The sequence below is a fragment of the Pseudomonas sp. PA-5-4B genome (assembly GCF_021606215.1).
In the GTDB taxonomy this organism is placed as follows: Bacteria; Pseudomonadota; Gammaproteobacteria; order Pseudomonadales; family Pseudomonadaceae; genus Aquipseudomonas; species Aquipseudomonas edaphica.
In genome coordinates this window covers 57478-115148 of the sequence record NZ_WKDB01000003.1, presented here as the reverse complement: position 1 = coordinate 115148, position 57671 = coordinate 57478, and the positions used below count along the sequence as shown (strand labels likewise).

General features: G+C 62.2%; 31 protein-coding genes (2 of these 31 only partly in view). 14 read left to right on the top strand and 17 right to left on the bottom strand.

The window, feature by feature from the left end:
• A protein-coding gene (locus tag GIW28_RS03275; RefSeq protein WP_236447545.1) for an AraC family transcriptional regulator crosses the window boundary here: on the bottom strand, nucleotides 1–58 show its start. Its footprint begins 881 nt before the window's first position; the window shows 58 of its 939 coding nt (coding positions 1–58); its start codon is at nucleotides 56–58; its stop codon lies beyond the left edge, outside the window.
• Between the two features lie 259 nt (nucleotides 59–317).
• On the opposite strand from GIW28_RS03275, the gene GIW28_RS03270 reads away from it, so the two are divergent.
• The 4 genes from GIW28_RS03270 to GIW28_RS03255 all read left to right on the top strand — a co-directional run bounded on the left by GIW28_RS03270 (nucleotide 318) and on the right by GIW28_RS03255 (nucleotide 3790).
• Nucleotides 318–1577, top strand: coding sequence for an ABC transporter substrate-binding protein (locus GIW28_RS03270; RefSeq protein WP_428557410.1), 1260 nt, complete (start codon nucleotides 318–320; stop codon nucleotides 1575–1577).
• 13 nt (nucleotides 1578–1590) lie between these two features.
• The gene (locus tag GIW28_RS03265; protein ID WP_017139609.1) at nucleotides 1591–2364 is read left to right on the top strand and encodes an L-iditol 2-dehydrogenase; all 774 of its coding nucleotides are present in this window, start codon (nucleotides 1591–1593) and stop codon (nucleotides 2362–2364) included.
• A 209-nt stretch (nucleotides 2365–2573) separates the two neighbouring features.
• Nucleotides 2574–3221 (top strand): nicotinamidase, encoded by a 648-nt coding sequence (locus tag GIW28_RS03260; protein WP_017139608.1) that lies wholly within the window; start codon nucleotides 2574–2576, stop codon nucleotides 3219–3221.
• A gap of 212 nt (nucleotides 3222–3433) precedes the next feature.
• The gene (locus tag GIW28_RS03255) at nucleotides 3434–3790 is read left to right on the top strand and encodes a hypothetical protein (RefSeq protein WP_017139607.1); all 357 of its coding nucleotides are present in this window, start codon (nucleotides 3434–3436) and stop codon (nucleotides 3788–3790) included.
• 39 nt (nucleotides 3791–3829) lie between these two features.
• On the opposite strand, the gene GIW28_RS03250 is transcribed toward GIW28_RS03255, so the two are convergent.
• Genes GIW28_RS03250 through GIW28_RS03220 form a run of 7 tightly spaced genes read right to left on the bottom strand, consistent with a single transcriptional unit; the run spans nucleotide 3830 to nucleotide 10267 of the window.
• On the bottom strand, nucleotides 3830–4861 hold the full coding sequence (locus GIW28_RS03250) for an ABC transporter substrate-binding protein (protein WP_017139606.1): 1032 nt from the start codon (nucleotides 4859–4861) through the stop codon (nucleotides 3830–3832).
• 12 nt (nucleotides 4862–4873) lie between these two features.
• Nucleotides 4874–5971, bottom strand: a complete 1098-nt coding sequence (locus GIW28_RS03245) for an NAD(P)/FAD-dependent oxidoreductase (protein ID WP_236447543.1) — start codon at nucleotides 5969–5971, stop codon at nucleotides 4874–4876.
• Nucleotides 5968–7311 (bottom strand): FAD/NAD(P)-dependent oxidoreductase, encoded by a 1344-nt coding sequence (locus GIW28_RS03240; protein ID WP_236458968.1) that lies wholly within the window; start codon nucleotides 7309–7311, stop codon nucleotides 5968–5970. The genes GIW28_RS03245 and GIW28_RS03240 overlap by 4 nt, the downstream gene beginning before the upstream one ends.
• Complete coding sequence (locus tag GIW28_RS03235; protein ID WP_017139603.1) at nucleotides 7308–7598, bottom strand: (2Fe-2S)-binding protein; 291 nt, start codon at nucleotides 7596–7598, stop codon at nucleotides 7308–7310. The genes GIW28_RS03240 and GIW28_RS03235 overlap by 4 nt, the downstream gene beginning before the upstream one ends.
• A complete protein-coding gene (locus tag GIW28_RS03230) occupies nucleotides 7598–8392 on the bottom strand; it encodes an ABC transporter permease (protein ID WP_236490380.1) in 795 nt (264 codons plus the stop codon). The genes GIW28_RS03235 and GIW28_RS03230 overlap by 1 nt, the downstream gene beginning before the upstream one ends.
• A gap of 4 nt (nucleotides 8393–8396) precedes the next feature.
• Nucleotides 8397–9242, bottom strand: a complete 846-nt coding sequence (locus tag GIW28_RS03225; protein WP_099549279.1) for an ABC transporter permease — start codon at nucleotides 9240–9242, stop codon at nucleotides 8397–8399.
• The gene (locus GIW28_RS03220; RefSeq protein ID WP_017139600.1) at nucleotides 9239–10267 is read right to left on the bottom strand and encodes an ABC transporter ATP-binding protein; all 1029 of its coding nucleotides are present in this window, start codon (nucleotides 10265–10267) and stop codon (nucleotides 9239–9241) included. The genes GIW28_RS03225 and GIW28_RS03220 overlap by 4 nt, the downstream gene beginning before the upstream one ends.
• Nucleotides 10268–10509: 242 nt before the next feature.
• Here GIW28_RS03220 and GIW28_RS03215 point away from each other — a divergent pair, with 242 nt between their 5' ends.
• The 3 genes from GIW28_RS03215 (at nucleotide 10510) to GIW28_RS03205 (ending at nucleotide 13542) form a co-directional block, all read left to right on the top strand.
• Nucleotides 10510–11340: an IclR family transcriptional regulator gene (locus GIW28_RS03215; protein ID WP_186617725.1), complete on the top strand. Its 831-nt coding sequence runs from the start codon at nucleotides 10510–10512 to the stop codon at nucleotides 11338–11340.
• A gap of 248 nt (nucleotides 11341–11588) precedes the next feature.
• Nucleotides 11589–12161: a DUF2239 family protein gene (locus GIW28_RS03210; RefSeq protein WP_236448097.1), complete on the top strand. Its 573-nt coding sequence runs from the start codon at nucleotides 11589–11591 to the stop codon at nucleotides 12159–12161.
• A gap of 25 nt (nucleotides 12162–12186) precedes the next feature.
• Complete coding sequence (locus tag GIW28_RS03205; RefSeq protein WP_169986369.1) at nucleotides 12187–13542, top strand: MATE family efflux transporter; 1356 nt, start codon at nucleotides 12187–12189, stop codon at nucleotides 13540–13542.
• Here GIW28_RS03205 and GIW28_RS03200 read toward each other — a convergent pair.
• On the bottom strand, nucleotides 13526–14119 hold the full coding sequence (locus GIW28_RS03200) for a TetR/AcrR family transcriptional regulator (protein WP_236448098.1): 594 nt from the start codon (nucleotides 14117–14119) through the stop codon (nucleotides 13526–13528). The two genes, GIW28_RS03205 and GIW28_RS03200, sit on opposite strands and share 17 nt — an antisense overlap.
• A 141-nt stretch (nucleotides 14120–14260) precedes the next feature.
• Between GIW28_RS03200 and GIW28_RS03195 the strand changes: the two genes are divergently transcribed.
• Nucleotides 14261–15466, top strand: coding sequence for an MFS transporter (locus GIW28_RS03195; protein ID WP_236490379.1), 1206 nt, complete (start codon nucleotides 14261–14263; stop codon nucleotides 15464–15466).
• Here GIW28_RS03195 and GIW28_RS03190 read toward each other — a convergent pair.
• Nucleotides 15433–15798, bottom strand: a complete 366-nt coding sequence (locus GIW28_RS03190) for a type II toxin-antitoxin system HicB family antitoxin (RefSeq protein ID WP_236490378.1) — start codon at nucleotides 15796–15798, stop codon at nucleotides 15433–15435. The genes GIW28_RS03195 and GIW28_RS03190 overlap by 34 nt on opposite strands.
• Nucleotides 15783–16046, bottom strand: a complete 264-nt coding sequence (locus GIW28_RS03185) for a type II toxin-antitoxin system HicA family toxin (protein WP_099549283.1) — start codon at nucleotides 16044–16046, stop codon at nucleotides 15783–15785. The genes GIW28_RS03190 and GIW28_RS03185 overlap by 16 nt, the downstream gene beginning before the upstream one ends.
• A 209-nt stretch (nucleotides 16047–16255) precedes the next feature.
• On the opposite strand from GIW28_RS03185, the gene GIW28_RS03180 reads away from it, so the two are divergent.
• From GIW28_RS03180 to GIW28_RS03170, 3 genes are read left to right on the top strand one after another with little or no spacing between them, the layout of a single operon-like run.
• Nucleotides 16256–27271: a non-ribosomal peptide synthetase gene (locus tag GIW28_RS03180; protein ID WP_236465604.1), complete on the top strand. Its 11016-nt coding sequence runs from the start codon at nucleotides 16256–16258 to the stop codon at nucleotides 27269–27271.
• Between the two features lie 3 nt (nucleotides 27272–27274).
• Nucleotides 27275–35056 (top strand): non-ribosomal peptide synthetase, encoded by a 7782-nt coding sequence (locus GIW28_RS03175; RefSeq protein ID WP_236459134.1) that lies wholly within the window; start codon nucleotides 27275–27277, stop codon nucleotides 35054–35056.
• A 10-nt stretch (nucleotides 35057–35066) separates the two neighbouring features.
• Entirely contained in the window at nucleotides 35067–45473 is a 10407-nt protein-coding gene (locus tag GIW28_RS03170; protein ID WP_442963518.1) for an amino acid adenylation domain-containing protein, read from the top strand.
• A 135-nt stretch (nucleotides 45474–45608) separates the two neighbouring features.
• On the opposite strand, the gene GIW28_RS03165 is transcribed toward GIW28_RS03170, so the two are convergent.
• Together GIW28_RS03165 and GIW28_RS03160 are read right to left on the bottom strand one after the other, a co-directional pair.
• Nucleotides 45609–47987 carry a TonB-dependent siderophore receptor gene (locus tag GIW28_RS03165; protein ID WP_329606421.1) on the bottom strand — a complete coding sequence of 793 codons (2379 nt, stop codon included), beginning with the start codon at nucleotides 47985–47987 and terminating at the stop codon, nucleotides 45609–45611.
• Nucleotides 47988–48141: 154 nt separating this feature from the next.
• On the bottom strand, nucleotides 48142–49794 hold the full coding sequence (locus tag GIW28_RS03160; protein WP_099549287.1) for a cyclic peptide export ABC transporter: 1653 nt from the start codon (nucleotides 49792–49794) through the stop codon (nucleotides 48142–48144).
• A 201-nt stretch (nucleotides 49795–49995) separates the two neighbouring features.
• Between GIW28_RS03160 and GIW28_RS03155 the strand changes: the two genes are divergently transcribed.
• Nucleotides 49996–50823, top strand: coding sequence for a N(5)-hydroxyornithine transformylase PvdF (locus GIW28_RS03155; RefSeq protein WP_169986359.1), 828 nt, complete (start codon nucleotides 49996–49998; stop codon nucleotides 50821–50823).
• A 116-nt stretch (nucleotides 50824–50939) separates the two neighbouring features.
• On the opposite strand, the gene pvdO is transcribed toward GIW28_RS03155, so the two are convergent.
• The 3 genes from pvdO to pvdM are packed head-to-tail and all read right to left on the bottom strand — an operon-like array spanning nucleotide 50940 to nucleotide 54494.
• Nucleotides 50940–51812, bottom strand: coding sequence for a dihydropyoverdine dehydrogenase (pvdO, locus tag GIW28_RS03150; RefSeq protein WP_170039678.1), 873 nt, complete (start codon nucleotides 51810–51812; stop codon nucleotides 50940–50942).
• Nucleotides 51813–51845: 33 nt separating this feature from the next.
• On the bottom strand, nucleotides 51846–53126 hold the full coding sequence (gene pvdN, locus GIW28_RS03145; RefSeq protein ID WP_236459110.1) for a pyoverdine-tailoring periplasmic protein PvdN: 1281 nt from the start codon (nucleotides 53124–53126) through the stop codon (nucleotides 51846–51848).
• An 18-nt stretch (nucleotides 53127–53144) separates the two neighbouring features.
• Nucleotides 53145–54494 carry a pyoverdine-tailoring dipeptidase-like protein PvdM gene (gene pvdM / locus GIW28_RS03140; protein ID WP_099549291.1) on the bottom strand — a complete coding sequence of 450 codons (1350 nt, stop codon included), beginning with the start codon at nucleotides 54492–54494 and terminating at the stop codon, nucleotides 53145–53147.
• A gap of 142 nt (nucleotides 54495–54636) precedes the next feature.
• Here pvdM and pvdP point away from each other — a divergent pair, with 142 nt between their 5' ends.
• Nucleotides 54637–56250 (top strand): pyoverdine maturation tyrosinase PvdP, encoded by a 1614-nt coding sequence (gene pvdP / locus GIW28_RS03135; protein ID WP_099549292.1) that lies wholly within the window; start codon nucleotides 54637–54639, stop codon nucleotides 56248–56250.
• Here pvdP and GIW28_RS03130 read toward each other — a convergent pair.
• Nucleotides 56243–57190, bottom strand: a complete 948-nt coding sequence (locus GIW28_RS03130) for a DUF1853 family protein (protein ID WP_017138105.1) — start codon at nucleotides 57188–57190, stop codon at nucleotides 56243–56245. The genes pvdP and GIW28_RS03130 overlap by 8 nt on opposite strands.
• A gap of 144 nt (nucleotides 57191–57334) precedes the next feature.
• On the opposite strand from GIW28_RS03130, the gene GIW28_RS03125 reads away from it, so the two are divergent.
• Nucleotides 57335–57671, top strand: partial view of an NAD(+) kinase gene (locus GIW28_RS03125; protein WP_010210870.1) — the 5' end (the start) only. It continues 554 nt past the right edge of the window; the window shows 337 of its 891 coding nt (coding positions 1–337); its start codon is at nucleotides 57335–57337; its stop codon lies off the right edge, out of view.

Here is a 57671-nt window from a genome sequence, read left to right as displayed (position 1 = left end):
GGATCACTTCGAGTTCGGCGGGGCGATGTTCGAATAGTTTGTCGCGGCTGACGGGCACGGTGATGCCTCTTATACATTGGATAACGCCAAAATACGCGTAGCGGCAATCAGTGCGCTACCCCCGATTTTGCCCGGCACTGATACTTTTTTGACTTTCAAGTACGGGTTAAAAAAGTATCAGCAGCGCATTCGCCATTCGTTTGTGAGGCCTTGACCAAGCTGCTGTAATCGCAACTCAACAACAAAAACAACAGGTGGATACCGCCATGCTCAAGCTCCCACACGCGCTGTTCCTGCTGACTGGCCTGGCGCTGGCCATGCCCAGCTACGCCGCCGACACCGTGACCATCGCCACAGTCAACAACAGTGACATGATCCGCATGCAGCGCCTGTCCAAGGTGTTCGAGCAGCAGCACCCGGACATCAAGCTCAATTGGGTGGTGCTCGAAGAAAACGTGCTGCGCCAACGCCTCACCACCGATATCGCCACCCAGGGCGGGCAATTCGATGTGCTGACCATCGGCACCTACGAGACGCCATTGTGGGGCGCCAAACACTGGCTGGAACCGCTGACCGAACTGCCTGCCAACTATGACGCCGAGGATATTTTCCCTTCGGTGCGCCAAGGCTTGTCGGTCAACAACACCCTGTATGCGTTGCCGTTTTATGGTGAAAGCACGGTCACCTACTACCGCACCGACGTGTTCAAGCAAGCGGGGCTGAGCATGCCCGCGCATCCGACCTGGACCCAGCTCGGCGAGTTTGCCGCCAAGCTCACGGTAAAAGATAAAGACCAATACGGCATGTGCCTGCGTGGCAAAGCGGGTTGGGGCGAGAACATCGCCTTGTTGAGCACCATGGCCAACGCTTTTGGCGCACGCTGGTTCGACGAACAGTGGAAGCCGCAGCTGACCAGCCCTGAATGGACGGCCGCCGCCAACTATTACGTCAACACCCTGAAAAACTACGGCCCGCCAGGCGTCTCCAGCAACGGCTTCAACGAAACCCTGGCGCTGTTCAACAGCGGCAAGTGCGCGATCTGGGTGGATGCCAGCGTCGCCGGCTCGTTCACCACCGACAAAACCCAGAGCAAAGTGGCCGACAGTGTAGGGTTTGCCGCCGCGCCGACCGAAGTCACCGACAAAGGCTCCTCCTGGCTCTATGCCTGGTCCCTGGCCATCCCGGCCACGTCCAAACACAAGGACGCCGCCAAGGCCTTTATTGCCTGGGCCACCTCCAAGGACTACATCCAACTGGTCGCCGACAAAGAAGGCATCACCAACGTGCCACCGGGCACTCGCCAGTCCACCTACAGCGAGGCTTACCTGAAGGCCGCGCCGTTTGCCCAGGTGACGCTGGAAATGATGAAACACGCCGACCCTGCGCACCCGTCGGCCCAGCCGGTGCCGTATGTGGGCATTCAGTACGTGACCATCCCGGAGTTCCAGGCCATCGGCACCTCGGTGGGCAAGCTGTTCTCGGCGGCGCTTACCGGCGGCATGACGGTTGACCAGGCGCTGCTTGAGGCTCAGTCCACCACCGAACGCGAAATGAAACGCGCCGGTTACCCTAAGTAAACAGGACTTCCTTATGAAACGACTCGAAGGTAAAAGCGCGCTGATCACCGGATCGGCGCGCGGTATTGGCCGCGTCTTTGCCCAGGCTTATATCGCTGAAGGCGCAACGGTTGCCATTGCCGATATCAACCTGCAACGCGCGCAGGCCACAGCCGCCGAACTGGGGCCACTGGCTTACGCGGTCGCGATGGACGTCACGGATCAAGCCTCCATCGACGGCGCGATTGCCACCGTGGTGGCCCATGCCGGCAAACTCGATATCCTGATCAACAACGCCGCACTGTTCGACTTGGCGCCCATCGTCGATATCACTCGCGACAGCTTTGACCGGCTGTTTTCGATCAACGTCGGCGGCACGTTGTTCACCTTGCAGGCCGCGGCCCGCCAGATGATCCGCCAGGGCCACGGCGGCAAGATCATCAACATGGCCAGCCAGGCGGGGCGGCGCGGCGAGGCATTGGTGGCGGTGTATTGTGCGACCAAGGCGGCGGTGATCAGCCTCACGCAGTCGGCGGGTTTGAACCTGATCAAGCAGGGTATCAACGTCAATGCCATCGCGCCGGGCGTGGTGGATGGCGAGCACTGGGATGGCGTGGATGCGCTGTTTGCCAGGCATGAAGGGCTGGCGCCTGGCGAGAAGAAACAAAGGGTTGGGGCCGAAGTGCCGTTCGGGCGCATGGGCACGGCTGAGGATTTGACCGGCATGGCGATCTTCCTGGCCTCCAAAGATGCCGATTACATCGTGGCCCAGACCTACAACGTCGACGGCGGTAACTGGATGAACTAGGTCAAGTGTGGGCCTGGCTTGCCTGCGATGGCGGTCTATCAGTTGCAGTCTTGCTGCCTGACCCACCGCTTTCGCAGGCAAGCCAGCTCCCACCTTTGATCTTTGAGCTTCTTGGACGGCAACACTGTGCTCAAAAAAGTAAACAAAGTGTTTGTGGAGGCAGCCGTCCCTCATGTCTACTTTTACCTGCACCTCACAGGAGTGCCGCCATGCCCCTTGCGAAAACCGCCATTGCCTCATTCGACGTCGACCCTCAAAAGAGTTTCACGCCGCTGTGCCCCAATGAACTGCCGGTGGCCGGTGGCGACCAGATCGGTGCCGAACTCAACTACATGGCCAGTCTTGCCGGTTACCGTGTCGGCAGCAAAGACGCCCATACCCCGCAAGCACCGTGGGTGGTCACGCAACCTGGCGACATGCTCAAACCCACCGGCCTTGAGCATGCCGACCTTACCTGGCTCAGTCATTGTGTGCCGGGCACTGAAGGCTTCACCTTGCTCGACGAATTACCCACCCCGTATGACTACGACTACTTCATCTGGAAGGGCGTTGAACCCGACCTGCATCCCTATGGCGCCTGTTACCACGACCTGCACGACAAGCTGTCCACGGGGGTTATCGAGTACCTCAAGGCCCAGGGCGTGCGTCGCGTGATCGTGGGTGGCCTGGCCCTGGACTTCTGCGTCAAGACCACCGCCTTGCAACTGCTCAAGGCTGGCTTGGAAGTGGTTCTGCACCTGCCGGCGTGCCGAGGCATCAGCGAGGCGGGTGGTGCGGCGGCGGTAGAGGAGTTGCTCAATGCCGGTGCAGTCATCAGCCGTAGTCGCGAAGAGCTGAGCGCGATGGCCACGCGCTAACTGCAGGCCCGGTAACGTGCTGTGCCGGTGTTTCGCGGCTAGAGCGGTAGTTCTGCGCGTTAAAAAATGAGACGCGTCCTACATCACTCGCTGGGAGTTACTGATTACCCTCTACGCTTTTGCACAAGCGGCCTTGTCTGGCCGGGGGGCGCTATCGCGTGAGGGAGTCAACTGCAAACCGTGTTGCCCGGTTCCTGCCGGAATTTATGCTTATGGTCGTTGTAAGCCTGCTTTCAGGCGGGGCCGCTACCTTTCTGGCGAGCACCACCTATTTGCGCCGCCTTGGCCCGGCGATGCAAACCGGATGTACCGTTGCGCTGTTGCTGGGCTTGATGATTTTATCTGGCCTTGGCCATTGGATGCTGGCACGCGGGCGCGTTGCTTCCACTGGATGGCATACCGGCTATTTTGTCCTCTGCTTGATAGTGGTGACCCCGACCATTCAATACCGGCCCCACGCGCTGGCTTATCTGTTGGGGGTTGTGTTTCCACTGCTGGGAATACTTCTGCTAAACACTTACCGCTATCACGACATGCGACTGAAACTGGCAAACATTCGCTGCCCGTAGCTCCCGCGCAGTCACGCGGGAGCACACCAGGCCTGCCCGCTACCGCTCGATCGAGCGGCTCCACCGCGCATTCCACTCCGGCCGCGCCTGGTTCACCTGGTCCCAATCAATCGAAATCGCTGTCTGCAAGTAACCTTGCATGGCCTCCACCCGCGCGCGGGTTTTGTCGGTGGTTGGCGTAGTCGGATTCGACGGGATCTGGTCACCTTCTTCCAGCGCCGGCGCCTGGGCTTGGGCGGTCAGCAAGAAGGCCGCAAGTTTCTGTGCCAGTTCCGGCTGGTCATTACGCGCAATCACGCATTCGGCCACGTTGAGCACCACTGCGCCTTCCTTGGGCTGGGCGTATTCCATCGGGATGCCGAGCAATTGCTGCGTGGTGACCTGGGTTGGGGTGAGCGGGAAGATCGCCGCTTCGTCGGTCTGTACCATCTCGGAAATCTTCGCGGAACTGGCGATGTATTCCAGCACGTTGGGGCCGATGGTTTTTGGCCAGGCCTTGAAACCTGGCTCCACGTTGGTTTCGGAGCCGCCCTGGATGCGGTTGAACATCAAGAAGCCGTGCAGGCCGAAGGTGGAAGAGGCCAGCGATTGGAACACCACTTTGTCCTTGAATCGCGGATCGGCCAGGTCCATCCATGAGGTGGGCGCGGCCCAGCCTTTTTCCTTGAACATCTTGGCGTTGTAGCCCAGGCCCGTGACGCCCAGGGTCACGGCGACCGCTTCATCCTTGATTTTGGCCTTGGCCGGGATCTGGTCCAGGGTCGGGTTGGGTGTGAGTTTGTCGCACAGGCCCATGGAAATGGCGCGGTACATGATGCCGTCGTCGAGGAACATCACGTGCATCTGCGGGTTGTCTTTGTTGGCCTGGACCTTGGCGAGGATGTCCGACGAGGTGCCGGGCACAATCACCACCTTGACGTTATTGGCCTTCTCGAACGCGGGCAGCACCTTGTCGGCGTACACCCGTTCCATGGTGCCGCCGTTCATGCCCAAGTATAGCGTTGGCGCGGCATGGGCGGTGGCGGTGAGCAAGGCGAGGGGCAAGCAGGACAGCGCGATACGTGGGTTCATGGGTTTTTCCTCTCAGGCTTGGAAACGACGAATGGAAAACGCTTCGATGGGTTGGCGGCTGGCGCCTGTGCAGACGATCTCTGCCAGGGCTTCACCGACGGCGGGGCCGAGCTGGAACCCGGCGCCGGCAAAGCCGAAACCGTGGAGCAGGCCAGGTTGGGTGCTGCTGGGGCCGATCACCGGTTCATGATCGGGTAAGTAACCTTCGGTGCCGCTCCAGGTACGAATCGCCTGGGCACCCTTGAGAAACGGGTACAGTTCGCCGGCATTGCGCAGAATCTCCAAAACTGCCGCTTGCCCAGGGCGCGCCGTCAGCGGGCCAAGGGCAAAACCACGGCCGCCGCCGAGGATGCAATTGCCACGGGCGACCTGCCGTGCATAAATCCCGCCGCCTTCAACGCCGGTGCTCACGTTCATCACCACCGGCAGCGGCTCGGTCACCAGCATCGCCGGGTGTGCCGAGGTAATCGGCACCGGCTCGCCAAATTGCGCGGCAACCGTACCGGCCCAGGCCCCCGCGCAGTTCAGCAACCACGGCGCGTGCAGGTGCAGGCCATTGGCGCAGCGCACCTGGAAGCACTGGCCGTTATGATCGATCTGAGTCACTTCGGCCTGCTCGTGCACCGCCGCGCCAAGGCGCTGCGCCGCACGGGCGAAAGCGGGCGACACCAGGCGCGGGTTGGCATGCCCGTCTTCAGGGCACAGCGAGGCGCCCACCGCGATATCCCCGACCCAAGGGAAGCGAGCGCGCAGTTCGGTGTAATCCAACAACTGCAAGCCCAGGCCAAAGCCACGGGTCTGTTCGGCATAGGCTTGCAGCGCGGCGAAATCCCCATGGCTGCGCGCCAGTTTCAAATGCCCGGACCGCACATACTCGCCGTCGATGCCGATCAACCCCGGCAGGTCGGCCCACAGTTCATGGGCGCGTTGTGACAGTGGCAGTTGATGCAAGGGGCGGCCCTGGCGGCGCACACCGCCGTAATTCACGCCGCTGGAGTGCGAGCCACAAAAGTCTCGCTCCACCAAGGCCACACGCTGGCCTTTTTGCGCGAGCATCAACGCCGCCGAGGCGCCGACGATGCCGCCACCCAACACGATCACGTCGATCATGGCTGCACCTGCACACCAAACGGCAGCGGCTTGATCGGCGCCTGACCGCGCAGGCGGCCAACGTCTTGTATGGCGCGACCGCTGCGCTCGGCCACAATCTCTGCTGCCGCCAGGCCGCACATGCGGCCCTGGCAGCGGCCCATGCCGACCCGGCAGTGGGCTTTGACCCGGTTGATTTCCCAGTGGCCTTCATCGACGACGGCGCGTACGTCGCCGACGCTGACTTCTTCGCAGCGGCACAGGATTAACTCATCCGGCGCCTGTGCAGCCCATTGCTCGGGGAAAGGGAACGCGGTTTCCAGCCCACGGCGAAAGCGCTGGATACCCGCCAGTTGCTGCTCAAGCAGCGTTGGGCGAAGCGGATCGATGGCAATGCCTGAATCTTCCAGGACCGCCAACGCCGCACGTTCACCGGCCATCTGCGCGGCATCGGCGCCCATGATCCCGGCCCCGTCACCGGCCAGGTACACGCTGCTGACGCTGCTGCGCCCGGCACTGTCGCGCTGTGGCAGCCAGGCGCGATTCAAGCTGTTCCAGGCAAATTCACAGCCGAGCAAATCCGCCAGTTGCGTCTCGCTGCGCAGCGCATGGGCGAACGCCACGGCATCGCATTCCACTACGTGCTTATCCCAGTGGATGCCACGCACCCGTTGCTCGCCGTCGATTTGCTGGAGCGTCGCGCCCTGATACACGGGAACCCCATAGGCAGTGAGCCAGGCACGGTAATAAATGCCTTTGGCCAGGGTCGCCGGTTGCCCCAGCAGCGCCGGCAAAGCACGGCACTGGGCACTGAACGGCGCGCTGTCGAGCACCGCCACCACCTTGGCCCCGGCCTTGGCGTATTGGTACGCGACCAGATACAGCAACGGCCCGCTGCCACACAACGCCACGCGTTCTCCGATGGCGCAGCCCTGGTATTTCAACGCGATTTGCGCAGCGCCAAGGCTGTAGACACCAGGCAAGGTCCAGCCGGGCACCGGCAGAATGCGGTCGGTGGCGCCGGTGGCGACGATAATCTGCGCGTACTCCACGCTTTCGGCGTAGCCGTTAGTCAACATATCCAGGCGACCGTCCTCGGCATTCCACACCAGGGTTTCGGGCCGGTAGTCGATCAGCGGCGCCAACTCATCCAGTGTGCGGTGTACGGCCGTAGCCTTGCCCGCCTCAAAGCCATACAGTTGCTTGGCCGAGCGCTGAAAATTAGCCGGTTGGCGCCGGTAAATCTGCCCGCCGCCGCGCAGGCTTTCATCCACCAGGCAAGGCTTGACGCCATGGTCGAGTAAGGTGCGCGCCGCGCTGATGCCCGCCGGGCCTGCGCCGACAATCACGATCGGTTTCATGCCTGACGCCCCGGATCGCGGCTGATCGCCTGGCCCTCTTGCAGCAGCGTCGAGCAAGCCCGCACACGGCGCCCATCCTCCAGCCGCACCCAGCAGTCCTGGCACGCGCCCATCAGGCAGAAACCGGCGCGGCGTTCGGCGCTGAAATCGCTGCCGCGCAGGTGCTCGGCGCAGGTCAATATGGCGGTGAGCAACGTGTCGCCCAGCAAACCGGTGGCCGGTTGCCCGTCGAGGGTGAAGGCCAGGGCAGGGCGCCGGGTTTCGGCCAAGCGTTTGAACAAGGCCATCAATGTTTCCCCACCAGTACGCGGTCCAGGCCATACACCCGGTCGAGCAGGACCATGGTGGCTGCGGTGAGTGCAATGACCAGCGCCGAGACCGCCGCCATCATCGGGTCGATGGACTCGGTGGCGTACACGTACATGCGCACCGGCAGGGTTTGCGTGGCTGGCGAGCTGACAAAAATAGACAGCGTTACTTCATCGAAACTGTTGATGAACGCCAGCAACCAGCCGCCGGCCACGCCCGGCAGAATCATCGGTAAGGTGATTTGACGGAACAGCGTGAAGCGCCCGGCACCCAGCGATTCGGCGGCTTGCTCGGCACTGCGATCAATCCCGATGGCCGCCGCCAACACCAGGCGCAGCACGTACGGGGTGATGATCACCACGTGCGCCAGCATCAGCCAGGTGAAGCTGCCATTGACGCCCATCAGCGCAAACAGGCGCAGCATCGCCACGCCCAGCACCAGGTGCGGAATGATGATGGGCGAGAGGAACAACGCGCTGAAAAAGTTGCGCCCCGGGAACTGATAACGGCTGATCGCCAAGGCGGCGGGCACTGCAATCAACGTGGCCAATGTGGCGGCGGTAAACGCCAGGATCAGGCTGTTGTAGAACGCCTGGATAAAGTCGGGACGCTCGAACACCGCCCGAAACCAGCGCAGCGAGAAGCCCGAGGTGGGCAGGCTCAAGGTGTTTTCCGGGGTGAAGGCCACCAGGCACACCACCACCAGCGGCGCCATCATGAACAGCACCACCACACCATGAAAACCGAGGGCCAAAGGACCGTTTCTGGACATGCGCTTAAACCCCCAGGGACTTTTTGTAGCGGCCTTCGACCATGCGGTTCCAGCTCAGCATGATCAGCAAATTGACCAACAGCAGCACCACCGCAATGGTCGCGCCCATGGGCCAGTTGAGTTCCGAGAGGTACTGGTCGTACACCACGGTGGCGACCATTTTCAGGCGGCGTCCGCCGAGCAGGCCGGGGATCGCAAACGAACTGGCGGCCAAGCCGAACACGATCAAGGTGCCGGACAGCACGCCCGGCATCACTTGCGGCAATACGATCTTGCGCATCACCGTGGCCTGGCTTGCGCCCAGCGACAACGCCGCCTGTTCCGCCGACGGGTCGAGCTTTTGCAGCGAGGTCCATACCGGGATGATCATGAACGGCAGCATCACGTGCACCAGGGCGATCACCACGGCGAACGGCGTGTACAGCAGCTTCACCGGGCGCCCGCCGAGGAATTGGATGACTTGGTTGACCAGCCCATCGGCGCCGAGCAACAAGCTCCAGCCGAAGGCGCGCACCACCACCGAAATCAGCAGCGGCGTGAGGATCAAAATCAAAAAGATTGAGCGCCACGGCGTGCCCATACGGCTGAGGATGTAGGCTTCGGGTACGCCGATCACCACGCACAGCAGGGTCACCAGGGCGCTGATCCAGAAGGTGCGCCAGAAGATCTCGTAGAAGTACGCATCGCTGAACAGCGACAGGTAGTGGGCAAAGGTCCACTCACCAGCCTTCACGCCCACCTGGTAGTCGAACACGTTGAACGACAGCACCAGGGTCATGAGCAGCGGCAGGATCAGCAGGCCGCTGAACAGCAGCAGCGCCGGCAGCGATAACAGATAACCGCGGCTCATGCGCGCACCTCATCGGCCGCCAGCACACGCAGCAATTCGGCGTGCCAGTCCAGGCCCACCGGCGCGCCGCAGCCGAGCGGCGCGCTGCCGTCATTGCTGCGTACCACGGTAATTTCGCCCAGAGACGTTTGGATGCGGTAGAGCCATTGGCTGCCGAAGAAATAACTGTCGAGTACCTTGCCCTGCAGGCGGCCTGCGCCGGCATCCACCAGCTGGATTTTTTCCGGGCGCAGGCTCAGGACCAGTTCGCCTTTGCCGCCGACAAGACGCACTTGCGCAGTGCCGAATTCGTCATAGTCACCGGCCAGCAGGTTGGCCTTGCCGACAAAGTCCGAGATAAACCGCGTACGTGGGTGTTCGTAGAGCTTGTAGGGCGCGTCGATCTGGGTCACGCGCCCGGCCTGCATCACCACCACGCGGTCGCTGATCGACAGCGCTTCGGCCTGATCGTGGGTGACCATCAAGGTGGTGATGCCCACGGCGCACTGGATGCGGCGGATTTCAAACTGCATTTCTTCGCGCAGGTTGGCATCGAGGTTGGACAGTGGCTCATCGAGCAGCAGCACGGGCGGCTCGATCACCAGCGCACGCGCCAGGGCCACACGTTGGCGCTGGCCGCCGGACAATTCACGCGGGTAGCGCTCGGCGTGCGGGGCCAGGCGCACCAGTTCCAACACGGTTTTGACTTTGCTGGCGATTTCGGCGGCCGGCACTTTGCGCATTTTCAGGCCGAAGGCCACGTTGTCACGCACGCTCATGTGCGGGAACAACGCATAGCTCTGGAATACCACGCCCAAGCCACGGCTGGCGGGTTTGGCGTGGGTGATGTCGCGGCCGTCGAGCAGGATCTGCCCGCCGCTCACGTCCACAAAACCGGCGATCATTTGCAGCGTGGTGGTTTTGCCGCAGCCCGAAGGGCCGAGCAGGGAAACGAACTCGCCTTTTTCCACCGCAAGGTCGGTGGCGACCACAGCGTCGACGGCGCCGTAGCGTTTGCTCAAGGCGTTGAGTTGGAGAAAAGCCATGTCTGCGTTCCACCTTTTTTGAGACGCGTCGAAACGCGCTTTTTTGTTTTGGGCAGATGCGAAAAGAGTGTTGCGGGTGCGTTGGCGCTCGATCTCACGTCGGCTGCTCGTTGTTGTTCATTTCGCCCCTGTGGACGCAGATTAGGACGAAGACTAGGATGGGCGGAAGATGGAATTTCACTGAACGGACTATTATTTTCAATTTTATTCATTCACCAGAATGTATACCGAGATTAAGTGTTATGGATTCCACTGAGCGGAATGAAAACGGTAAGGAAGTCGGCGCGGGGAGCGTCTCTCGGCTGTTTGCGTTATTGCGCACGTTGGGCGAAGTGCCCGAAGGCGGTGAGCGCGTGACTCAGCTCGCGCAGCAAGTCGGGCTGTCGCAACCCACCACGCACCGGCTGCTACGCAGCCTGATGGAGGAGGGCATGGTTGAGCAGGATGCGCGCAGTAAGCGCTATCGCCTGAGCCTAGAGTTCTTCGCCCTGGCGGCCAACGCGGGCAAGACCGGTAATTTGCGCGATCTGGTGCGCCCGAGCATGTTGCGCCTGAGTGCTTCATTGGGCGATTCGCTGTTTTTGCTGGCGCGCAGCGGCTTTGATGCGATCTGCCTGGACCGCAGCGAAGGGCCGTATCCGATTCGCACCTTCACTGGCGATATCGGCGGGCGCGTGGCGCTAGGCGTGGGGCAGGGCAGCCTGGCGATTCTGGCGTTCTTGCCGGAGGAGGAGCGTGAGACGGTGATTCGCTACAACCTGCCACGCCTCAAGGATTTTCACCTGTATGACGAGGTGTTGTTGCGCTCCGAGGTCGAGAATGTGCGGCGTCTGGGTTATGCGGCGCGTAACACCGGCGTGCTCGAAGGCATGGCCGGGTTGGCGGTGCCGATTCTGAATCGCGACGGGCACGCGGTGGCGGCGCTGAGTGTGGCGACCATCAGTGACCGCTTGGGGCCGAGCCGGTTGCCGATGGTGGTGGAGTTGCTCAAGCGCGAAGCGGCGGCGATCGGGCCACGGATCAACCCGTTTGATCCGACGTTGCGTCGGCCGTCGCAGACCTTTGGTGGCTAGCTCATCTCAACGCAATGAAGATCCGCTTTTGTGTGGGAGCTGGCTTGCCTGCGATAGCGGTAAACCAGTCGCCGAAGATGCAAGCTGCCAAATCGCAATCGCAGGCAAGCCAGCTCCCACAGGTTCAGGTTGCAGCTAACGCGACAAGTGTGTGGCCGCGCCGACGGTTTTTACCGCATCGGTTTGCGGATTATTGAAATATAGTTAATATAATCCGGGTAAAATAAATATCGCCCGGGTAATAATAAATGCCTATTCAAAATACAGCAGTCTGCACTGCCTTTGTCCGTCACCAACGCGTGGCAGCCGGCGCCTATTCCCAGGTGGCCGAAGCGCTGGCGGGCCTTGACCTGCCCACCGGCAGTTTCCTGGTCTTCGACGATGCCACCGGCACCCAGGTCGATTATCCGTGGCCTGCGGATTATGCGCCTGTCCAAGCGGCACCGGCCCAAGTCGATGAAGCCCCTCCCGCGACGCCTTCGGTCGGGCGTCCCAAGCTGGGCGTGGTTGCGCGGGAAGTCACTCTGCTGCCGCGCCACTGGGAATGGCTGGGCCAACAACGTGGCGGCGCGTCGGCAGCGTTACGCCGGTTGGTGGATGAAGCGCGCAATGTTCACGCAGCCCATGATCAAATGCGCCAGGCTAAAGAAGCCAGCTATCGTTTCATGAGCGCCCTCGGCGGTGACCTGCCAGGGTTTGAAGACGCGTCACGGGCGCTGTTTGCCCATGATGGTGCTGACTTTTCCCATAAGATCGCGCATTGGCCGGTAGACGTGCAGACGTACGTGGCCTGGCTATCACGCAATGCCTTTACCGCATAACAATAATTCAAGGATTCAAACCAGCATGGACGTCACCCCAAAGCGGCCGTTGTGGCAGATCTACCTGATGTTTTTGGCACCCATGGTGCTGTCCAACTTCCTGCAAAGCTTTTCCGGCACCCTCAACGGCATCTATGTCGGGCAGATGCTCGGCACCCAGGCGCTGGCGGCGGTGTCGGGGATGTTCCCCATCGTATTTTTCTTTATTGCGTTGGTGATCGGCCTGGGGGCGGGCGCTTCAGTGTTGATAGGGCAAGCCTGGGGCGCCCAGGAAACTGCGATGGTCAAGGTGATTACCGGCGCCACCCTGACACTTGGCGCGCTGGTGGGCTTGATCGCGGCAGTGCTGGGCAGCCTGTTCGCGCGCCCGGCGTTGCAGGCGTTGGGTACGCCAATCGATGTGCTCGACGACGCAGTGGGTTATGCCCAGATGATGATGTTGATCATGCCGCTGTTGCTGGTGTTTATCCTCTACACCCAGCTGTTACGGGGAGTGAGCGATACGGTTTCGCCGTTGCTGGCGTTGATGGTCTCGACCCTGGTCGGCCTGCTGCTGACCCCGGCGCTGATCCGTGGCTGGATCGGCCTGCCACCCATGGGGATTCAGAGTGCGGTGTATGCAGGCTTGGTGGGCAACGCGTCGGCCATGCTGTTTCTGATTTTGCGCCTGCGGCATAAAAACCATGTGATGGCGCCGGACCGTGAACTGCTCGCGGCCTTGCGCCTGGACCGGGCCATCCTCGGCAAGGTCCTGCGCATCGGCTTGCCAACCGGCTTGCAGATGGTGGTGTTGTCGCTGTCGGAGCTGGTGATTCTGGCGCTGGTCAACGGTCACGGCTCACAAGCTACGGCGGCCTATGGCGCGGTGACGCAGATCGTCAACTATGTGCAGTTCCCGGCGCTGTCGATTGCGATCACGGCCTCGATCCTCGGTGCCCAGGCGATTGGTGCCGGGCGCCTGGAGCGTATCGGGCCGATCCTGCGCACCGGGCTTGTGATCAATCTGTGTCTCACCGGTGGCTTGATCCTGTTGGGTTACTTGTTGTCCCACTGGTTGCTGGGTTTGTTCATCACGGACGACGCGGCGCGGCTCAATGCCGAGCACCTGCTGCATATCATGCTGTGGAGCATCCTGGTGTTCGGGTTCCAGGCGGTGATCGGCGGGATCATGCGCGCCAGCGGCGTGGTGTTGATGCCGGTGGCGATTTCGATCTTCTGTGTGCTGTGTGTCGAGTTGCCAATGGCGTATCTGTTCAACGCGCACTTCGGCCTGGAAGGCGTGTGGATGGCGTTTCCGGTGACCTACCTGGCGATGCTGGTGTTGCAGACCGCCTATTACCGCTTGGTGTGGCGCCACAAGCAGATCAAACGGCTGGTGTGACAGGTTGCTTCAGGCCTTGCAGTAACAGATCCAGGCCCTGCAAACCTTCTTGCAGACGCACGTGTGGGTGTTCGTCACGGGCGATCCACAGGGCCGTGTTGACCAGGCTGCCATTGATCAACTGGGCCAGCGCGACGCTGGGGGCTTGCTGGATGACACCGGCCTGCATCATCGCCTCTAGCAACTGGCGCAGGGATTCCACGCATTGTTGCTGGGAGCCGGTATCACCGAGTACGGCAGGCGCATCCTGCAACACGATGCGTTGGATCTCGCCATCCTGGGCCATGCGCAAATAGGCGCGGCAGCGCTCACAAAAGCCGCTCCAGGGCTCCTGCGCCTGGTCGCTGATGCCTTGCAGGCGCGCGTCCATCTCCGCGTCGATCTCGGCGACCACCGCCGCCAATAAACCTTTCTTGTCGCCGAAGTGATGGTACAACGCACCGCGTGTGAGGCCGGCGCGCGCGGTAAAATCATCCATCGAAGTGTTGGCGTAGCCTTGGGTAGCGAAGGCTTGGCGAGCGCTGGCGATCAGCCGGGCACGGGTGGCGTCGATCATTTCGGTACGGACTCGGCTCATGGGTAAGGCTCGCGTTATCTCAGTGAGTGATTGACATACGCTGCGTATGTTACGCATGATTTGTCACATACGCACCGTATGTATTTTGCCTTGATACCTGCAAATCGCAAGTTTCAAGAGTTGAGGAAGAGGTTAAGCAGGATGGCAAATCCCTACGCCGAGTTATTCCAGGCCCCAGGCAGCCGGGCGTTTGTACTGGCGGGCATGCTTGCGCGCATGCCGATTTCGATGACCGGCATCGGCCTGATCACCATGCTCTCGCAAGTGCATGGCGGTTATGGCCTGGCAGGCGCGGTGGCGGCGGTGTTTGCCTTGGCGACGGCATTCTGCGCGCCGCAGGTGTCCCGCCTGGTGGACCGCTATGGCCAAGGTCGGGTGCTGCCGGTTGCGGCGCTGATCGGCGGCGGAGCGTTGTTGCTGCTGTTGCTGTGCACACGCTTGCAGGCGCCAGCCTGGACGCTGTTTGTGTTCGCCGCACTGGCTGGTTGCATGCCGAACATGTCGGCCATGGTACGGGCGCGCTGGACCGAGCTGTACCGCGGCCAGCCCAGGCTGCAAACCGCGTTTGCCCTGGAATCAGTGCTTGATGAGGTGTGTTTTATTATTGGCCCGCCAATTTCGGTGGGGCTGTGCGTGGTGCTGTTCCCGGAAGCGGGTCCATTGGTGGCAGCGGTGCTGTTGGCGGTTGGCGTCACCACGTTTGTGCTGCAGCGCGCGACAGAACCGCCGGTGCACGCGCAACAAGACCACCACGGCCGCTGGTTGATCGCCTCACCGTCGGTATTGATCCTGATGATCCTGCTGCTCGCCATGGGCGTGATCGTGGGTGTGGTGGACGTGGTCAGCGTAGCCTTTGCCCAACACCAGGGCCAACCGGCGGCGGCCAGTATCGTGCTGTCGGTGTATGCCATCGGCTCGTGCCTGGCGGGCTTGGCCTTTGGCATGCTCAAGCTCAAGGCGCCGTTGCCTCGGCAGTTTCTGTTTTGCGGCGTAGCCACGGCATTGACCACGTTACCTTTATTGTTGGTGACTGATATTCCCGGTCTGGCGGCGGCGATTTTTATCTCCGGGCTGTTCTTTGCCCCAACGTTGATCGTCTCCATGGCCCTGGTGGAGCAGGTGGTGCCGCCCAGCCGCCTGACTGAAGGCATGACCTGGCTGATCACCGGCCTGAGCATCGGCGTGGCCATTGGTGCCGCCAGCTCCGGTTGGATGATCGACCACTTTGGCGCTGCCAGCGGGTTCTGGGTGGCATTGGCGGCCGGGGCGGTGGTGTTGGGTTCAGCCGCGTTTGGGTATCGGCGGTTGGTGCGTCAGCCTGCCGCCGGGAGTGGTTCTACGCCGTGATGTTGCAGAAACTCATTCAGCGCCTGCCGCGTCAGGTCATTGAGCGTCACTTTCTTGCGGGTCGCTGCCAGGGCCGCCGCCAAATGCAGGTCGTGGCCGACGCGTACGTTGAATGAACCCTTGCAAGGTTTCTCCGGGGTTTGCCCCAGCGCCTGGCAGGTTACGAGGTAGTCATCCACGGCCTCACGGAACGCCGCGTCCAGCTCGGCGACGGTTTTGCCTTCGTAGCTCAGCAGTGCCTTGATGAACAGCACCTTGCCGAACAGGCAGTTGTCTTCGAGGCTGGCTTCGATAGAGCCGATGTAGCCTTGGTGTTTCAGTTGGTTGTCCACTGAATCAGTTCTCCTGATTTCAATTGTTCGATGATCTGGCGCCGAATGTAGTGTTTCAGTTCGTTGCCAGGGTGAGGCCTGTGCAAGGTGATCATTGCACTGGGGTCGCCGATGTCGAACTTGACGCGGCTTCCAGCCCCTTCAATTTGTCTGTAGCCAAGCTGACGCATCAGCGTTACCAGCTCAGGCCAGGTAAATGCCATGTGCTCATTGAGCAGTTTGGCGAGCAGCTTTTCATTTTTGGACACGGCGTTCCCTGCGTGTAACTAAATGTAGTTGCAAAAAGTGGTGTTCGTCAATGCTAGCCTGAGTTTGCGAGCCTTGGCTGAGATTGATGTAACCCTTGATGACACCGCGCTTCACGCCGCTTACGCCCCGCTAATTTTTCCTTGTCCGGTTCGTTTTATAGGGACGACGTGCCTTTGTGCTTCCTGCCTATTGTTCCGGACTCCAAGAAATGAATGCTGAAGACTCCTTGAAACTTGCTCGCCGGTTTATCGGGTTGCCCCTGGAAAAGCGCCAGGTATTCCTGCAAGCCCTGCAGAAAGAAGGCGTGGATTTTTCCCGGTTTCCGATTCCGGCGGGCGTGGACGTGGAGGATCGCCAGGCGCTGTCCTACGCGCAGCAGCGCATGTGGTTTCTGTGGCAACTGGACCCGGCCAGTGGTGCCTATAACCTACCCGGCGCGGTGCGGTTAAAAGGCGCCCTCAGCCTGCGCGCACTGGAGCAGGCATTCGCAAGCCTGGTGGCACGTCATGAAACCCTGCGCACGGTGTTCCGGCGCCAGGCCGACGATCGTTTGCTGCAAGTTGCCATCGAGCCGTCGGTTGCCGTCGAGCCTCTGGACTTCAGTGCGCTGGGCTTTGACGAACGCGAGCAGGCCGTCAATCAGGCGGCGACCCGTCAATCACTGCTGCCGTTCGATCTGGAAAACGGCCCACTGCTGCGCGTGCAATTGCTCAAGCTCGATGCGCAAGAGCATGTGCTGCTGCTGACCCTGCACCACATCGTCTCCGATGGCTGGTCGATGAATGTGCTGATCGACGAGTTCATTCGCTGCTACGACGCCCACGAACGCCACGAGACGCCGCAATTGCCGGCGCTGCCGATCCAGTACAGCGACTACGCCCTGTGGCAGCGCCGTTGGCTGGAAGCGGGGGAGCAGGCACGCCAGCTTGAATACTGGCAGGCACGTCTGGGTGATGAGCATCCGGTGCTGGAACTGCCCACCGATCGCCCGCGTCCGGCCATGCCCAGCTACCAGGGCACCCGGCATAATTTCGCCATCGATTCAGGCCTCGCCGCGCAGCTGCGTAGTTGCGCGCAAAAGCACAACGTCACCCTGTTCATGTTGCTGCTGGGCGCTTTCAACGTGTTGTTGCATCGCTACACGGGGCAGGGCGATATCCGCGTCGGTGTGCCGATCGCCAATCGTAATCGCAGTGAGGTCGAAGGGCTGATCGGTTTTTTCGTCAACACTCAGGTTCTGCGTACCGAGTTAACCGGGCAAACCCGTGTCGCCGAACTGTTGCAGGGCATCAAGGAGCACGCCCTCGGCGCCCAGGCCCATCAGGAGCTGCCGTTCGAGCGTCTGGTGGAAGCCCTCAAGGTCGAGCGCAGCCTGAGCCATACGCCGCTGTTTCAGGTGATGTACAACCACCAGCCGGTGGTAGCGGACATTGCCACGGTGAGCACCGCCTCCGGCCTGGAACTGGCGCTGGTGGAGTGGCAAGGCCGTACCACCCAGTTCGACCTGACCCTGGATACCTATGAAAAGTCCGGCACCTTGCAGGCTGCGTTGACCTACGCCAACGACCTGTTTGACGCGCCCTCCATAACGCGCATGGCCCAGCACTGGATCAGCCTGCTGCAGGCCATGGTTTCCGGCGACGAACACCGCATCGGTGAGTTGCCGATGCTGGCCGCCGATGAGCAGCAGGTGCTGGTCCAGGCATGGAACCAGACGGCCCAGGCGTACCCGACCGCGCAAGGAGTGCATCGGCTCATTGAAGAGCAGGTACAGCGCACCCCGGATGCTCCGGCGCTGGTGTTTGGTGCGACCACGTTGAGCTATGCCCAGCTCGACGCCCGCGCCAACCAGTTGGCCCATGCCTTGCGCGAGCAGGGCGTCGGCCCTGACGTGCTGGTGGGTATCTGTGTGGAGCGCTCGGTCGAGATGGTGGTGGGCCTGTTGGCGACCCTCAAGGCCGGCGGTGCCTATGTGCCGTTGGACCCCGAATACCCCCAGGAACGCCTCGCCTACATGATCGAAGACAGCGGCATCAAGCTGTTGCTCAGCCAGCAGAGCCTGCAGGCTTCGTTGCCGATTAATGGCGTGCAAGTGATCGTTCTGGACCAGGCGCCGGGTTGGCTTGACGGCTATAGCCGCGAATCACCGGCCGTGGCCATCCAGGCGCTCAACCTGGCCTACGTGATTTACACCTCCGGTTCCACCGGCAAACCCAAGGGCGCCGGCAACAGCCATCGCGCGCTGGTCAACCGCTTGTGCTGGATGCAGCAGGCTTACGGCCTGGACGCCAGCGATGCGGTCTTGCAGAAAACCCCGTTCAGCTTTGATGTGTCGGTGTGGGAATTTTTCTGGCCATTGATGACCGGCGCTCGGCTGGTGGTCGCCGCTCCTGGCGAACATCGCGAGCCGGCGCGACTGATCGAGACCATCGGCCGTCACGCCATTACCACCTTGCACTTCGTGCCGTCGATGCTCCAGGCGTTTATCCATGAGGCGGGCGTGCAGGCTTGTACGAGCCTCAAACGCATCGTGTGCAGCGGCGAAGCCTTGCCGTTGGACGCGCAGTTGCAGGTGTTCGCCAAACTGCCAGCGACGGGTTTGTTCAACCTCTACGGCCCCACCGAAGCCGCCATCGACGTCACCCACTGGACATGCGTCGACGAAGGCGCCGACAGCGTGCCCATCGGTCGTCCGATTGCCAACCTGGCCACCTATGTCCTCGACGCCCAGCTCAACCTGGTGCCCGCCGGTGTCTCTGGCGAGTTGTACCTGGGCGGCGTCGGCCTGGCGCGCAGCTATCACCGCCGCCCGGGCTTGACCGCCGAACGCTTTGTGCCGAGCCCTTTTGTTGACGGAGAGCGCCTCTATCGCACCGGCGACCGCGTGCGCCAGCGTGCCGATGGCGTGATCGAGTACCTCGGCCGCCTCGACCATCAGGTCAAGCTGCGCGGCTTGCGTATCGAGCTGGGCGAAATCGAAACCCGCCTGATCCAACACCCGCAGGTGCGAGAAGCGGTGGTGCTGGTGCAGGGCGGCAAACAGCTGGTTGCCTACCTGGTTAACGAGGGTGAAGCGCCGAGCGACCTCAAGGCCTGGTTGCTCAGCAGCCTGCCGGAATACATGGTGCCCACGCACTTCGTCACCCTGGCCAAACTGCCGGTCACTGCCAACGGCAAGCTCGACCGCAAGGCGCTGCCGTTGCCGGATGCTGCGCCGCAGCAAGCCTTTATCGCGCCTGAAAACGCCCTGCAAAAAGCCCTGGCGGCAATCTGGAGTGATGTGCTCGGCGCCGCGCAAGTCGGTCTGGACGACAACTTCTTCGAGCTGGGTGGCGACTCGATTATCTCCATCCAAGTGGTCAGCCGCGCCCGTCAGGCGGGGATTCGCCTCAGCCCGCGTGACCTGTTCCAGTACCAGAGCGTGCGCAGCCTGGCGCTGGTGGCGAGCTTTGAACAGGCGACGGTTATCAATCAGGAGCCAGTCAGCGGCGAGGTGATCCTCACGCCCGTGCAACACAGCTTTTTCGAGCAGGTGATCCCGGCGCGCCAGCATTGGAACCAGTCGCTGCTGTTGGCCCCGCGTGAAGCCCTGGAGCCCGCGCGCATTGACGCGGCCTTGACCCGATTGATTAACCACCATGACGCACTGCGCCTGCGTTTTGTGCGCCAGGCAGACGGTTGGCAGCAGGCCCACGCCGAGCCGGTTGCAAGTGCTTCAGTGTGGCAGGCCCAAGTCGCTGACGAGGCTGAGCTGGCCGCACTTTGCGACAAGGCACACGGCAGCCTCAACCTTGAACAGGGTCCGCTGCTGCGCGCGGTACTGGTCTCGATGGCAGACGGCGCCCAGCGCCTGCTGCTGGTGGTGCATCACCTGGTGGTCGATGGCGTGTCGTGGCGCATCCTGCTCGAAGACCTGCAGCAGGCTTACCGCAACGCTGCGCTGCCGGCCAAGACCAGTGCCTACCAGGACTGGGCGCAGCAGTTGCAGGCCCATGCGCTGACGCTGGATAACCAACTGCCGTATTGGCAGGCCCAGACCGCGAGCGCCGATCTGCCCTGCGACAACCCCCAGGGCGGCCTGCAGAATCGCCTGGGCAGCAAGCTCGAAATCCGCTTGAGCGCCGAACACACCCGTCAACTGCTGCAAGACGCCCCGGCGGCCTACCGCACCCAGGTCAATGACTTGCTGCTAACCGCGCTGGCGCGCGTGGTCAGCCGCTGGAGCGGGCAGCCTGCCGCGCTGATCCAGCTGGAAGGCCATGGCCGTGAAGACCTGTTCGACACGCTTGACTTGAGCCGCACCGTGGGCTGGTTCACCAGCCTGTTCCCGGTGCGCCTGCAAGCTGATGGCGAGCTGTCGGCGGCGATCAAATCGGTGAAGGAACAACTGCGCGCCGTGCCGCACAAAGGCATTGGCTACGGCCTGCTGCGCTACCTCGGCACGCCTGACGCCCGTGAAGCGCTCTCGAACCTGGCCGCGCCACGCATCACGTTCAACTACTTGGGGCAGTTCGACCGCCAGTTCAACGAGTCGGCGCTGTTCGTTCCCGCCACCCAGGGCAGTGGGCAGGCTCAAGACCCGGAGGCGCCGCTGGCTAACTGGCTGACGGTGGAGGGGCAGGTGTACGGCGGTGAATTGGCCCTGCAGTGGGGGTTCAGCCGTGAAATGTTCGAGGTCGCGACTGTCCAGCAGCTGGCGGATGATTACCAGCAGGAACTGCTGGCACTGATCGCGCATTGCGTCGACCCTAAACAGGGCGGCCTGACACCGGCCGACGTGACCCTGGCGCAATTGACCCAACCCCAGCTCGACGAGTTGGCACTGCCGGCAAGGGACGTGCAGGACCTGTACCCGCTGTCGCCGATGCAACAGGGCATGCTGTTTCACAGCCTCTACCAACAGGGCGAGGATGATATTTACGTCAGCCAGCTGCGCGCAGATGTGCACGGCCTGGACGTGGCAGTCTTCCAGCGTGCCTGGGCGCAAGTGCTGGCACGGCATGACATGTTGCGCACCGGCTTTGTCTGGCAGGACGACCAGGGCCAGGCCCTGCAAGTGGTGCATCGCCAGGTCAGCTTGCCGTTCACCGAATTCGACTGGCGTGGCCGTCAGGACCTTCCCGCCGCCCTGGGTAGCCTGGCCGCCGAGCACCACCGCGAGGGCTTCGAGCTGGCGCGTCCGCCGTTGCTGCGGGTGGCGTTGGTACGTACGGCTGAAGACCGCTGGCACTTGATCTACACCAGCCATCACATCCTGATGGATGGCTGGAGCAATGCACTGGTGCTCAATGAAGTGCTGCAGGCCTGCAAGGGCCAGGCATTGGCGCCGGTGGGCGCGGGGTTTTCCCAGCACATCGCCTGGTTGCAGCAGCAGGATCCGGCGTTGGGCGAAGCCTTTTGGCGCCAGCGACTGGCGCAGTTGGACGAGCCGACGCACTTGGCGCGCAGTGTGGCCAAGAGCCCAGCGCAGAGTGCGGGTGAATACGGTGAAGTGCTTTGTGAGTGGGATGCTATCCAGACGCAGCGCCTGGCGGTCTTCGCCCGTGCACACCAAGTGACCCTCAATACCCTGGTGCAATCGGCGTGGCTGTTGCTGCTGCAACGCTACACCGGCCAGTCCAGCGTCGCCTGTGGGGTGACGGTTTCCGGGCGCCCGGCGCAATTGGCGGATGTCGAGCAGCAAGTCGGCCTGTTCATCAACACCTTGCCGCTGATTGCCGCCGCCAGCCCGGCGCAAAGCGTCAGCGATTGGGTGCGATGCGTACAGGCACTGAACCTGGAAATGCGCGAGCATGAACACACGCCGCTGTTTGATATCCAGCGCTGGGCCGGTTCGGCCGGTGAGGCATTATTCGACACGCTGGTGGTTTTCGAAAACTTCCCGGTGGCCAAGACGCTGGAACAGTCGGGCGAGGGCGGTTTGCGTTTCAGTGGCGTCAGTCATCAGGAGCGCACCAACTACCCGTTGACACTGACCGTGCACGGCGGCGAGCGCCTGAGCCTGCACCTGGAATACCTGCGTGCGCAGTTTGCCACCGACACCGTGCAGCACATTGGCAACTACTTGCAGGGCTTGCTGCAGCAATTTATTCAGGCGCCGGAGCAAGCCGTGGGCGCCATCCCCTTGCTGTTGGACCCTGAATACACCCGCGTACTGCAAGACTGGAACCCGCGCAGTGTTGCTCAAACGGCCAAGGCAAGCGTATTGCAGCGCTTCGAACAACAAGCCGCGCTGCACCCGCAAAACATCGCGCTGATCCTGGACCAGCAGCGTATGACCTACGCCGACCTCAACCTGCGCGCCAATCGCCTGGCCCATCGTCTGATCGCGTTGGGCGTCAGCGCCGACACCCTGGTGGGCGTGGCGGTGGACCGTTCCCTGGAAATGATCGTTGGCTTGCTGGCGGTGCTCAAGTCCGGTGGCGCTTATGTGCCGCTGGACCCGAAATACCCGGCCGAACGCCTGCAATGCATGATCGAGGACAGCGGTCTGCAATTACTGCTGACTCAGCAGCCGTTGGTGGCGCATCTGCCGATCAGCGCGAACCTGACGCTTGTGTGCCTGGAGTCCGGCGCAGACTGGTTGGCCGATTACAGTGCTGAAAACCCCGTGTCGAGGGCGCAGCCGGCCAACCTGGCCTACGTGATGTTCACTTCCGGCTCGACCGGCAGGCCAAAAGGCGTGGGCATCGACCTGGCGTCCCTGGCCCGGCATGTGGAGGTGTTCACCGAACTGTTTGCGCTGCAGGCCCATGACCGCGTGCTGCAATTTGGCACCTTCAACTTCGACGGTTTTGTCGAGCAGCTCTACCCGGCGCTGTGCTGCGGTGCGGCGGTGGTGGTACGCGGTGGCGAACTGTGGGACAGCGACACCTTCTACCAGCAACTGATTGAACACGATATTTCCGTGGTCGACCTGACCACGGCCTATTGGCTGTCTCTGGTGCGCGACTTTGCAGACCTAGGCCCACGTGATTATGGGCGCCTGCGCCAACTGCACATTGGCGGCGAAGCCATGCCGCCTGAAGGGCTGAATGCCTGGCGCGCAGCAGGCTTGCAGCATGTGCGGCTGCTCAATACCTACGGGCCTACCGAAGCCACCGTGACCGCCACTGCCCTGGACTGCGCCGCGTATGTCGAGGGCCGTGAAGCCTTGCCGTCGATGATGCCGATTGGCCGCGTGCTGGATGGCCGTGCCATTTACCTGCTGGATGCCAACCTCAACCCGGTGCCGGTAGGTGTCGCCGGGGAGTTGGTGATCGGCGGGCCGCTGCTGGCGCGGGGTTATTTCAAGCGTGCGGACCTGACGGCCCACCGCTTCATTCCCGATCCTTTCTGTGCTGACGGCGTCGGCCGTTTGTACCGCACCGGTGACCTGGCGCGCTATCGCGCCGATGGGATGATCGAGTACGTGGGGCGAATCGACCATCAGGTCAAGGTGCGAGGTTTCCGTATCGAGTTGGGTGAAATCGAAGCGCGCCTGCTGGTCCAGGCCAGTGTGCGCGAGGCGCTGGTGATCGCGGCGGACAACCAGTTGGTCGGCTATATCGTGGCCAGCCAGTCATTGTCCGACACCGAGCAGGCCCAGTTGCGCACGCAGCTCAAGGCCGCGTTGCGCCAAGAGCTGCCGGACTACATGGTGCCGGCGCATCTGCTGGTGCTGGAGCGCTTGCCGCTGAGCCCCAACGGCAAGCTCGACCGTGCCGCGCTGCCCAAGCCGGATACCAGCCAAGCTCTGGTCGATTGGGTTGCACCGGTCACCGAGACCCAGCAACGTGTCGCGGCCATCTGGGCCCAGGTGCTGGGCGCCGTACGGGTAGGGCTCAACGATCACTTCTTCGAGATGGGCGGGCATTCGTTGCTCGCCACGCAAGTGGTGTCCCGCTTGCGCCATGGCCTGGGGCTCGAAGTTGCACTGCGCACGCTGTTTGAGCAGCCCGTGCTGGGCGACTTTGTTAACACTCTGGCTGGGGTCAACACTCTGGCCGCGGTCAGCGCTTCGGCGCCGGCGATGGTGGCGGCGGATCGCGATCAGCCATTGTTGCTGTCCTATGCCCAGGAACGGCAGTGGTTCCTCTGGCAACTGGACCCGCACAGTTCGGCCTATCACGTGCCGAGTGCGCTGCGCTTGAAAGGTCCGCTGGACCGCTGCGCCCTGCAACGTGCCTTCGATACCCTGGTGGCGCGTCACGACAGCCTGCGCACGCATTTTCAGCAAGAAACCGACCGCACGGTGCAAGTGGTCAGCCCACAGGCGCGGATCGAACTCGCATTCGCGCTCACCGACCAAGCGCAGCTCAAATCCAGGGTGCAAGCGCTGGTGGCGCAACCGTTCGATCTGCGCCAGGGGCCGCTGATGCGTGTGAGCCTCTTGCGCCTGGCTGAAGACGAGCATGTGCTGGTCCTGGTGCAACATCACATCATCTCCGACGGCTGGTCGATGCAAGTGATGGTCGACGAACTGGTGCAGTTGTATACGGCCTACAGCCAAGGCCAGGCCCTGCAATTGCCGGCAATGCCGATCCAGTACGCCGACTACGCAAAATGGCAGCGCGACTGGATGGAAGCCGGTGAAAAGGCGCGCCAGCTCGACTACTGGCGTGAACTGCTCGGCGGCGAGCAACCGGTGCTGGAGTTGCCTTTTGATCACCAGCGCCCTGCGGTACCGTCCCATCGCGGCGCACGTCTGTATATTGCGCTGCCGGCCCCGTTGCTCGATGGCCTCAAATCGTTGGCCCAGCGCGAAGGTGTGACGCTGTTCATGCTGTTGCTGGCCTCCTACCACGCGCTGTTGCATCGCTACAGCGGCCAGCGGGACATCCGTGTCGGCGTGCCAATCGCCAACCGCAACCGCGTAGAAACCGAACGGCTGATCGGCTTCTTCGTCAACACCCAGGTGCTCAAGGCCGAGATCGACGCGCAAACCACCGTTGCCCAGTTGCTGCAGCAGGTCAAGCAGCGCGCGCTGGAAGCCCAGGCCCATCAGGACCTGCCGTTCGAGCAACTGGTCGAGGCCCTGCAACCTGAGCGCAGCCTGAGTTTGAGCCCGTTGTTCCAAGTGGCGTTCAACCATCACATCAGTCAGGCCAGCGAGCATTTACAGCGCCTGGCGCAGTTGGACATGAGCCCGGTGAGCTGGGATGAAACGGCTGCGCATTTCGACCTTACCCTGGACATCGAGGAGTCCCGTGACCAGTTGAGTGCGTCCCTGAGCTATGCGACCGACCTGTTCGAAGCCTCGACCATTGAACGCATGGCCCGTCACTGGCACAACCTGTTGCAGGCGATGGTTGCCGACCAGCAGCAGCCCATCAGCCAGTTGAACCTGCTCAGCCAGGATGAGCAACAGCACATCCTGCAGCTGTGGAACCAGGCCGACGCCGGCTTCTCGGCCGAGCATCTGGTGCATGAAATGTTTGCCAATCGCGCCCGGGAAAACCCGGATGCGGTGGCGGTCAAATTCGATACGCAAACCCTGACTTATGGCGAGCTGGACCGCCAGGCCAACCGCCTGGCCCATGCGCTGATCGCACGTGGCGTCGGCCCGGAAGTGCGGGTGGCGATTGCCATGCCGCGCAGCGCGCAAATCATGGTGGCGTTCCTCGCGGTGATGAAAGCCGGTGGCGTGTATGTGCCGCTGGACATCGAATACCCGCGTGATCGTTTGCTGTACATGATGCAAGACAGCCGCGCGAAATTGCTGCTGAGCCACAGCAGTGCCTTGGCGCAATTGCCGGTAGCGGAAGGGCTCGAAACCCTGGCCATTGACCGCACCGAAGACTGGACCGGCTACAGCGATACCGCGCCGCAGGTAAATCTGGATGGCGACAACCTCGCCTACGTGATCTACACCTCCGGCTCCACCGGCATGCCCAAGGGCGTGGCCGTTTCCCACGGGCCACTGGTGGCGCACATCATCGCCACCGGCGAGCGTTACGAAACCAGCCCGGCCGATTGCGAATTGCACTTTATGTCCTTTGCCTTTGACGGGTCTCACGAAGGCTGGATGCACCCGCTGATCAACGGCGCCAGCGTGCTGATCCGCGACGACAGCCTGTGGCTGCCGGAATACACCTACGCGCAAATGCACCGTCACCACGTGACCATGGCCGTGTTCCCGCCGGTGTACCTGCAACAGTTGGCCGAGCATGCCGAGCGCGATGGCAACCCGCCCAATGTGCGCGTGTACTGCTTCGGCGGCGATGCGGTGGCGCAGGCCAGTTACGACCTGGCGTGGCGCGCACTGAAACCGACCTACTTGTTCAACGGCTACGGCCCGACCGAAACCGTGGTCACGCCGCTGCTGTGGAAAGCCCGTCGCGGCGATCCGTGCGGCGCGGTCTATGCGCCGATCGGCACACTGTTGGGCAACCGCAGCGGCTACGTGCTGGACTCACAACTCAACCTGCAACCCATCGGCGTGGCTGGTGAGCTGTACCTCGGCGGCGAAGGCGTGGCCCGTGGTTATCTGGAGCGCCCGGCGCTTACCGCCGAACGCTTTGTGCCGGACCCGTTCGGCAAGCCCGGCAACCGCGTTTACCGCAGCGGCGACCTGACCCGTGGCCGTGCGGACGGCGTGGTGGATTACCTCGGGCGTGTCGACCATCAGGTGAAAATTCGTGGTTTCCGTATTGAGTTGGGCGAGATCGAAGCACGCCTGCGCGAGCAGGACAGCGTCGGCGAAACCGTCGTCGTGGCCCAGGAAGGCCAGGCCGGTAAGCAATTGGTCGCCTATGTAGTGCCTGCCACCGTGCAGCTCGACCACACCGCGTTCCGCGACAGCCTGCGCCGGGCCCTGAAAACCCGGCTACCGGATTACATGGTGCCGACGCACTTCATGTTCCTGGACCAAATGCCATTGACCCCCAACGGCAAACTCGACCGCAAGGGCCTGCCCGAGCCGGATGCGAGCCTGATGCAGCAGCACTACGTCGCCCCGCAAACCGAGCTGGAGCAGCAAATCGCCGCGATCTGGGCCGAGATTCTGCACTTGCCTCGCGTGGGCCTGGACGACAACTTCTTCGAAGTGGGCGGCCACTCCTTGCTGGCAATCCAGATCACCTCGCGGGTGCAGGCCGAACTGGGGCTGGAAGTGCCGCTGGTGGAAGTGTTCCAGACCGAAACGTTGCGCGCCTATGCCCAGGCCGCTGCCACCTTCCGCGCCGGCAGCGCGGAAGACTTTGATGATCTTCGTGACTTTTTGAGCGAACTAGAGGCGATTTGAACCATGCTTTCCAACCCTAATATCGATCTGGTTTCGCGCTTTCTTCGCCTGCCTCTGGAACAGCGTCAACAGTTCTACCAACGCCTGCAAAGCCGTGGCATGAGTTTCGCGCAACTGCCGATCGCCTCGATTCGCGAGGACGGCCAGCACGCACCGCTGTCTTATGCCCAGGAGCGCCAGTGGTTTCTCTGGCAACTGGACCCGGACAGCGCGGCCTATCACGTCCCCGGCGCCTTGCGCCTGAGCGGGCGCCTGGACAAGGCCGCGCTGCAGCGCAGCTTCGACACGCTGGTGACACGCCATGAAAGCCTGCGCACCCGTTTGCACCTGGAGGGCGAGCAGCGTGCCCAGCAAGTGTTGGCCCAGGCTGTGATCGAGATTGACGAAAGCTCGGTCGACGAGGCCCGGCTCAAGGCGTACGTCGAAGCTGAAATCGCCCGACCTTTCGATTTGCAGCAAGGTCCGTTATTGCGGGTCAGCTTGTTCGGCCTAAGCGAAGAAGAGCATGTGCTGGTGCTGGTTCAGCACCATATCGTCTCTGACGGTTGGTCGATGGGCGTGATGGTGCAAGAGCTGATGCAGCTTTATGCCGCCTACAGCCAGGGCCAGGCGTGCACGTTGGCACCGCTGCCGATCCAGTATGCCGACTACGCGTTGTGGCAACGCCGCTGGATGGAGGCGGGGGAGAAGGCCCGTCAACTGGATTACTGGCGTGAGCTGCTCAGTGGCACGCAGCCGGTGCTGGAGCTGCCGCTCGATCACCCGCGCCCAGCACAGCAGAGTTTCCTTGGCGCACGCCAGGACATGGCCCTGGAACCCTCCCTGGTCGCCGGTCTCAAGGCCCTGGCCCAGCGCGAAGGGGTGACGCTATTCATGCTGCTGTTGGCGTCGTTTCAGGTATTTCTGTATCGCTACAGCGGGCAGTCGGACATTCGCGTCGGCGTGCCGATCGCCAACCGCAACCGCGTCGAGACCGAATCGCTGATCGGCTTTTTCGTCAACACGCAGGTGCTCAAGGCCGATCTCGACGGCCAGATGACCTTCGCCCAACTGCTGCAACACACCAAGCGCCGCGCGCTGCAAGCCCAGGCCCATCAGGATTTGCCCTTCGAGCAACTGGTCGAAGCGCTGCAACCCGAACGCAGCCTTAGCCATAACCCGCTGTTTCAGGTGATGTTCAATCACCAGGCCAAGACCCCATCCGCAGAGCAGCAACTGCCGGGCCTGCGTGTGGCCAGCCTCGAACTGGAAACCCAAAGCGCCCAGTTTGACCTGAGCCTGGATACCCAGGAAACCGGCGACGGCCTCTGGGCCTCCCTGACCTATGCCACCGACTTGTTCAACACGGCGACCGCCTCGCGCATGCTGGGCCATTGGCTGAACCTGTTGCGCGCCGCCGTGGCCAACCCTGCAATGGCCTTGCAGGACCTGGCGACGCTGGACGCCACGGAGCGCCAACAACTCCTCTACCAGTGGAATGCCACCGAGCGCGCCTACCCGCAAGGCCAGTGGGTGCATCAGTTGATTGAAGCGCAGGTGCTGGCGCAACCGGATGCACCGGCATTGCGTTTTGGTGACGTTTCGCTGAGTTACGCTGAACTGAACCGCCGCGCCAATCGCCTGGCCCATCGTTTGATCGAGGCCGGCGTTGGCCCGGATGCGCTGGTGGGGCTGGCGGTGGAGCGCTCCATCGAGATGGTGGTGGGGCTGCTGGCGGTGCTCAAGGCCGGTGGCGCCTATGTGCCGCTGGACCCGGAATACCCGCGTGAACGCCTGGCCTACATGCTTGAAGACAGCGGCGTGAAGCTGCTGCTGACTCAAGCGCATCTGCTCGAACACCTGCCGATCCCGCAGGGATTGGAAACCCTGGTGCTGGGCGAGTCCGTTGGCGACGGCTACAGCGCCGCAAACCCGGATATCGCGCTGGACGGCGAAAACCTCGCCTACGTGATCTACACCTCCGGCTCCACCGGCCAACCCAAAGGCGCCGGCAACCGCCATTCAGCGCTGCTCAATCGCCTGCAATGGATGCAGGAGGCCTATGGCCTGGGCGCCAGCGACAGCGTGCTGCAAAAGACCCCGTTCAGCTTCGACGTGTCGGTGTGGGAGTTCTTCTGGCCACTGATAACCGGCGCGCGCCTGGTCGTTGCAGCACCGGGCGATCACCGTGATCCGGCCCGGCTGGTCAGCCTGATCACCGCCGAACAGATCACCACGCTGCACTTTGTGCCCTCGATGTTGCAGGCGTTCCTGCAAGACCCGGCGGTTTCGACCTGCCACAGCGTGCAGCGCATCGTGTGCAGCGGCGAGGCGCTGCCGGTAGATGCGCAACAGCAAGTCATGGCCAAACTGCCGCAAGCCGGGCTCTATAACCTCTACGGTCCAACCGAAGCCGCCATCGACGTGACCCACTGGACCTGTGTCGATGAAGGGCGTGACGCCGTGCCGATTGGTCGCCCGATTGCCAATCTGGGCTGCTACATCCTCGACAGCCATTTCGAACCGGTACCGATTGGCGTGCTGGGCGAGCTTTACCTGGGCGGTGTCGGCCTGGCCCGTGGTTATCACCGACGTCCGGCATTGACCGCCGAGCGTTTTATCGCCCATCCCTTTGTCAGCGGTGAGCGTCTGTACCGCAGCGGCGACCTGGCGCGGTATCGCGCAGACGGCGTGATTGAATATGCCGGGCGTGCCGATCATCAGGTCAAGTTGCGTGGCCTGCGTATCGAATTGGGCGAAATCGAAGCGCGTTTGCTGGAACACGATTACGTCCGCGAAGCGGCCGTGTTGGCACCGGACAGTCAATACCTGGTGGGCTACCTGGTGCTGCAAAACGCAGCGGATGATTGGCGCGATGTGCTCGGCGCTCATCTTGCCGAAACACTGCCGGATTACATGGTGCCCGCACAATGGATGCTGCTGGAGCAGATGCCGCTGAGCCCCAACGGCAAGCTTGACCGCAAGGCGCTGCCAAAGCCCGAAGCCACGCAGCAATATGAAGCCCCGCAAAGCGCGCTGGAGCAGCAGATCGCCGCCATCTGGGCCGACGTGCTGGGCATCGAGCAGGTGGGGTTGAATGACAATTTCTTTGAGCGCGGCGGTGACTCGATCATCTCGATTCAGGCGGTCAGTCGCGCACGTGCCGCCGGTATTCATTTCACCGCCAAGGCGTTGTTCCAGCATCAAACCGTGCGCAGCCTCGCGCGGGTGGCGCAGTTGCAAACCGCGCGGGTGATCGACCAAGGTTCGGTGCAGGGTGAGACGCCGTTGCTGCCGTTCCAGCAGTTGTTCTTCGAGATGCAGCTGCCGGACCCGCATCACTGGAACCAGTCCTTCTTGCTGACGCCACGCCAAGCGCTTCAGGGCGATCATCTGGAAGCCGCGTTGCAGGGCCTGATTGCTCACCACGATGTGCTGCGTTTGCGCTTCAGCCAGCACCTTGAGGGTTGGCAAGCCGAGCATGCTGCGGCTGGCACACAGGTACTGTGGCAAGCCAAGGTGGCAGATGCCAGCGAGTTGACCGCGCTCTGCGAAAAAGCCCAGCGCAGCCTCGACCTGCAACAGGGGCCATTGCTGCGTGCGGTACTGGTCGAGCTGGCAGACGGTTCCCAGCGCCTGTTGCTGGTGATGCACCACTTGGTGGTGGACGGCGTGTCCTGGCGGGTGTTCCTTGAAGACCTGCAAGCGCTGTATCGCGACCAAAAATTGCCGGCCAAGACCTCTTCATTCAAAGCCTGGGCCGGGCGCTTGCAAGCCCACGCCCGTAGCGCTGCGATGGCGTCCGAGCAAGCCTTTTGGCTGCAACAGCTGCAAGGTGCGGCCACCGACTTGCCGTGCCGTGACCCGCAAGGCGCGCGTCCCGGGCGACTGGCCGAGACTGTGGTCAGCCAACTGGATGCCGAACGCACCCGGCAATTGCTGCAACAGGCGCCGACGGCCTACCGCACTCAGATCAACGACCTGCTGCTCACGGCCCTGGCGCGGGTGATCTGCCAGTGGACGGGCCACGCCTCGAGCCTGATCCAGCTGGAGGGCCATGGCCGTGAAGACCTGTTTGACGACATCGACCTGACGCGCACCCTGGGCTGGTTCACCAGCCTGTTTCCGGTGCGCCTGACCCCCGACGTGTCCCTGGCGGTTTCGATCAAACAGATCAAGGAGCAATTGCGCAGCGTGCCGCATAAAGGCTTGGGTTTTGGCGCTTTGCGTTACCTGGGCGATGACGCCACACGTGAGGCGTTCAGTGCTTTGCCAGCGCCGCGCATCACCTTCAACTACCTGGGCCAGGTTGACGGCAGTTTCGACCAACCGGACACCCTGTTCGCGCCCGCCGCAGAAAGTGCCGGTGCCGAACAAAGCCCGGATGCGCCGCTGGGTAACTGGCTGACGCTCAACGGCCAAGTCTATGGCGGCGAACTGCAACTGGGCTGGACGTTCAGCCCGCTGATGTTCGACCCCGCGGTGATCGAAACGCTGAGCGCGGCTTACACCCGCGAACTCAACGCGCTGATAGAACATTGCTGCACGCCCGGCAATGGCGGTGTGACCGCCTCGGATTTCCCGTTATCGCGCTTGAACCAATCGCAGCTGGAGTCGTTGCCGCTGGCGTTCGATGCCGTAGAAGACATCTACACCTTGTCGCCCATGCAGCAGGGCATGCTCTTTCACACCCTCTATGAGCAGACGGCGGGCGACTACATCAACCAGATTCGCGTGACGGCGCAAGGCCTGGACGTGGCGCGCTTCCAGCACGCCTGGGATGCCACGGTGCAGGCCCATGACGTGCTGCGCAGCGGGTTCTTCTGGGAAGGCCAGCTGGAATGGCCATGCCAGGTGGTATACCGCGAAGCGCGGCTGCCGATTCAAGTTCTGGATTGGCGCGCCATGCCGGAGCGCGAACTGGAACTGCGCAACCTGCAACAGGCCCAGCGCCGCCAGGGTTTTGACCTGGCCAAGGCGCCACTGGTGCGGCTGGTACTGGTGCGCACCGATGAGCAGTGCTACGAGTTGATCTACACCAGCCATCACATCCTGATGGACGGCTGGAGCAATTCGCGACTGTTCGGCGAAGTGCTGCAACGCTATGCCGCTGTGGCAGTGCCGGAAGCGGCCGGGCGCTATCGCGATTACATCGGTTGGCTGCAACAGCGTGATGCCGCTGCGACTGAAGCCTTCTGGCGTGAGCAATTGAGTGCATTGCAAACCCCGACACGGCTGGGCAGCAGCCAACCGATGGCGGTGCAAGGGCATGGCGAGTATCAACTGGCGCTTGATCGCACACTCACGACTCAACTTGAGTCGTTCGCCCGAAGCCACAAAGTCACGCTCAATACTTTGATCCAGGCGGCGTGGCTGATTCTGTTACAGCGTCACAGCGGCCAGGCGGTAGTGGCCTTCGGTGCTACCGTGGCCGGGCGCCCGGCGGAGCTTGCGGGCGTTGAGCAGCAGATCGGTCTGTTCATCAACACCTTGCCGGTGATCTGCGCGGTCGAGGGGCAGGTGTCAGTAGCCGACTGGTTGCAAGCCGTGCAGGCGCAAAACCTGGCCTTGCGTGAGCATGAACACACTGGCCTGTATGACATTCAGCGCTGGGCCGGGCAGGGCGGTGAAGCCTTGTTCGACAATATCCTGGTGTTCGAAAACTACCCGGTGTCCAAAGCCCTGGCGCAAAGCGGCGGCAGCGGCATTCGGTTTGGCGAGCCCCATGCCCATGAACAAACCAACTTCCCGCTGACGGTGCTGGTGGATCTGGGCGAAACGCTGTCGGTGCAGTTCAGCTTTGCCCGCGCGCATTTCCATGAAGACCGGGTGCAAGGCTACGGCCGGCATCTGGTCAACCTGCTGCAAGCGATGCTTGAGGGCGGGCAGCAACGCCTGGGTGAGCTGGCGATGCTCGACGCCACTGAGCGCCAACAGGTGATTGAGGACTGGAACGCCACATCCCGCGATTATCCGTTGCAGCAAACGGTGCATCAACTGATTGAAGCGCAGGTTGCGCTCACGCCAGAGGCACCGGCACTGGTGTTTGGCGAGCAACGCTTGAATTACGCTGAGCTGAACCGCCGCGCCAATCGCCTGGCCCATCGTCTGACCGAGGCGGGCGTAGGGCCGGACACACTGGTGGGGCTGGCGGTGGAGCGTTCCATCGAGATGGTGATCGGCCTGCTGGCGGTGCTCAAGGCTGGTGGCGCATACGTGCCGCTGGACCCGGAGTATCCGCGTGAGCGCCTGGCCTACATGCTTGAAGACAGTGGCGTGAAGCTGCTGCTCACTCAGGCGCATCTACTCGGTCAGTTGCCGATTCCACACGGCCTGGAAACGCTGGTACTTGGCGAGACTGGATTCGAAGACTTTAGCGAAGATAATCCGGGTATTGCCCTGGACGGCGAAAACCTCGCCTACGTGATCTACACCTCCGGTTCCACCGGCCAGCCCAAAGGCGCCGGCAATCGTCATGCGGCCCTGACCAACCGCTTGCAATGGATGCAGGAAGCCTACGGCCTGGATGTCAGCGACAGCGTGCTGCAAAAGACCCCGTTCAGCTTTGATGTGTCGGTGTGGGAGTTCTTCTGGCCACTGATGACCGGCGCACGCCTGGTCGTTGCTGCGCCCGGCGATCACCGTGATCCGGCCAGGTTGGTCAGCCTGATCAATGCCGAACAGGTCACCACGCTGCACTTTGTACCCTCGATGTTGCAGGCATTCCTGCAAGACCCGACCGTCGCGACCTGCCACACCTTGCACCGCATTGTGTGCAGCGGCGAGGCGTTGCCGGTGGATGCGCAACAGCAGGTCTTCGCCAAACTACCGCAAGCCGGGTTGTATAACCTTTACGGTCCGACCGAGGCCGCCATCGACGTGACCCACTGGACCTGCATCAATGAAGGTCGCGATGCGGTGCCGATTGGTCGCCCGATTGCCAACCTGGGCTGCTACATCCTCGACGGCAACTTTGAGCCGGCGCCGGTGGGCGTGTTGGGCGAGCTGTACCTGGGCGGTGTCGGCCTGGCCCGGGGTTACCATCGCCGCCCGGCATTGACCGCCGAGCGCTTTATTGCCAACCCCTTTGTCAACGGTGAGCGCCTGTATCGCACCGGCGACCTGGCGCGTTATCGCGACGACGGCGTGATCGAGTACGCCGGGCGTATCGACCATCAAGTCAAGTTGCGTGGCTTGCGTATCGAGTTGGGTGAAATCGAAGCGCGCCTGCTCGAACACGAGTGGGTGCGTGAAGCCGCGGTGTTGGCCGTCGACGGCAAATACCTGGTGGGCTACCTGGTGTTGCAAAACGCCGCCGACGACTGGCGCGACGTGTTGAGCGCGCACTTGGCCCAACACCTGCCGGACTACATGGTGCCCGCGCTATGGATGCTGCTGGAACAGATGCCCCTGAGCCCCAACGGCAAGCTCGACCGCAAGGCGCTGCCGAAGGTGGACGCCAACCTGCAGGCGCGCGAATACGCGGCGCCGCGCAGCGACCTGGAACAACAGATCGCCGCGATCTGGGCCGAAGTGCTCGACGTGCAACGGGTGGGCTTGAACGACAACTTCTTCGAATTGGGCGGGCATTCCCTGTTGGCCACCCAAGTGGTGGTGCGCCTGCGCGAGCAGTTGCACGCCGAATTCGACGTCAAATCGATCTTCACCACCCCGACCCTGGCGGATTTCAGTGCCTATGTCGCCACCCGGCAAACAAATAATTCACCGGTGCAGGACGCATTGGCTAAATCCTTGGAGGCCCTCAAACGTCTATCAGCAGAAGATTTGGATAAATTGATTTCCTGAGGGGCGTGGCGTGCAAGCATTAATCGAGTCGGTAGGTTCACTTTCTGCGCAACAAAAGAAAGCGTTGGCGGTAATGCTCAAGCAGCAAGGCATCAACCTGTTTGAGATTGCCCCGGTTTTCAAGCGTCAGGAAGGCGAGCCGCTGCGACTCTCTTATGCCCAGGAGCGGCAGTGGTTTTTGTGGCAGTTGGAGCCGCAGAGCCCTGCCTACCATTTGCCACGTGCGTTGCGGTTGAAAGGCCGACTTGATCGGTCGGCCTTGCAGCGCAGCTTTGACGCCTTGATTGCCCGTCACGAAAGTTTGCGCACCTGCCTGCATCAAGACGTCGATCAGGTATTACAGGTGGTGAAGCCTGAACTGCACCTTGAGATCGCTGAGGGTGTCGGTGAGCGCACGCAACTCGAAGCTCAAGTGCAAGCCGAAGTCGCCGAACCCTTCGATCTGCAACAAGGCCCGCTGTTGCGCGTGAAGTTACTGCAGCTGGCACCGGATGAGCATGTGCTGGTGCTGGTGTTGCACCACATTGTCTCCGACGGCTGGTCGATGCAGGTCATGGTCGATGAGCTGGTGCAGTTGTACGTGGGCTACAGCCAGGGCCAGGATGTGCGTTTGCCTGAGTTGCCGGTTCAATACCCCGACTACGCCTTGTGGCAGCGCAGTTGGATGGAAGCCGGCGAAAAAGAGCGCCAGTTGGGTTATTGGGTTGAGCGGTTGGGCGGTGAGCAACCGGTGTTGGAGTTGCCCTTGGATCATCCGCGCCCGCCGGTGCAAAGCTATCGCGGCGCGCGCCTGGACATGGACCTGGACGCGGTATTGGTCAGCCGTCTCAAGGCGCTGGCTCAACGCGAAGGTGTGACGTTGTTCATGCTGTTGCTGGCGTCCTTCCAGACGCTGTTGTATCGCTACAGCGGGCAGTCGGATATCCGCGTCGGTGTGCCGATCGCCAACCGTAATCGCGCAGAAACCGAGCGCCTTATCGGCTTCTTCGTCAATACCCAGGTGTTCAAGGCTGATATCGACGGGCAGATGCCCTTTAGTCAGTTGCTGGCCCAGGTCAAGCAGCGCGCACTCGAAGCCCAGAGCCATCAGGATCTGCCATTCGAGCAGCTTGTCGAGGCGCTGCAACCGGAGCGCAGCCTGAGCCATAACCCGTTGTTTCAGGTGATGTTCAACCACCAGACCGAAGCCCATAAGTCGCGGGGCGAGCTGCAATTGCCGGGCCTGGCACTTGAGGCGCTGGAGTGGGGCAGCCAGAGCGCACAGTTTGACCTTAGCCTGGATACTCAAGAATCTCCGCAAGGTATCCGGGCTTCGCTGACCTACGCCACGGACCTGTTTGAGGCGCCCACTGTGCAGCGCATGGCCGAGCATTGGCAGCGTTTGCTGCGCGCTATTGTCGGGCGTGCGGACACCCGTGTGGCGCAGTTGGCCATGCTGATCGATGCAGAACAGCGTGATTTGCTGTACGCCTGGAACCAGGGTGGCCCCGTGTTCGAGGCGGCGGCAGGCGTTCACGGGTTGTTCGAGGTCCAGGTGCAGCAGCGCCCGGAGGCAGTTGCGCTGTGCCTGGACGAACACACCATCAGCTATGCCGAGTTGAATCGCCAGGCCAATCGCCTGGCACATGCGCTGATTGAGCGCGGTGTCGGCCCGGAAGTGCGGGTGGGTGTGGCAGTCGAGCGCTCGTTCGAGATGGTGGTTGGCTTGTTGGCCGTGCTTAAGGCGGGCGGCGCCTATGTGCCGCTGGATCCGCAATACCCGCGTGAACGCTTGCTGCACATGCTTGAGGACAGCGGTGTGCGTTTGGTGCTGACGCAATCCCATGTGCCGATGCCGCTGCCCGAAGGCATGGCGACGTTGGATGTGGCGGATTCGGGGCTGGCCCACTACGGCGAGAGCAACCCGCTGGTCAAGGTCGACAAACACAACCTGGCTTACGTGATCTACACCTCCGGTTCCACCGGCAAGCCCAAAGGTGTGGCGATCAATCATGCGGCGCTGACTGAGTTTTCCCGGATGGCCGCCGATTACTCGCGCCTGACCCAGGATGACCGCGTACTGCAATTCGCTACCTTGAATTTCGACGGTTTCGTCGAGCAGCTCTACCCGGCGCTGACCCACGGCGCGACGGTGGTCCTGCGTGGGCCGCAGCTGTGGGACAGCGCTCGGCTGTACGACGAAATCATCGCCCAAGGCATCACCCTGGCCGACTTGCCCACCGCTTACTGGAACCTGTTCCTGCTCGATTGCCTGGCGGCGGGGCCTCGATCCTATGGCGCGCTTCGCCAGGTGCACATCGGTGGCGAAGCCATGCCACTGGACGGCCCGGCGCAGTGGGTGAAAGCCGGTCTTGGCCATGTACGCTTGCTCAATACCTATGGCCCCACAGAAGCGACCGTGGTGTCGAGTGTGCTGGACTGCTCAGCGGCTGCTGAAATCGTCGGTGCCACCGCCAGCCCGATTGGCCGTTCCTTGCCAGGGCGCGCCCTTTACGTGCTGGACCGTGACTTGAACCTGACGCCGTTGGGGGCGGTGGGCGAGTTGTACATCGGCAGCCGCTGCGGTTTGGCGCGCGCCTATTTGAACCGCGCGCTGCTCACGGCTGAGCGCTTTGTGCCGGACCCGTTCGGCGAAATCGGCGAGCGCCTGTATCGCACCGGTGACCTGGCACGCTATCGCGCCGATGGCGTCATCGAGTATGTCGGGCGGGTCGATCATCAAGTCAAGATCCGCGGTTTTCGTATCGAGCTGGGTGAAATCGAGGCGCTGTTGTTGGCTCAGCCCTGCGTGCGCGAAACACTGGTGCTGGCCGTCGACAATCAATTGGTCGCCTATCTGGTTGCCGAGCAGCAAGACGCCGCAACCCTCAAGCTGACGCTGCGCGAACAACTGCCGGATTATATGGTGCCGACCCACATCATCTTCCTTGACCGCATGCCGCTGAACCCCAACGGCAAGCTGGATCGTCACGCGCTGCCCAAACCCGACGCCAACCAATCGCAGCAGGCATGGGTGGCACCGGTGACTGAGCTGGAGCAGCAGGTCGCTGCCGTATGGGCGCAAATCCTGGGTGCCGAGCGGGTAGGGTTGACCGACCACTTCTTTGAGATGGGCGGGCATTCGCTGTTGGCCATGCAGGTGGTATCACGCTTGCGTCATACGCTGGGGCGCGAAGTACCGCTCAAGCTGGTGTTCGAGCAGCCACGCCTGGAAGGATTTGCTGGCGCTTTGCACGCGCTGGAAGGTGGCCTGGGTGAGGAGGCTCCGGCACTGGTGGCGGTCGGTCGTGACCAGCCGTTGCCACTGTCCTATGCCCAGGAGCGCCAGTGGTTCCTTTGGCAACTGGCCCCGGACAGCGCCGCCTACCATATTCCCAGTGCCTTGCGCCTCAGGGGGCGGCTGGACACGGCGGCGTTGCAGCGCAGTTTCGATGAGTTGGTCGCTCGCCATGAAAGCCTGCGCACCTGCGTCGAACAGCACGCGGAGGGGGCGCGGCAAGTTATCCGTGCGCAGGTGGTGTTGCCTGTCCAGTGCGTTGACGTGCAAGAAGCTGATCTGCAAGCGCAAGTCGAAGCCGAAATCGCCCGCCCGTTCAATCTGCAACGCGGGCCGTTGCTGCGCGTGACCTTAATGCGTGTGGCGCAGGACGATCATGTGTTGGTGCTGGTACAGCATCACATCGTTTCTGACGGTTGGTCGATGCAAGTCATGATCGACGAACTGGTGCAGCTCTATGCCGCGTTCAGCCAGGGCCAGGCTGTGCAGTTGCCGGTGATGCCGATCCAGTACGCCGACTTTGCCGTGTGGCAGCGTACGTGGATGGAGGCGGGTGAAAAGTCCCGCCAGCTGGATTACTGGCGTGACTTGCTCGGTGGCGAGCAGCCGGTGCTGGAGTTGCCGTTCGACCATCAACGCCCAGCGCAGCAAAGCCATCGTGGCGCGCGCCTGGATGTGCCGTTACCTGCCGAGCTGGCGCGAGGTCTTAAAACCCTGGCCCAGGCGCAGGGCGTGACGATGTTCATGTTACTGCTGGCCTCGTTCCAGACGTTGCTGCACCGCTACAGCGGCCAGCAAGACATTCGCGTAGGCGTGCCGATCGCCAATCGCAACCGTGTGGAAACCGAGCGTCTGATCGGCTTTTTCGTCAACACTCAGGTACTCAAGGCCGATATCGACGGGCACATGACGGTTGCCGAGTTGCTGGTCCAGGTCAAGCAGCGTGCGCTGGAGGCCCAGGCCCATCAGGACCTGCCGTTCGAGCAATTGGTCGAAGCCCTGCAACCCGAGCGTAGCCTGAGCCTGAACCCGCTGTTCCAGGTCATGTTCAACTATCAGAGTGAGGGTCACCTGGGGGCGCAAGCACTGACGGATTTGCGCATCGAAGGCCTGGAGTGGGAACGCCGTACCGCGCATTTTGATCTCGACATGGATGTGCATGAAAGTACAGAAGGGCTGTGGGCCTCGCTGGGCTATGCCACCGACCTGTTTGAAGCCGTCACCATTGAGCGGATGGTCCGCCATTGGCAGAACCTGTTGCAGGCGATGGTGGCCGATCAACAACAGAATATCGGCCAGTTGCACTTGTTGGACAGCGACGAGCAGCAGCACATCCTGCAACTGTGGAACCAGACCGACGCCGGCTTCTCGGCCGAGCGTCTGGTGCATGAGCTGTTTGCTGATCGCGTGCGGGAAAACCCGGATGCGGTGGCGGTCAAATTCGATACGCAAACCCTGACTTATGGCGAGCTGGACCGCCAGGCCAACCGCCTGGCCCATGCGCTGATCGCACGTGGCGTCGGCCCGGAAGTGCGGGTGGCGATTGCCATGCCGCGCAGCGCGCAAATCATGGTGGCGTTCCTCGCGGTGATGAAAGCCGGTGGCGTGTATGTGCCGCTGGACATCGAATACCCGCGTGATCGTTTGCTGTACATGATGCAAGACAGCCGCGCGAAATTGCTGCTGAGCCACAGCAGTGCCTTGGCGCAATTGCCGGTAGCGGAAGGGCTCGAAACCCTGGCCATTGACCGCACCGAAGACTGGACCGGCTACAGCGATACCGCGCCGCAGGTAAATCTGGATGGCGACAACCTCGCCTACGTGATCTACACCTCCGGCTCCACCGGCATGCCCAAGGGCGTGGCCGTTTCCCACGGGCCACTGGTGGCGCACATCATCGCCACCGGCGAGCGTTACGAAACCAGCCCGGCCGATTGCGAATTGCACTTTATGTCCTTTGCCTTTGACGGGTCTCACGAAGGCTGGATGCACCCGCTGATCAACGGCGCCAGCGTGCTGATCCGCGACGACAGCCTGTGGCTGCCGGAATACACCTACGCGCAAATGCACCGTCACCACGTGACCATGGCCGTGTTCCCGCCGGTGTACCTGCAACAGTTGGCCGAGCATGCCGAGCGCGATGGCAACCCGCCCAATGTGCGCGTGTACTGCTTCGGCGGCGATGCGGTGGCGCAGGCCAGTTACGACCTGGCGTGGCGCGCACTGAAACCGACCTACTTGTTCAACGGCTACGGCCCGACCGAAACCGTGGTCACGCCGCTGCTGTGGAAAGCCCGTCGCGGCGATCCGTGCGGCGCGGTCTATGCGCCGATCGGCACACTGTTGGGCAACCGCAGCGGCTACGTGCTGGACTCACAACTCAACCTGCAACCCATCGGCGTGGCTGGTGAGCTGTACCTGGGCGGCGAAGGCGTGGCGCGTGGTTATCTGGAGCGCCCGGCGCTTACCGCCGAACGTTTTGTGCCGGACCCGTTCGGCAAGCCCGGCAGCCGCGTTTACCGCAGCGGCGACCTGACCCGTGGCCGTGCGGACGGCGTGGTGGATTACCTAGGGCGTGTCGACCATCAGGTGAAAATTCGTGGTTTCCGTATTGAGTTGGGTGAAATCGAGGCGCGCCTGCGTGAGCAGGATGCGGTTGGTGAAACGGTCGTCGTGGCCCAGGAAAGTCCGAGCGGCAAGCAGTTGGTGGCGTACGTCGTGCCCGCTGAACCCGTGGCCGACCCGGTCGCATTCCGCGAAGCCTTGCGTCGTGCCCTGAAAACCCGTCTGCCTGACTATATGGTGCCTGCGCACTTCATGTTCCTGGACCAGATGCCGTTGACGCCCAACGGCAAGCTCGACCGTAAGGGCTTGCCCCAGCCGGACGCGGCGCAGTCGCAAGGTGTGTGGGTTGAGCCGGTTACGCCATTGCAACAGCAGGTCGCGGCGATTTGGGCCCAAGTGCTGGGCGCTGTGCGCATTGGCCTGACGGACCACTTCTTCGAGTTGGGCGGGCACTCGTTGCTGGCCATGCAGGTGATTTCCCGTGTGCGCCAGTTACTTGAGCGTGACGTGCCACTGCGCACCTTGTTTGAGCAGCCGCAACTGCAGGGTTTTGTGCTGGCACTGCACGCCGCTGAAGAGGACTTGGCGCCGCCAATGCGGGCGATAGGACGGGATCAGCCGTTAGTGCTGTCCTTTGCCCAGGAGCGACAGTGGTTTCTTTGGCAGCTGGACCCGCAAAGCGCCGCTTACCACATCCCGAGCATTCTGCGTCTGAGCGGCCGCCTTGATCTGCATGCCTTGCAGTGCAGCTTTGATCGCTTGGTGGCGCGACATGAAAGCTTGCGCACTCGCATCAATCAGCAGGATGAGCGCACGGTGCAGGTGGTTTTGCCTGCCGAACCGTTGTCAATCATGCGAGGCGATGCCACTGAGCAGACACTGCAGCAGCAGGTAGAAGCCGAAATTGCCAAGCCTTTCGACCTGCAGCAAGGGCCGCTGCTGCGCGTCACCTTGTTGCGCCTGGCCGAAGATGAGCACGTGCTGGTGCTGGTGCAGCACCATATCGTTTCCGATGGCTGGTCGATGCAGGTGATGGTCGACGAACTGGTGCAGTTGTATAGCGCCTACAGCCAGGGCGAGGTCGCGCAGTTGCCGGCGCCGGCGTTGCAGTATGCCGATTACGCACACTGGCAACGCGAGTGGATGGCGGCAGGTGAGCGCGAGCGTCAGTTGGCTTACTGGTGCGAACTGCTGGGCGGTGAGCAACCGGTGTTGGAACTTCCGACCGCGCACGCGCGCCCGGCGCAGCAAAGCTATCGCGGTGCCAGCCTGGAGCTTGAGTTGCCGACGCAACTGGCCGAGGGGCTCAACGCATTGGCGCAGCGCGAGGGCGTGACGCTGTTCATGCTGTTGCTGGCGTCTTTTCAGGGCTTGTTGTACCGCTACAGTGGCCAGCACGACATCCGTGTCGGGGTGCCGATTGCCAACCGCAACCGGGTTGAGGTCGAGCGGTTGGTTGGCTTCTTTGTCAACACTCAGGTGCTCAAGGCCGACCTGGACGAGCAGATCACCGTCACCCAACTGCTGCAGCAGGCCAAACACCGCAGCCTGGATGCGCAGAGCCATCAGGACCTGCCCTTCGAGCAACTGGTCGAAGCCTTGCAACCGGAGCGCAGCCTTAGCCATAACCCGTTGTTCCAGGTGTTGTTCAACCATCAGAGCGAGGCGGGGTTGGCTACCCGCGGCCGTCAGTTGCCCGATTTGCGGGTAGAGGGCCTGGATTGGGGTAGCCAGACCGCGCAGTTCGACCTGAGCCTGGACACCCAGGCCACCGCGCAGGGTATCTGGGCCACCCTGACCTATGCGACCGACCTGTTCGAACCGGCCATGCTCACGCGCATGCTGGGGCACTGGCAAAATCTGTTGCAAGGCATGCTCGACGACCCGCAACAGCGCGTCAGCCAGTTGCCGCTGTTGGACGGCACCGAGCAACGTAGCGCGCTGCAAGACTGGAACGCCACTGCTCGCGACTACACGCAGCAGCCTGTGCATCAGTTGATTGAAGCGCAGGTCGAACTCACGCCGGATGCCGAGGCGCTGGTGTTTACCGGGCAGCGCTTGACGTACACCCAACTTAATCGGCGGGCCAACCGCCTGGCCCATCGCCTGATGGACGCCGGTGTCGGCCCCGACGTGTTGGTGGGGCTGGCCGTGGAGCGTTCGATAGACATGGTCGTCGGCCTGTTGGCGGTACTCAAGGCCGGTGGCGCTTATGTGCCGCTCGATCCGGAATACCCACGCGAGCGACTGGCCTACATGCTGGAAGACAGCGGCGTGAGTATGTTGCTGACCCAGGCCCATCTGCTGAGTCGATTGCCGATTCCACACGGAGTGGACACGCTGGTGTTGGGCGAGGCCGATGTCGACAGTTACAGCGAAGCCAATCCCATTAGCGTGCTGAGCGGCGAAAACCTCGCCTATGTGATCTACACCTCCGGCTCCACCGGCCAGCCCAAAGGTGCGGGCAACCGCCATTGTGCGCTGACCAACCGCCTGTGCTGGATGCAGGAAGCCTACGGGTTGAACGCCCGTGACACGGTGCTGCAAAAGACCCCGTTCAGCTTCGACGTGTCGGTGTGGGAGTTCTTCTGGCCGCTGATGACAGGCGCACGCCTGGTGGTGGCTGCGCCGGGTGATCACCGCGACCCGGCCAGGCTGGTAGCGTTGATCAACGCCGAACAGGTCACTACGCTGCACTTTGTGCCGTCGATGCTGCAGGCTTTCCTGCAAGACCCGGCCGTTGCTTCCTGCCACTCCTTGCAACGCATTGTGTGCAGCGGCGAAGCGCTGCCGGTGGATGCGCAACAGCAGGTATTGCGCAAGTTGCCGCAAGCCGCGTTGTACAACCTGTATGGCCCGACCGAAGCCGCCATCGACGTGACCCACTGGACCTGCATCGACGAAGGGCGTGACACGGTGCCCATTGGCCAGCCGATCGCCAACCTGTGCACCTATGTGCTGGACGCACAACTGCAAGCGACCGCTGTGGGTGTGGCAGGTGAGTTGTACCTGGGCGGTATCGGCTTGGCACGCGGTTATCATCGACGCCCTGGGCTCACCGCCGAACGGTTTGTTGCTTCACCGTTCGAGCCCGGAGCGCGCCTGTATCGTACCGGCGACCGCATGCGTCAGCGTGCCGACGGGGTTATCGAATACCTTGGGCGCCTGGATCATCAGGTCAAATTGCGTGGCCTGCGCATTGAATTGGGTGAGATTGAAGCGCGTGTTCTTGAACATCCACAGGTGCAGGAAGCCTCGGTCCAGGTGGTTGATGGCAAGCACCTGGTGGGCTATCTGGTGTTGCTGGCGCCGAGCGAAACCTGGCGTGAATCCCTGGGCGCACACCTGTTGGCGCACTTGCCGGACTATATGGTGCCGGCGCAATGGGTGCTGCTGGCGCAAATGCCCCTGAGCCCGAATGGCAAGCTGGACCGCAAGGCGTTGCCCAAGCCTGATGCGCACGCGCAAGAACGCGTCTATCAGGCGCCGCAGACGCAGCTGGAGCAGCGCCTCGCGACGATTTGGGCCCAGGTCCTGGAGGTTGAACGCGTCGGGTTAAATGACAATTTCTTTGAGCTGGGTGGCCATTCGCTGTTGGTGTTGAGGCTCAAGGAGCGCATCCGCAAGGCGACCGGCACAGCGCTGTCGGTCAGCCAACTGATGCTTAACCCGACCATTGCGGGGCAGGTGGCCTGCCTGGGTGGCGAAACCCGCCACTCGCTGATTGTCAAACTCAACAGCCAGACCCAAGGCACGCCACTGTTCCTGTTCCACCCAAGCTTTGGTTCGGTGCATTGCTACAAGGCCATCGGCCTGGCACTGCGTGAACAACGGCCGGTGCTGGGGGTGATCAGTCGGGCGTTGGTCGAGGAGGGCAGTGACGTGCCCAACTGGCAATCGATGGTCGATGACTACACCGCGCAACTGCTCGATGCCGTACCCGAAGGCCCTTATCGCCTGGCCGGTTGGTCCCTGGGTGGCAACCTGGCCATGGAGGTCGCGTATGCGTTGGAACAGGCGGGGCGTGTGGTCGAGGTTGTCGGTTGGATCGATGCATCGCCGCCGCACTGGCTCAAGGCCTATTGGGACACGGCGGTGATGACCGATGACAGTGAAGTGCCGGTTAATCAGCGGCGTGTTGAGTTATTGCAGGTGATGTTTGCGCAGTCGAGCGCGTTGATTCAGGCGGCGTGGTTGCAAAGCCAGGCGCTCTCTGAAGACGAGGTGCAGCAATGGCAGGCGTTCAGCACGTGGGCCGAAGGCGCGCTTGGTGAGACCTATGTGGAGGTCAAGGCCAGCTTGCTTGAGGGCGACGAAGCGCAGATCTCCTGGGAACTCGACCGTGCTCTTGGCCAGAGTCTCAAGGACGCCGACTTCAAGCCGATCCAGGCACCGATCAATTGCTGGTGGGCCGCTGCGAGCCGGGCAGGGCAGCATCGTCAGTTAATTGAGGCAAGCATGGCGCAGGTTATGGGCCGTCCATGTATTGAGCAGTCAGTACTGATCGACTCTACCCATGATCGAATCATCGATAACGCCGCGTTCGTGCAGAGCTTTGCTGATGCGATGAAGTAACCCCCGGTGTAAAAGAAACGCCCCTGGACCGATGGCCAGGGGCGTTTTTTTATCGGTGTTATTCGCCAAACGCCACGATTCAGCGGGCAACAAAAAGCCCCTGGTCATCAGCGATGACCAGGGGCTTGGGCCGGATCAGAAGTTCCAGCGGGTGCTGAGCATGACGTTACGCGGGTCGCCGTAGTAAGCCGAGTTGTAGAAGCCGATGTTGGTGTAATACTTCTTGTCGAAGATGTTGTTGACGTTGAGGGTCGCCGATACGTTCTCGGTCACCTGGTAACGGGCCATCGCGTCGACGATCCACAGTGGGTCCTGGGAGAAGTTTTCCTCGGTGCCTTTGGCATAGTTGTTCAGCAGTTTCCAGCCAGTGCCCTGCCAGCGCACGCCGGTGCCCAGGGTCAGCTTGTCGAGTGGGCCGGTCAGCTTGTAGCTGGTGTAGATATTGACCTGATCTTCCGGCTCCCAGGTGGAGAGCTTCTCACCCTGTTTGTCGCGCATGATCTTATGGGTATAGCCCGCCTGCAACTGCCAGCCTGGCGCCAGCTCGCCGGAAATTTCCGCTTCGTAGCCTTTGGTCTTGGCTTCGGTGCCCCTGGAGGCGTAATCCAGCCCTGGGTGGCTGTTGGGGATGTAATCCGTGTCGTCGACGGCGCGGTTTTTCTCGTGAACCTCGAAGTAGGCCAGGCTCGAATTCAGGCGACCGTCGAAGAACTCGCCCTTAAGGCCGATCTCGTAGTTCTTGCCTTCATCTGGTTCCAGCGGTTTGTCGTTGCGGTCTCGGTAATCGTCCTGGGGCAGGTAGATTTCGGTGAAGCTGGCGTAGGCCGAGAAGTTGTCGTTGAGGTCATAGGTGATGCCGGCATAAGGCACTACCTTGCCGGTGTCCTTGACCTGGCTGGTGCCGCTGACTTCGTAGTTGTTGACCCGAGTGCCGAGGATCAGGTGCAAGTCATCCGCGAGGCTGAAGCGCCCGGTGATGTAGCTGGCGCTCTGGCGGGTCAGCTCGTCGTTCTTTTTGGTTCGAGGACCACGGTCCGGCTTGGGGGCGTCGCCGTCCCAGTTGAAGTAGTCGTGGCTGTTGTCGTAGTTGGTGGCGTTGGTGTAGTCGCTGCCCAGCCAGTGCGAGCGCGAGACCGACGTACCGACCACCAGTTCGTGCTCACGCCCGAACAGGCTGAACGGCCCAGTGGCGTAGAGATCACCCGTGTCGCTGGTGGTTTCACCATTGTAGGTACGGGTCAGCAGCGATGCCTTGCCCGTTTCGGCATTGGGTGACAGCAGGGCCGACAACGGGGCTTTGTAGCCGTTGATCTGGTGGTTGTACTGCGCCTTGCCGACCCAGCCGTTGTCGAACGTGTGTTCCAGGGTGGCGAAGGCGGTACGGGTGTACTGTTTCCACTTGCTGTACTTGGCGCCGTTGTTGAAGGAGCGCGGGGTGCTGATGTGGTTGCCGGCCGAGTCAAAGAGCGAGGCCGCACCGGACCAGCTGGAGCCCTGCGGGTCACTGTCCTGGTAGTCGCCACCGATGGTCAGCAACGTATCCGGTGCCAGGTCGAACTCGAGAATGCCGTAGTAGACGTTGGTCTGGCGTTGGTAGTGATCGAGGAACGTGTGTTTGTCCTGGTACGCCGCAACAGCACGGCCACGCACGTTGCCGGTCTCGGTCAGCGGGCCGCTGACGTCGATTTCCGAACGGTAGTTGTCCCAGGAGCCTGCGCCCAGGTCCACATAGCCCTTGAATTCCGAGGTGGGCTTTTTACGCACCATATTGATGGTGCCGCCCGGGCCGCCGGCGCCGGTCAGCAGGCCGGTGGCGCCCTTGAGAATTTCGACGCGGTCGTAGATCACGGTGTCGGTCAAGGTGTGGCCCGACGAGTACTGGGCATCCTGCAGGATCGGAATACCGTCGTACTGGAAGTTCTGAATGGCGAAACCGCGAGAGAAATAGCTGGTGCGCTCGCTGTCGTAGGTGGCAACGGTGATGCCCGGTGTGTGGCGCATCACGTCGTCGATCGACTTGAGGCTGAAGTCGTCCATGGCCTGGCGGGTCACCACGGAAATCGATTGCGGCGTCTCGCGTGGGCTTAACACCAGGCGGGTTGCGGTGGCAATGGTGCCGGGGGTGTAGGAGCCGGAGCCTTCGGTGATGGTCCCCAACTGGTTAGCGGTTACCTGGGTTGCACCCAGTTCCAGTGCCGACGTTTTCGCCGCGCTGATGGTGAACGAGCTGCCCTGCAGGTCATAGCTGATGCCCGTCCCGGACAGCAAGGTGGTCATGGCCTGGCCAGGTTGCAACTTGCCTTTGATCGTGTGACTGCGCTTGCCTTCTACATCGGTAGGGCTGTAGAGCACCTGCAAGTTGGTCTGGCGACCGAACTCCTGAAGCGCGCTCCCCAGCGGCTGTGCAGGCACATTCAATTCGACTTCCTGCGCCTGCACATAACCTGCCACCGGCAGTGCCAGTGCCAGGGCAATCGCGCTTGGCAGCAGAGGGGTATTCAAGAGGCGGCGCATGGAGAGTGCCTTGCTCAAGGGACTCAGACCGAACGTTGCTGGCATGGATGCATTCTCTTCTATGTTTTAAGTGGGCAGCTTTTAGTGTTTATTGAGGTCAATTCTCATTACCACTAGTGAGACGTTCCTATCCGGAAAAACCGGAAAATAAATTTCAAGCCGGTTCCATCTCGTGCACGACCTTGCCCGCACGCAGGCGCACCAGTTGGTCGGCGATGTCGAAGTAGCGGTCGTCGTGGCTGATCACGATGATGGTTTTGCCCAGGCGCTTGAGGTCGGGCAGCAGCTCGGTGTAGAACACGCGGCGGAAGGCCGGGTCCTGGTCGGCGGCCCATTCGTCGAACACCAGCACCGGGCGTTCTTCGAGCCAGGCATTGACCAGCGCCAGGCGCTTGCGCTGCCCGGTGGAGAGGTCGGTGGTGCTGAATACGCCGTCCTTGACGCTGACTTTGTGCGCGATTTCCAGGCGCTCCAGGTACTTGGCAGCACTGTCCAGCGATTGCGTGGCGCTGCCCTGGACCAGGTCGTCGAACAGGTAATAGTCGGCGAACACCGTGGTGAACAATTGGCGATAGTCATCGCGCACCGGGTCGGTCACGGTTTCGCCGTTCAGGCGGATTTCGCCGGCGTCGGGTTGATACAGGCCCAGCAACAGTTTGATCAGTGTGGTCTTGCCGCAGCCGTTCTCGCCGACGATAAACACGATATCGCCCTGCTGGATGCTCAGGTTGATCGGCCCCAGGTGAAACGGCTCGCTGCCCTCTACCGGCGGTGGGCTGTAGGTGACGCCACGCAGTTCAAGGCTGTTGACCACCGGCGTGGGGGCTTCGCTGCCGTCCATCAACAGATGCGGCTCGGGGGACGAGAAGCGATCAGACAGCTCGGTGATACGCGCAAAGGCAATGCCGGCCTTGCCGATGATCGGCAGGTAACCGATCACGTGTTCGAGCGGGCCTTTCATGTACAGCAGTACCAACACAAAACCGGTGATCACCGCGGGGTCCGGGTTGGGGCTGTAGGCTTGCATGGCCAGGGCCAGGCCGATGACCACAAAGAACAGCATCGAGCCAAAGGTCTTGGCCACGATGTAAATGTTGACCGAGCGCACCTGGATGTCGCTGATCCGGTCGGCGGTTTCCTGGATACGGTGGGTGTTCATCCGGTAGCGCCGTGGCCGGTGGATGCGCAACTCCTTGGCGCCGGAGGCGATCGCCGAATAGTAGCGCTGCAGTTCGTCTTCCAGGTCACGGGCTGCATCGAAGCCGCGTATGCCTTTGTGGCCGGCGATGAACTGCACGCTGCTGCCGATCACAATGGCGACGATCATCATCAGGAACATTGGCACAGACAAGTAGGCCAGGTAACCCAGACACCCCAGGGTTACCGTGCTGGCGATGGCCAGCGGGGTGAACGCGAAGGAGAAATCGCTGATGGTATCGACGTCGTGGGTGAGCACCGGGATCAGGCGGTGCGAGCGGTAGCGTTCGATCTGCTCGATGGGCGCCGACAGCACTTTCTCACCGAGATCCTTGCGCAGGGCGGCAATGATCCGCTGGCCCACATAGTTGGTGCCGATATCCGAGACGATCGAACTGGTCAGCGCCAACAGGCATAGCGCCGCAAAGGTCAGGACCACGCCCTGGGTCATGCCGGTTGTAGAGTGCAGGGCGTTATTGATAGTCGCCAGCAGCAACGTGATGGCCAGGCCGCCGGCCATGCCCAGCGCGACAGAGACTGTCACGATGGTGCGAAAAGGCCTGAGCAATGCGAGCAAACCGTTAAAGGCGCCGCGCTTGGGGTCGGTCATAAATACTTCCCGGAAAGTGAAAAAAGAGGGGGCTGGGCACACAGACCCTTACCCATGACAAACGAAGTGTCGGGGCGACTATTTAGCGCGGCGCGCCGGGCGGTGGCCTGGGTCGATAAATTGCCTGCAGGCTGGTTCGTTCTTGTTGTGTAGGCGCACGCGTATTGGCGCGTGCCTGATCTATCCAGCGAGAGCGAAACAATGACGAAAAAGAATCTGGTGTATGTCTGGTCCCTGAGAAACGCTGCCGCCGACAAGGCCGGGCAGCCGGTGGCCTACAAGGACCACGAGCGCTATATGAAGTCGGTGCTGGAGTTTCTGGTGGGGTCGCTGAACGACACACCGTTGGGCCAGGCCTACAACCTGGTCGGCGTGGTGTACGACGATGACGAGCAGAACCCGCGGGACCAGCAGTTGGTGGCCGACTATGGTTTTGCCTATCAGCCGGGTCGCCAGTGGCTGTACCCGGCGGACCTGCGCGTGCAGGGCAACCTGGTCAATGACTTGTTGCTAAGCGTGCCATCCACCTACCGCCGCCTGCCGCGTGGCAGCGCCGAACACATCGCCGGCAAGCAGGATTTTGAACGTCGCTTGCACGACACCCTGGTGGAGTTGAAGGCCGATATCGTGGTGCTGGACGGCCTGCTGGTGATCCTCGATGAGTTGGTGCGGCCCGGCGCGCCGTTCGCGCGGCGGATCATGAACATTCACCCAGGCATTACCCGTATTGAATCGCCTTACGAGCGCCGTGGCGCCTATGCCACCTGGAATGCCTTGTACGGCGCGCGCGGGCAGACGGTGGTGGATTGGGCGAGCAAAGCAACCAAGGCCTGCGAACCGCTGTACCTTACCGGCGCTTCGTTCCATTACGTGGACAACGGCATTGATTCGGGCGAAGTGTTCCACGACGTGCTGAAAACCGAGATTTCGCCTGAGGACACCATCCTCGAATTGCGCTGGAACAACTTCAATAACAGCCTGTTCCCGGCGTTGCATGAAGGGTTGGAGTTGTTGGCTCGGCAGGCCTAAGGCGATCCAAGTGTGGGAGCTGGCTTGCCTGCGATGGCATCAACTCGGTGTACCTGATGTACCGAGGTGTCTGCATCGCAGGCAAGCCAGCTCCCACCTTCTGCTCGGTGTGCTGCTTAAAGGTCGCGCACTACCCGAAACCCAATCCAGTCCCCGCGGGTTTGCGGGTAGATGGTGTTGCGGTTGCCCGAACGTGAGAACACCGGCGCTTCGCCCCAGTCATTGCCGCGGATCTGGTAGCCCTCGCAGTGGGGCTCCATCCAGGCGCTGCCGTCGGTAGGGGCGCCGATATAGTTGGGGTGCTCGCAGTCGGCAACCCGCTCATACACATTGCCGTGCATGTCGTACATGCCGAATGCATTCGGCGGGTAGCTGCCCACCGGCGAGGAATAGCTGTAGCCATCTGCCGGGCCGTAGGTGTTGGCGTGCTGGGCGATGCTGTAGCCCTTGCCCTCGTCGAACGGGAAGGGGAACGGCCCGGTGGAGCCGGCGCGGGCGGCGTATTCACGTTGGGCTTCGCTGACCATGTGGTACTTGTGGCCGGTTTTTTCCGATAGCCAGGCGACGTACTGCTTGATGTCGTCCATGTCCATGCACACTGCCGGCTGGCGTGGCCCTTGCGGGTAGCGGGGCTTGCTGGCGATGCATTCGCGGCCGGGGCGGGTGTCGCCGTCGGCGATCTTGACGCCGGTCTGGCGGATATAGCTGTCCCATTCGGCGGCAGTGACGTGGAAGCGGCTCATGGCAAACGGTTTGGCGAAGGTCACGTCGTGCATCGGGCCTTCATCGGGCTCGCGGCCGACTTCGTCTTCCGGCGTGCCCATGGTGAAGGTGCCGGCGGGCAGCACCACCATTTCCGGGCAGTCCTTGCAGTCCTTGAACACTTTGCCGGGTTGCGGCGTGGCGGCCTGCGCCAGGTTGGGCAGCCATGCCGCGCAAAGAGCAGTCAGCGCCAGGGCGGTCAGGGGTTTGAGTCGGGATGGATTCATGTGGGCATCTCGTTCAAAGGAAAAAAGGGCGCATCACAGGCGTTGGCTCAGCAGGGCCATAAACTGCTGGATTTCGTCCGAGCTGTTAAGCAGGCCGGGGGAAGTGCGGATCACCGGGCCGACATCGCGGTCGACGGCGTCGATCACCACGCGGTTTTTCATCATGTGGGCGACCACGGCTTCGCTGTCCTGACCCTTGACGCGGAAGAACGTAAAACCTGCCGACAGATCGGTGCTGCGCGGTGTCACCAACTCGATCTGCGGATGCGCCAGCAACTGGGTTTTGAGTTCGCTGTTGAGTACGTGGATGCGCGCCTCAACCTGTTCCTTGCCCAGTTGCAGGTGCAGCTTGAACGCTTCATCCGCCGCCCAGCGATGCTCAAAGGCGTGGTAGCCGCCGGGCGTCATGGTGGTGGCAAAGTTGGTGTCTTCGGAGAAGGTCGGCACCATGGGTGTGACGTATTTGTTTTCGGCGTCGCGGGCGCAGACCAGCCCGGTGCCGCGTGGGCCGAACATCCATTTATGCGTGCCGGCGATAAAGAAGTCGCAGTGCATGGCCGGGAAGTCGAGGTTCTCCACGCCAAAACCATGTACGCCATCGACCACATACAGGATGCGGTCGTTGTCGTCGCGGTTGCGATTGAGTTCCTCCACCAGCTTGCCGATTTCGCCGATCGGCAGCTTCACGCCACTGCCGGACTGCACCCAGGTCATGCCCAGCACGCGGGTAGTGGGGCGAATGGCGCGCTTGATGTTGCCCAGCACTTCGTCACTGGAGACCTGGCTGGCGCGCTCGAACAAGCGGATGCGCCGCACCTGGGTGCCTTGGCGGGCGACGCGAAAGTCCAGCACGTTCTGGGTGGCGTAGTGTTCGTGTTCGGTGGTGAGAATCTCTTGGTCGGGGCGCAGCTTGATCCCGCCGTAGATCATCGCCAGGCCTTCCGACGTGCTGCCGGTGAGGGCGATCTGAGCCGGCTTGGCGTTCAGGTAACGACCGGCCCATTCGCGCACCTGGCCTTCACGTTTCCAGGTTTCTTCCAGGCCCCAGTCCATGGCCAGGCCGGGGTTGCGGTCGATCTGCTGGCGGTAGCGCTCAATGGCTTCGCGCACGGGGCGTGGGTGGGAGGTCACCAGGAAGTTGGAAAAGTGCAGGTAGTCCGGGTCTTGGGTGAACAGCTGTTTGAAACCCGTCCATGGGTCGTTTGTGGCAGGCGACTGGGTGGCTGCCTGGGCGTGCGCGAGCAATGTGCTGCCCAATGGCAGGCTAGCGGCGAGTACGCCAGCCTGCTTGAGGAATGTACGGCGGTCGGTCATGGACTGGCTTCTGAGTAATTAGCGGTTGGCCAACGGCTTGGCGGCTTTTTGTACCTGGTCCCACACCCGCAGGAAGTTGCCTCCCCACAGCTTGGCGATGTCGGCCTCGGAGTAGCCGCGCTGGATCAGTTCGGCGGTGACATTGCGCACTTCGCCGACGTTCTCCCAGCCCTGGATGCCGCCGCCGTCGTTGAAATCCGAGGCGATGCCGACGTGGTCGATGCCGATCTTGCGCACGGTGTAGTCAATGGCATCGCCCCAGTCCTTGAGGGTGGCCTTGGGTTCTTCTTCAAGAATGGCGTACAGCCCCTGGGCGTACTGGCCGAACTTCTGCTCGGGCCAGGCGGCGATGATGGCGTCACCGGGCATCAAGGCCATGGCCAGGTTGGGCAACGGCGGCAAATCGAAGCGCGCACGCAAAGTGTTGAGCTTGTCTTGGGTGGGTTGGCTCAGCGGGCGCAAATAGGCCGGGAAGCCCACCACCTGCACCACGCCACCGCTGTTTTTGATCAGTTGCAGTTCTTTGTCGCTGAGGTTGCGCGGGATATCCACCGAGGCACGCGGCGCCGAATGCGAGGCAATCATGGGGGTACGGCTCAATTGCGCGACTTGCTCCAGCGCCTTGGTCGACATCTGCGACACATCGATGATCACGCCCAGGTCGTTGAGGCGGTGCACGGCTTGTTGGCCGATGGGTGACAGCCCTTCAAGCGCGTCGGTGGTGTCATTGAAAAACGGCAGCGGGCGTGACGAGTCGGACCAGGCGTTGTTGCCGATATAGCTGAAGCCGAACATGCGCATGCCGCGTGCCGCCCACAGGTCCAGCTGGTTGAGGTCGTCGCCCAGCGGGTAGGCGTTGAGCATGCTGATAAAGATCGCAAACTTGCCCTCGCCATGCAGGCGCCGCATATCGTCCGGGGTGTAGGCGATGCCGACCTGGTTGGGGAAGTCGCGCACCATGCCGGAGATGATCTTGTAGCGCACCTCCTGCTCGTGACGGGCCTCCTCGACAAAACCGTCGGTGGGTTTGTGCGGCGCGTTGGGGCCGTTCCAGATTTCCGGCCAGCCGAAAATCGTCAGCGCCGCGCCCGACAAGCGCCCGCGTGCCGCCTTGGCGAGGTCAAACTGGCCGCTGCCATCCTTGTCGGCTTCGTTGCCGGCGGTGCCGAAATCCATGGGCACGGTGATATGGCTGTCGAACGACAACAAGCGGTCCTGCATTTCGTTGGCCTGCTTGATCACCTCCAGCGGGTAGCCGGCATTGCCTTTGAACCAGTGATCCCAGGCCAGGAAACCGACCCCGGCGCCGATGGCCAGTGCCAGCGGCAGGCCGATATACAGCGCCTTTTTCGAACGTGATTTTGTCATTGCCATCTCAGTCAGTTGAGGCCTTTGCTATCAGGGAAGAACGAGCCATGGCCGGGGAAATTTAGGCGCGGGCGCTGGGCCGGTAAATTTCTCGCGGCCGTCAACGTTCTAGCTCTGATCAAGCTGTTTCCTAAGGTAGACAATGACCCTCTCTCGACGTGGCTTCATCGCCGGCCTGGCGCTGACCGGCGCTGCCGTGCCAGCGGCCCTTTATGCCCACCGCGAGCTGACGCGTGAAGAATTCCCGATCACGCCGGGCGAGGCCACGGTGGACCTGGCCGACACCGCCGGCCAACACCTGGCCAATACCCTGCGCGGTGTGTGGAGCCTGCGCCTGGAGGGCCGCGATGCGGGCCTTAAAGGCTTGCCGCTGCAAGGCCTGGAGCTGTTGCTCGACATCGCCCCGCGCGGCCGTGGCTTGCGTGGCTATCTGGACACCGCTGCAAACCTGCGTGCCGAGGGCGAGCCGCGTTACCGCGTGCTCGGTGATCTGCTGACGGGCGAGGGCGCCGTGCTCTACTGGCGCCTGATCGACCGCGACGCCGCGGATGGCGCACCGGCCTATGAGTTCAAGATGACCCTCGACGAAGTCTGGGCCGACTTCGCCAATGCCGGCAGCAGCACGCTGAGCGGGCAGGTTCTCGACCTTGAGCGCCCCCTGGCCCTGACCGAGTGCGACAACCGCTTTATCGCCCACAAGCAACTGTTCCCCGAGGCGCGCCAGCGTATCGGCCTTAACCCGACCTTGCTGGCCTGGCTGATCGCGCCTGAGCACCGGCTGTTCCACCAGCTCTGGCACGCCACCCGTGACCAGTGGCACAAGCTGTCCGAGGAAAAACGCGATGCCCTGCGCGGTATCGGTTGGCAACCCGGGCCACGCGGCCAGGAGCGCGACGCGCGCGGCAAACGCAAAGACCGCAACGGTTCGGGTATCGACTTCTTTTTCATGCACCGGCATATGCTTGGCACTGCGCGCTCCATGCAAGACCTGCCTTCCTGGCCGCAATTCCCTGAACCCCAACCGGCGCTGGAACGCGATCGCCTGGGGTTTTTGCGTTATTTCGATAACCACGACGGCTTTGCGCTGCCACCCTGTTGGTCAGCACCTGATGACAGCGACTACACCCAATGGGTCAGCGATATCAAGGCGGCCGAGACCTACCACAGCAACTTCCAGGTGTGGGAGTCGCAGTACCGTGACCCGCGTTACCTGGCCAAACTGACCTTGGGCCAGTTAGGTTCGGAGATGGAGCTGGGCCTGCACGACTGGCTGCACATGCGTTGGGCCTCGGTGCCCCGTGACCCGTCCAACGGCGCGCCGGTGCCGTTCGCCCGTGACCCGGCGGACTTTGCCGCGCGTTGGTACGCGCCGCAGAACGACTTCCTGGGCGACCCGTTCTCATCGCACGTAAACCCGGTGTTCTGGCACTTTCACGGCTGGATCGATGATCGCATCGAGGACTGGTTTCGCGCCCATGAGCGGTTCAATCCAGGCGAGGTCAGCCGGCTGGAGGTCAACGGGGTCAAGTGGTTTGCCCAAGGCCGCTGGGTGGAAGTCGCTGACCCATGGCTGGGGCCGGACACCCACGGTTGCAGCACCACGCCGGGGCTGCAGATGGGGCGGTCGATGGAAATGGACCCGGAGACCATGAAGCTGGCGCTGCGCATCACCTTCGCCGAAGAAGACGGATTGCAGGCCTTGTTCAAGCGCGTGCCGAAACGGCCCTGGTATGCGCGCCACCTGAAACTCAAGTAATGCCCGGGACGTTTGGCCACAGGTCTGCAACAAGGAACAAACGTTCGGCTTCTTCCCAATCTGCGCCTTGCTGAACCAGCCGCACCAGTAATTGGGCCGGTGCCATCGGGTCGAGGTCTGCCAGCCAGGCTTGCATCTGGTCAGCACGCCACACCTGATCCTCCGAGTAATGCGCCGGCGCCAGCCAGGCGTGCCGAGGCAGGGGTTGCCAGCGCCCCGGCGGGCTCTGGCTGACGAAGTCGCGCCAATCACGCTGATGCAGCCAGCGCCCGCGCAGGTGCTGTGGTTCAACGCCCAGCGGGGATTCGGCGGTGCCGGGCCACGGATAGAGCAAATACCCGCCCAGCCACAAATGTGCATCGAACTGCGCAATATCCAGCGCCGCCAGTGCTTCGCGGCTTTCCGGGCGGGCCGAAATCGGTAGTTGATGCTGGGCCAGGTGCGCGAGCTTGCGGTCCAGCCGGTCATGACAGCCGGGGCCGAGCCATTGCGCGGGGTCCTGGCCGTTGCCGTCCTGCGGCCCCAGATACAGTTTGATCGCCAGTTCCAGGTGGTGCACGCCATCGCGGTCGCGCACCAGCATGTCCAGCTCGCCCAGCGTATGCCCGGCGCGGCGGATCGGCAGGTTGGCGGCCAGTAACTCCACCCCCGGCGCATGTTGCACCGCGAATTGCCACAGGCGCTCGTAGTACAGGCCCAGGCGCCGCGTGCGCGACAGGCTTAGCCAATGCTGCAAGGCGCTGCTGTCCTGGTCGAGGGTGCGTAACCACTGTTCGAGCCGGTGCGGCGCCTGTACCCAGTCGCTGCCGGCCAGCGGGTGGCGCTGCGGCCAGGGCGTTTGCGCAAGCATCGGCGGGGCGAGCACCACCCACGCCAGGTCGCGCACCTCGGGGTGGCGCAATTGGCGGGGCAGGTTGAGCAGGTCGGGGAACACAGTCATGGTCCGAGCATAGCCTTTTAGAGCCGTTAAGGGTGGCTGAGAACCATTGTCATCAAGGTCCTGCGGCGACAAAGGGTTTTGCCTGACGCGGCCTTTCGCCCATAATCGTTCTTTTTGCCAGACCCCAAATCCCGCAGGAGCCCCATGGAGCAATTTCGCAATATCGGCATTATCGGTCGCCTGGGCAGTACCCAGGTGCTGGACACCGTCCGCCGGCTGAAAAAATTCCTGCTGGAACGCCACCTGCATGTGATCCTCGAAGACACCATCGCCGAAATCCTGCCCGGCCACGGCCTGCAAACCTCGTCGCGCAAGATGCTCGGCGAAGTCTGTGACATGGTTATTGTGGTCGGCGGCGACGGCAGCCTGCTGGGTGCCGCCCGTGCACTGGCGCGGCACAACGTGCCGGTGCTGGGGATCAACCGTGGCAGTTTGGGGTTCCTCACGGATATCCGCCCGGATGACCTCGAAGTCGAAGTGG

Bases quoted from the DNA above. Each gene is read 5' to 3' on its own strand.
- GIW28_RS03270 (WP_428557410.1), top strand. From the start codon at position 318: ATGCCCAGCTACGCCGCCGACACCGTGACCATCGCCACAGTCAACAAC.
- GIW28_RS03265 (WP_017139609.1), top strand. From the start codon at position 1,591: ATGAAACGACTCGAAGGTAAAAGCGCGCTGATCACCGGATCGGCGCGC.
- GIW28_RS03260 (WP_017139608.1), top strand. From the start codon at position 2,574: ATGCCCCTTGCGAAAACCGCCATTGCCTCATTCGACGTCGACCCTCAA.
- GIW28_RS03255 (WP_017139607.1), top strand. From the start codon at position 3,434: ATGGTCGTTGTAAGCCTGCTTTCAGGCGGGGCCGCTACCTTTCTGGCG.
- GIW28_RS03250 (WP_017139606.1), bottom strand. From the start codon at position 4,861: ATGAACCCACGTATCGCGCTGTCCTGCTTGCCCCTCGCCTTGCTCACC.
- GIW28_RS03245 (WP_236447543.1), bottom strand. From the start codon at position 5,971: ATGATCGACGTGATCGTGTTGGGTGGCGGCATCGTCGGCGCCTCGGCG.
- GIW28_RS03240 (WP_236458968.1), bottom strand. From the start codon at position 7,311: ATGAAACCGATCGTGATTGTCGGCGCAGGCCCGGCGGGCATCAGCGCG.
- GIW28_RS03235 (WP_017139603.1), bottom strand. From the start codon at position 7,598: ATGGCCTTGTTCAAACGCTTGGCCGAAACCCGGCGCCCTGCCCTGGCC.
- GIW28_RS03230 (WP_236490380.1), bottom strand. From the start codon at position 8,392: ATGTCCAGAAACGGTCCTTTGGCCCTCGGTTTTCATGGTGTGGTGGTG.
- GIW28_RS03225 (WP_099549279.1), bottom strand. From the start codon at position 9,242: ATGAGCCGCGGTTATCTGTTATCGCTGCCGGCGCTGCTGCTGTTCAGC.
- GIW28_RS03220 (WP_017139600.1), bottom strand. From the start codon at position 10,267: ATGGCTTTTCTCCAACTCAACGCCTTGAGCAAACGCTACGGCGCCGTC.
- GIW28_RS03215 (WP_186617725.1), top strand. From the start codon at position 10,510: ATGGATTCCACTGAGCGGAATGAAAACGGTAAGGAAGTCGGCGCGGGG.
- GIW28_RS03210 (WP_236448097.1), top strand. From the start codon at position 11,589: ATGCCTATTCAAAATACAGCAGTCTGCACTGCCTTTGTCCGTCACCAA.
- GIW28_RS03205 (WP_169986369.1), top strand. From the start codon at position 12,187: ATGGACGTCACCCCAAAGCGGCCGTTGTGGCAGATCTACCTGATGTTT.
- GIW28_RS03200 (WP_236448098.1), bottom strand. From the start codon at position 14,119: ATGAGCCGAGTCCGTACCGAAATGATCGACGCCACCCGTGCCCGGCTG.
- GIW28_RS03195 (WP_236490379.1), top strand. From the start codon at position 14,261: ATGGCAAATCCCTACGCCGAGTTATTCCAGGCCCCAGGCAGCCGGGCG.
- GIW28_RS03180 (WP_236465604.1), top strand. From the start codon at position 16,256: ATGAATGCTGAAGACTCCTTGAAACTTGCTCGCCGGTTTATCGGGTTG.
- GIW28_RS03175 (WP_236459134.1), top strand. From the start codon at position 27,275: ATGCTTTCCAACCCTAATATCGATCTGGTTTCGCGCTTTCTTCGCCTG.
- GIW28_RS03165 (WP_329606421.1), bottom strand. From the start codon at position 47,987: ATGCGCCGCCTCTTGAATACCCCTCTGCTGCCAAGCGCGATTGCCCTG.
- GIW28_RS03160 (WP_099549287.1), bottom strand. From the start codon at position 49,794: ATGACCGACCCCAAGCGCGGCGCCTTTAACGGTTTGCTCGCATTGCTC.
- GIW28_RS03155 (WP_169986359.1), top strand. From the start codon at position 49,996: ATGACGAAAAAGAATCTGGTGTATGTCTGGTCCCTGAGAAACGCTGCC.
- pvdO (WP_170039678.1), bottom strand. From the start codon at position 51,812: ATGAATCCATCCCGACTCAAACCCCTGACCGCCCTGGCGCTGACTGCT.
- pvdN (WP_236459110.1), bottom strand. From the start codon at position 53,126: ATGACCGACCGCCGTACATTCCTCAAGCAGGCTGGCGTACTCGCCGCT.
- pvdM (WP_099549291.1), bottom strand. From the start codon at position 54,494: ATGACAAAATCACGTTCGAAAAAGGCGCTGTATATCGGCCTGCCGCTG.
- pvdP (WP_099549292.1), top strand. From the start codon at position 54,637: ATGACCCTCTCTCGACGTGGCTTCATCGCCGGCCTGGCGCTGACCGGC.
- GIW28_RS03130 (WP_017138105.1), bottom strand. From the start codon at position 57,190: ATGACTGTGTTCCCCGACCTGCTCAACCTGCCCCGCCAATTGCGCCAC.